The following is a 57,671-nucleotide window of genomic DNA, read 5'->3' as shown; positions in this document are numbered from 1 at the left end:
TAATCATATTTATGGTGATACGACTATTGGGACAGGAACTACGCTCTTACCTAACTGTTGGCTTGAAAATGCAATTGTTGGTGAAAATTCCACAATTGATGCTTCTCGCATTATAAACAGTGAAGTTAAAGATTTTGTAACATTGGGACCGTCATCACACCTTAGAATGAATTCCGTTGTGGGTTCTCATGCTCGAGTTGGAAACTATGTTGAGTTTAAGAACACTCGATTTGGAGAATATTCAAACTGTGCACACTTGACATATTTAGGTGACGCAATAATTGGAAATAAAGTTAATATTGGCTGTGGCGTTGTAACCGTAAATTATGACGGCAAGAAGAAATATCAAACTGAAGTACGCGATGGCGCATTTATCGGAAGCAATGCGAACCTAATCGCGCCAATTACTATAGGGGAAAATGCAGTGGTGGCGGCAGGATCGACCGTTAATGGCGATGTTGCTGATGGGGAGATGGCTATTGCACGGCCTCGTCAGGAAAACAAACCTGGATATGGTGCGAAATACAAGAATAAAGAGGGTAAATAAAAGACTATGAGAGAAGAAATGAAAGACAATACAGTTATTTTTGCGTTATCGTCGAACGTAGAACTAGCAGATGAGATTTGTGAGCATTTAGATTTAGAGCGCGGTAAGATTGATGTACGTCATTTTGCAGACGGCGAAATCTTAATCGAACCACTTGTTTCTGTACGTGGAAAACATGTTTACATTATCCAATCTACAAGTTCACCAGTAAGTGAGACATATATGGAAGTTCTTATTGCGATTGACGCATGTAAGCGTGCATCTGCAGAAGAAATTACGATTGTAATGCCATATTATGGATATGCACGCCAAGATCGTAAGGCTCGTGCACGTCAACCAATTACTTCAAAATTGATGGCAAATCTATTACAAACAGCCGGAGCAGACCGCGTTGTGACAATAGACTTGCACGCACCACAAATTCAAGGATTCTTTGATATTCCTACAGATGACCTCACTGCAGTCGCAATGATTGGTCAATACTATAGAAATAAAAACTTCCAAGATGAAGTTGTTGTTGTATCCCCAGACCACGGTGGAGCAACTCGTGCGCGTCGTCTTTCAGACACAATTCCAAACTCAACAATCGCAATTATCGATAAACGTCGTACAAAACCAAACGTTGCGGAAGCAATGAACTTAATTGGTGATGTTGATGGTAAAATTGCCGTTGTTATTGATGATATGGTTGATACCGCTGGATCACTCATGGGTGGAATCAACATGTTATATGAAAAAGGTGCTAAAGAAGTTTATTGTGCATGTACACATGGTATTCTTTCAGGACCAGCAATTGAACGCATTTCAAATTCTGACATTAAAGAACTATTGATTACAAATACAATTTCTTTAAAAGAAGAAGCACGTCAAGAGCCAAAAATTAAAGAGATTTCTGTTGGATATATGCTTGCGAAAGCAATTGAAGCGATTCAATTACATACTCCTGTAAGTACACTCTTTGATTTATTCAATGACTAGTCAAACATTTCTTAAAGTTAATCTCATTATCGTTTTCGACCGAAAGGCCGAAAACGTTTTGATGTGTCATCGACAAAAGAATCCTTATAAGGGACTCTATAACTTTGTTGGTGGAAAAAAGAATCCAGGAGAATCCGATATCGAGGGTGCCTATCGAGAACTTTTCGAGGAAAGTGGAATAACCGTAAATGATATCGAAATCAAACCGTTGTTTTTTACACAATATTTTGAAGACGGTATCGAGTTGCAAGTATTTTACGGTTACCTCAACCGAGAAGTCGTTCTCGTTCCAGAAAAAAATCCACTATTATGGATGCCCATAACAGAGGATTTCTCGGATGACACACGCTTTGCGGGTCAAGGTAATATCAAGCATATGATGGATTTAATTTATGAATCCAAACAAGGTATGTAATGATTTAAATGGAAACTGTAGATATATGTTTTAATTAAAAGCTCTGGGTAGATTATACCGAGGGCTTTTTTATATGCTTTAATCTGATCTTCATAACGTTCTACAATGATATCTAAAGAAGCATGATCACTTTTAAAGTCCACAAGAATTAGTTCGGTTTCATTGTACACATAAAAATCAATAACACCCGCATCCCCTTCAATTAAGTAAGGCATTTCATGATAGATGTGTGGATATCTATAGAGCTTTTGAGTAAATGGATGCTCGTTATATGCTTGAAGTCTCCGTTTGAATTTTGGTTCGAAATCTTTAAGATCTGCATCGGTCCAAATCCGGTGCGGAAGTTTTTCAATGGCTTCGTGCAGGGTAGACCCAAATCCGGTAGCAAACTCAAAGGACTTATCGAAATTTAAATCACGGTTTTTAGGAGTTATCGGCTCCTCTTGATCAAAAGATAGGGTCAGTTTCTCAGTGAAAACTGTGGCTCCTTCATCTTCGCTAATCGGATTAAGACTGTTTTCTGTGAGTTCCATTCCGTCAATAACACGTAAAATGGTGTTGTGAGGACTTGCAGCAAGTAATAAATCAACTTTTCGCTTATGATTTCTAAGTAATTGGTAATCTAAAGAAGCGGGTTGATATTCCTTGACTACATCAACAAGAATAAGGTGTTTCTGAGGTCTTGTGAGTGCAACATAGAGCAGACGAAGGTTTTCTTCAATCTCTTCATTATCTTGTTTTATTTCCATAACAGTTCGAATTAAATTGCGAGAAACAAAGCGCATCGGTAATTCAACATGATTCAATCCAATCCCAAAGGCATCGTCATTAAGCAAAATATCACTGTGGTCACGCACAGCATGACGTCCCATACCCCACAAGAATACAATTGGAAATTGTAATCCTTTGGATTGATGGATGGTCATTGCAGTTACAATATCTTCATCTTTATTCAGTGGTGAAGCTTCGCTACTGGTATCGTCCTTAAACTCCGCAACAAAGCGTACAAATCCCTGTAAAGTCGGAACTGAAGATGCTTGGTATTGAATTGCTTTTTCAAGGAGGAAGTCCAGATTTGTTTTATCCTGTAAGGATAGCGTTTTATTATAGACATCATTGAGTTGAATAATTTCTTGAATAATTGAGATAAGATCTTTAGATCGCCACGATAAAACCATGGTCTCAAGGGACATGTAGAGTTCGGGATTTTCTATTTCCAGTGCTTTACGAATACTTGGTGCATCCATAAGTTTAAGCGATGCGATTTGATCATCGGAATAGTTATAAAACGGTGATGTGAGCACAGGAACAAGATAAAAATCATGGAATGTTGTTGCGTAATTTAATAATGCGACAACAGAAGCAATAATCTCGGACTTATAGAAACCACTTTGATCATCAATATAATGAGGAATATTGTATTCCTCAAATGCTTCTTTAAGATAACCCTTACTTGCGTGTGATCGAACTAAAATTACCATATCTTTAAAGCGATAACCTTGATTATGATAGTTAATAATCTCTTGTGCAATATGCTGTGCACGAAGTTGATCAGATGTTTTCTTAAAACGATTATCGAGTTTTTCAATGATATGAATTTCTACGGGATGTGTATCTTCACTTTGAGAGGGAATCCCCACATTTACATGGTCGTGCTCATCATAGGTAATTCCAAATGTTAAGTTCATGAGTTTATCAAACACAAAGTTGTTGTATTCAACAATATCTTTTTTTGAACGATAGTTAAAACTTAAATATAGATTTTGAGTCGAGTCGTCAAGCATTAAGTTCTGCATGATATTTGGCTTGGCCCCTCGGAATCGATAAATGGATTGTTTGATGTCACCAACTCTAAAAATATTATTCCCTGTTGATATTTTAGTAATGATCTCATCTTGATATTCATTGGTATCTTGAAATTCGTCAACCATAATTTCTTTATATTTATGTTTTACCAATTCAGATATTTCACCGTTATTTTCATTCAAAATTTGCAACGCCATCGATTCAAAATCATTGAAATCTAAGCAGTTTTCTTCTTCTTTAAGGGATGAAAAGGTATTCAAGTAATCTTGTGTCATCTGAATTAAAAGTGATACGGTTTCCAATTGATTATTTAATAATTGGAAATGCTCATTCAAAGGCATGTAGTTTTGAAAAATTCGATTAACAGTTTTCTCAATGCGTTTTCGTTGTTCGGTGTAAACATCATTTTTGGTGTCTGCGATAACTTTGAAGTTGCAAGCAGTTGGAATTTGGTCGTAAAAGCGAATGTCGTTTTGATCAATTAACGTTTTGAGATTACCAAGGCCTTCAAGAACTTGAAGCAACATGGTACTTTGCTCGAAGTATTTTTTCCCTTTTTTGTCATTTGGGTCATAGGATTCATCAGAAATCGCAATAATTGCCTGTACATCTTTTATGATTTCATGAACTTGTTGTTGGTAAAAGTTAAAAAAGATTTGTTGGAATTCCTGAGGGAAATCGTTAAATGTGGTAGCGCTATAAAGCGATTTAACAGCTTGAACTGCATAATCTGGATCTTTTTTACTTATCAACCACGTAGCATTATCGTAAATTGCAGTTTCTAAGGATGCATAGTCAAGTGGATTAGAAGAAAAGATATCTAACAGATATTTAAGGTTTTCGTAGTCATTTTGCAGCCACATATCAAAGGTTTCTCGCATTGCTTGACGTTGTAAGAGTTTCGTTTGTGCATCATCCAGAATGTTGTCAGCCCGGGAGGGGTTGACGCCGATGATATAACCGTAGTTTTTAATGATGGTGAGACAGAAAGAATGGATTGTCGAAATTTGTGCAGTCTCAACCAAAGATATTTGTTCAGCGATAAAGTCGGATGCATTGTTTCGATACTCATCATTGAGCGCGGCAAGAAGTCGTGTTTTCATTTCAGATGCGGCAGCTTCGGTAAAGGTCATCGCACACACCTCATCAATTCGAACATTATCTTTAATAATACGCTTCATCAAACGCGCAATCAAAACGGTAGTTTTTCCAGCACCAGCTGATGCAGAAACAATTACATTTTGATTCAATGCTTCGATGGCTTGTTGTTGCTGGGGATTAAAGGTTGTCATATTTCGTTTCCTCCTCTTCCTTCTTTAAATCTAAATCTTTATCGATTTCAATACTTGAATCCTCGGGATCCAACACGCCATTTAAGATATCCGAATAGATGGTTTGGTAAACTTGAGTAAGGAGTGGTTTGATTTTGTTCATGTCATAGGGTTTAGTCCAGGTTGTAACCACCCCATCTTTAGATTCTCGTAATCCACCAAAGTAGATTGCGGAATCATACGAGTCAAGTGGTTGTTCAAATAACCAACCGCGATACCGTTTCGATTTTAGCCATTCCGCCTCAAAATCAACGTCTTTTGAAACAACGCCTTTCGCAACTTTATACTCGAGTGATGGAACGGTTAGGTATGGATTTTTAAATCCAAAATAGTATACTGCAAGGCATTTTTTTTGGAACACTTTTTCCGCAATCATTGCATAAGTAAGTAATTGCAATTGTGTACCAGCCTTAACGCTTTCAGCGGTCATTGCTAATTGAGAACTTTTATAGTCGACAATTTGTACATAATGATCGTTTTCATCAATACGGTCAATAATACCGCGAAGTATGATTCCTTTAAACATTGTTTCTTCACGGAACCAACGTTCTTTGGATACAACTTGGAAGGTTGTATCTGCCATTGAGGCGTCAATAAAATCAAGATTTTGTTTCATTAAGTCTTGATTTCGATCATAAATCATACGATAACGTGGTTGAGTCATGGGAAATACCTTCCGTACATCCGTCCAAGGATCAAGATCTTTGCAATCGTGGTAATATTCCATCACGGCATGATTAACAGTACCGATAATTCGGGCATCAAATTTAAGAATTTCAGGTTCTCTTATCTTTAATCCACGTTCCATAAAGAATTGATAAGGGTTATTTACAAACATTTGAAATGCTGATATCGAACCGACTAATTTCCCTTCTTCTAAATAGAGCTTTTCTGCAAGATGAGGGCTTAGACGATGCTTAACCGTTTTTCGATGGGTATTTTGCGTCAAAATCCAAGACTCAAGCGCAACCCCATTAGCGTGAGCAAATTGTTCAACAGGGTAGGAAACTTCTTGGCCTTTTCCTTCATAGGTAGCGGAACTATACGACAACGTCATGTTTGCATTGTGGTCAAAGATATGATTTTGCATGTTAAGTGTAAATTTTGTGCGTTCATCTAATCGTGGATAACCTTTAATAGAGCTTAAGTATGCCTCATCGATAATTCCAGTCCGTGAACGAATTGAAGGAAAATTCTTAGCGGATAAATTCACGACGTATAAGTGGTCTTGCGGGATTAAAGGCAATGAACCATAATCAACAATCCGTAGTGGGGCATTAACCTGTTGATGCATTTGAAGTGCATCAAGATGTTCCAACAATAATAAATAGGTTTCTTCCTGATATTCTCCTAAGTGATTTTCAAGTAAAGAACAAAGTGGGGTTAAATCACCGCGTGTATGACTTTTGATGACGTTATAACAGGCAATCAACGTTTCCTTAAAATCTAAATTCATTATCGAAGCAAGGGTGGCTTGTAAAAGCACAACATCTTCCTGAATTCGATTTTGAAGGGCAAACAAATCCGGATAGGATTCTGTTTCCTCACATAAATCATAGACGCCAAAGACATCACTAAGATCAAATTCAAAATGGTTGAGATAAGTTACAAGATCTTCACGACGTTTTAAGCCAAAAGCTCCGGACTCAATCGCTTTAATTAATTGATGAATATTAGAGTCAAAAGCAAAATCAAGCAAAGCTCGATATTGAGATTTCATCAGTTCAAAACGACGGTCTTGTAATTTTAATGGATAACCATAACGTTCAAAAATCGATTCTATTAGAGGTTCCATTGTTGTTGGGTTGGCAACCGCGATGGTTGCAGACTGATAACCATTACGAATGATATCTTGAATGACCGCTTCGAGTTCACTACGGGGATTTAATGCAACTTTAAATGCTAATGATTCAAGAGATTGTGATTGGGGTTTAATAAACGGAATGTTATGACGCGCTAAAAACGTATACTCCACATGGGATAACCCATAGGCTACCGCCTCATAATCAACACCATCTTTGACAACGGGCTTTTCAAGAAAAGGATCAATCAAAGATAAACATTGAAATATTTCTTCTTGTAAGGGTGTATTACGAGGACATGCATCAAGTGTTAAACCGTACAAATATAATTCTTGGAGTAAGTCTATGAGAACATGCATCGTCTTGGGATATTTTAAGACTTCTTGAAGACGTGGGCAATCACAGGTTTGCAGTTGATTAAACACAGAGATTTCCACAGAACGACGATGGGTATCCGATTCAAAAAACGCAAGTTTAAAATCCCGGATCGCCACCCCGAGATAATGTTCTTGTTCAGATAATAAGATGTGCTTCAAATCTTCATGAAAGATTCGATTACTAACAATGATTTTGTGCATAAAAAGCCCCCTTTAATATCAATTATAAGGGATATTGAGTGGAAGTGTATGGGTCTTTTAAAATTTCCATAAATATGTCATGATATAGAAGTAAACAAAGGGGGAAACTATGGGGTTAGTTTATGCTATGAGTGAGATCAAAGATAAGCGCCAGGGGGGCCATGATTGTACATTTAATGGTTTTCTCGAGGATTATCTAAATTGTGATCAAGCTCAATATAAAGAATTACTTGAAAACGTTTTAGAAATGGATGATTCCGTACGTGTTTTGGAAAACGTCCGTATACATATAAATAAAGATTTAGTAGCGAATAAAATTATTCGCTATAAAGATGTCCATAAAATTCCGAAAGGTTATATTAAAGCGCCTTTAATTTTGTATAGTGAAGGGCATGAACGAGAGTTTGCTTTGATCCTTGTTGATCGTAATTACCTTGAAGCGAAAGGTATTTACTATTGCTTAACAGAACAAGGAGGAATTTTAGGCGCTTACCGTCATAATGTATTGGTATTACCAATTGAAGAAACTGAGATCATCTTGGAGTTGTTGAAGCTATTACCAAGTGATCGTCCAACGATCGCATCACTTCAACGCGAACAAGATCGCCGTCATTATCGTGACACGGAACATCTCATTGAAAGTGCGATTACCAAAGGTCAAGAAAATATTCAATATATCAACCAAAGCCTTCGTGATGATCCGCAAGGACGAGCAGATCGCATTCACCAAACCATTGCTTCATGGTATTTACTGAAAAAAATGCTCTATGTGCAATATATGATGGATAAGGACACCTTACTGAACACAAACCAAGGCGATATTAAATTACATCGTCAAAAAGCGAAAGAGTATTGCAATAAAATAGAATTTATACCGTTTAGTGAACTTTGGAGGATATGATGAAACTAATTTCGTGGAATGTTAATGGTTTACGTGCCGTTATGAAAAAAGATTTTGAAGGAATTTTTGAAGCGATGGACACAGATGTCCTTTGTCTTCAAGAAACAAAAATGCAAGCGGGTCAATTGGATTACGATCCGGAAGGCTATTACGCATACTATAATTATGCAGAAAAAAAAGGATATTCTGGCACCGCGGTTTATACGCGTATTAAACCGATTAACGTTACCTACGGAATTCAAGAAGATGAACATAATACTGAAGGACGTGTCATCACATGTGAGTATGATAACTTTTTTCTAGTTTGTGTTTATACACCCAATTCACAACCCGAGTTGAAACGCATTGATTATCGTATGCAATGGGAAAATGATTTTAGAGAATATTTAAAGATGTTGGATGAGTCAAAACCGGTGGTTTTATGTGGGGATTTAAATGTTGCCCATAAAGAGATTGACTTAAAAAATCCATCAGCGAATCGAAAGAACCCGGGATTTAGCGATCAAGAGCGGGAACAGTTCACCAATCTTCTCGATGCAGGATTTATTGATTCGTTCCGTGAATTGCATCCTAATGAAGTCGATCGTTATTCTTGGTGGAGTTATCGCTTTAATGCACGCAGTCGCAATGCGGGTTGGAGAATCGATTATTTCGTTGTTTCTGAACGATTAAGAAATGCCATTGAAGATGCAGATATTCTCGATCAAGTTCTTGGAAGTGATCATTGTCCTGTAATGCTTAAACTTAATTTTTAAACATAAACCTCTTGATGATACGTCATCAAGAGGTTTTTATTAAATTGTGTAAACGGTGAAAGTTTAACGTTAATGATAAACGTTGTGTATTTATAATCACACATATAATGTAAACGGTATCTTGTAAATGATTACGAGATATCGATGTAAATCCATGACTTTTGTTGATGATAATGGTATACTATCACGGTGTGTTGAAAGAAGTAGGAAAATTAATGACATTTAAAGAACTAGAATTAGAAGAAGAAATCGTAAGAGCCGTAATCGAAAAAGGTTACGAAGAGCCAACAGATATACAATCACAAGCAATTCCAATGTTGCTTGGTAATCATGACTTATTAGCTCAATCTCAAACAGGTACAGGTAAAACTGCGGCGTTTGGGTTACCAATGCTAAGTTTGACTCAACCTGGAGATAAGAAACGAACAAATTCGTTAATCCTATGTCCTACACGTGAGTTATGTATGCAAGTGGCTGAAGAAATGAGAAGTTTCTCGAAGTATAAACAAGGCGTTAACATCGCATGTGTATACGGAGGTAGCCCTATTGATAAACAAATTAGAGACCTTAAACGTGGAGCAGACATTGTAGTTGCGACACCAGGTCGTTTAATGGATCATATTCGACGTAAGACAATCCGTTTAGATGATTGCCGTCATATTGTCTTGGATGAAGCTGATGAAATGCTAAATATGGGATTTATTGAGGATATTGAAGAAATCTTTTCATTCCTTCCTGAAGAACGCCAATTCGCATTCTTCTCAGCAACAATGCCTAAGGAAATCGTTAAATTAAGCGAGAAATTTTTGGTTGAACCAGAAAGAATCACACTATCTCGTAACAATCTAACTGTTTCTCGTATTAAACAAATCTATTACACTGTTGAATCAAGAGATAAAGTTGATTTAACAATTCAATTATTACAATTGCATAAAACAAGTGGAACAATGATATTCTGTAATACCAAAAAAATGGTTGATGAACTTACAACGCAATTAAACAAAGCGGGATTCCCTGCTTTAGGGTTACATGGTGACATGAAACAAGAAATGCGTTCAATGGTAATGGGCCGTTTTAAAAAAGGTATGGTTTCTGTGTTAATTGCAACCGATGTTGCGGCACGTGGAATCGATGTTGACAGTATGGATGTAGTGATAAACTACGATATACCTCAAGAATTAGAATATTATGTACACCGTATTGGACGTACAGGTCGTGCTGGTAAAGAAGGTCTTGCGATCACTTTAGTATCACGTAGACAACGTTATGCAATTAAGCAAATCGAACGTTTATCAAATTCAACAATCGTTGAAACACCTCTACCAACTAAAGAACAATTAAATGACTTAATGGTAGATCAACTTGCTCGTGAAATCCGTAAATGGAATGATCATGAACAAGGAAAACTCTTTAATATCGCTTATGAAGGTCTTCGTAAAGAGAACTTCACACAAGAAGAAATTATTATTGCTTTCATTAATAAGATGATTAGTGAATCAAACTTAGAAGCAATCAAAGTTTCAAAACAAAAAGATGTTAAGAATAAAGGTGAAATATCACGTATTGGACTATCCGTTGGAGATCGTGATGGTATCTCTGCAGCTCACCTTGTAAGTGCAATCGCAACTGCAAGTGGAATTCGCGGAAAAGATATTGGACGTATTAAAATTGATGATAATGAAAGTACAGTGGAAGTTCCCCGTGAATTTGCACAAGATATTATTAATAAATTATCAGAAACAAAAATTAATAATAAAGACGTGAACGTTACAATGATTGATGAATTTGCACAACCAACACCACGTGGTGGACGTAGCGGACGCGGAGGACGTGACTCACGTCGTGGCGGTGGAAATGATCGTCGCCGTGATGGTGGACGTCGTGACGGAGGTCGCCGTGATGGTGGACGTCGTGATGGCGGAAGACGTTCAAACGATCAAAGTCGTCGTAACAACAAAGGATAAAAGAGATGGGTTTACCCATCTTTTTTTGTGCGAAATTCGAAAATGGCCATATTTATGCTATTATATCAATAGCAACACTTTTAGGAGGTCTTATGGAATATAAAGCGCTCGTTTTAAATACCAATCAGGATAAAGTCATACCGGAGGTGAAAATACTCAATACGGATGATCTAAATCATGATGTTTTAATTAAGGTCTCTTACGCCAGTGTTAATTATAAAGATGGCCTTGCGATGAGACCCAAAACACGCGTTGTAGGTGAATATCCCACGGTTGTGGGTATTGATTTTACAGGAACCGTCGTGGAATCAAATGTTGAGAAATTTCATATTGGTGATGAGGTCATTGTCACAAGCCATGATATTCTAAAATATCGAACTGGAGGGTTTGCGGAATATGCTTCGGTCCCTGCGTCAGAGGTGACCTTACTTCCTGAATCACTCAGTTTAAAAACGGCTGCAATTATCGGAACAGCAGGGTATACTGCTGCCCTTTCAGTTTATCGTATGATGCAACAGACAAATCCAATGAAGCGCGAACCTGTATTGGTTTTAGGAGCAAGTGGTGGTGTTGGTTCAGTGGCTTGCGCAATTTTAGACCGTCTCGGTTATCCGGTAACAGCGGTAAGTCGCAAGAAGGATACTGCTCAAGATTATTTTAAAAATATGAATGTAAAAGAAGTAATGCATCCCGATGAATTAACGGAAGAACCTCTAAAACCCCTTGGAAAGATGATGTGGACCGCAGTCATTGACCCAATTGGTGGAAAGTACAGTTCGTATTTGCTACCACATCTGAATTATGAAGGTGTTTATTTGTTAAGTGGTAATACTGCCGGTGCAAAATTTGAAACGACTGTATTTCCCTTTATCTTACGCGGAATTCAAGTCATTGGGATTGACTCAGTTAATAATAATCTAAAAGATGTCTTATGGGGACTGATTGCGACTGATTATAAACCGCGTAATATTCATGTCCTTTGTGATCGTGAGATAACCTTAGAAGATGTTCCTCAAGCACTTGAAGATATTCTTGAAGGAAAAATGATGGGACGTACAATCGTGAAATTATAAAAAAAGAAACCGTAGATGTCTGAACTGCCCCCAATATCTTGGACGGTTTAATTAAGAGTTAAACTAAAGGATTGATTTCTGTACTGTGCAGGAGTCAGTCCTTTTAGTTTGCTCTTAATTCTTTTGTTATTATAATAGTCGATATATTCTTCGATTGCTATTGTTAATTCTTTAATGCTTTTGTACGTCTTTTCTAAACCGTAATACATTTCTGATTTCATTATGCCAAAGAAACTTTCCATTAACCCATTATCAATGCTATTCCCTTTTCTTGACATACTTTGAATTATGTCTTTTTCTTTGAGAGTTTCTACAAAAAATGCATGTTGATATTGCCACCCTTGGTCAGAATGAAATATCAGATCTTTAACGAATGTGTTTTGTCGAAATGCTTTTTCAAGCATGTCTTTGATTTGATCTAAATTAGGACTTGTAGAAACATTGTACGAAATAATGTATCGTCCACATGCATCTAGAATTGGAGAAAGATATAACTTCTTGTCACCGACTCTAAATTCAGTCACGTCAGTGAACCACTTTTCATTAGGGATGAGCGATTCGAAGTCCCGCTTTATATGGTTTTCTGCTACAGAACCTACCGTTCCCTTATACGATGAATATTTCCGTTTCTTGCGTATCAACGAGTGTATTCCTAGTTTCCCCATTAAGCGCAGCACTTTCTTTTGATTCACTACATGACCACGATTCTTAAGCTCCAAGGCTATTCTTCTATACCCATATAGTTCTCTATTTTCGTAGTAGATTTCAATAATTAAATTCATTAATTCATCATTCTTAAAATCTGTATCAACTTTTGAAACATAAAAATAGTAAGTTGATCGCGATAAACCAGCGATTTCAAGTAAGAGCTGTAAGGGATACTTCTGTCGTAGTGAGGAGACTGCCTTTACTTTGTCTTCTTTTCTCGCTCCACCCTTTGTTTCACTACGGCATTCAATTTTTTTAGATATTCATTCTCTGCTTCAACGTATTGAAGTTTTTTCTTGAGTTCTTTGATCTCTTCTTCAGTAGTTAAATTATCTTTATCGTTTGTTTTCTGTTTTGTCATGGAAGGTCTTCCTCGTTTCTTCTCAATGACATTATAACCGTTTTTCTTATAGGCTTGTATCCAATTATAAAGTATTCCTACAGAACTCAGCCCAATTTCTACAGCAGTTGCCGACATCGATTCGTGGTGGATCAAGACACGGTTGATTACCTCGAGTTTGAATTCAGGAGAATAATAACGGTTTCTATCCTTTCTTAAAATCTCAATACCATGAGTATCAATAAGACGCACTAGGTGATTGATAACACTCGCTCTAATACCATAGGATTTTGAAAGTGATGGAATTGTTTTTCCGTTCTTTCTTAACGTATATATTTCTATTTTCTCTTCTCTTGTTAACTTTGACATATAAAAACCGAACCTCCTCATCTTTGTTCAAGATTTGGGGTTCGGTTCAGTCTACGGTTTCTTTTTTTCTTTGAGTTTTCTTAATTTATTGGTACGCTGAACTTTTTTGAGTTGTTCGTAATTAGAAGCGTATGTTTTTTCCGCAGAATTTAGGTTTTGAGGACGATAAAACTCCTCATCTTTAAGTTCGTCGGGTAAATATTGGATTTTATGCCACAAATCACTACGCTCATAATCGTACATATCCTGATCATCAACACCCACAGCATTTAGACGTAGATATTGAGGTACTTGATGTGCTGTTTCACGAACGGTTTTTAAGGCTGCATCAATACCGTGTTCCCCCGCTTTAGATTTAGGTGAAAGGGCACATTCAATAACGACAACACTTAACGGAAGCTTAGCCTCAGGAAATCCAATTCGTTTTGCGGCATCGATGGCGGTGACAACACGTGCACATAATGCGGGATTTGCAAGTCCGATATCTTCATAAGCTATGGCAATAAGCCGACGTTCGATCGAATCCATATCCCCCACATGAATTAATTTCGCAAGATAGTATAGAGCGGCTTGGACATCACTTCCACGGATTGATTTTTGGAATGCACTCAGGGCATCGTAGTGATTGTCGCTATCTTTATCCATTGAAATATTAACGGAGAGACTCAGTTTTTCAAGATGTTTTTCGGTAATAACATCATCGCGTGTCGATTGTGCCAGTAAATCAAGGGCATTGAGTGCGTATCGTGCATCACCATTACAACTTGAAGCAATTGATTCTAAAACATCTTCTTGAATAATTTGATTGTTTTCAAATACTGAAGCTGCACGCTTTAATATGGATACAATATTATTATAAGATAGGGGTTTAAATTCAAATAGATGTACGCGAGATCGAATCGCTGGATTTATTGAAAAATAAGGATTGGCTGTTGTTGCACCAATCATCGTGATCAGACCACTTTCCACATGAGGTAAAAGAATATCCTGTTTATCTTTATTTAAACGATGAACCTCGTCAATAATCACGACAAGACCGCTGCTCATTTCTGCTTCAAGAAAGAGTGCATCCAGTTTCTTTTTATTATCTGTAACAGCATTAAAAAGTCGATACGGTCGTTTTAACGAATTAGCGATGGCCATCGCAGTCGTTGTTTTTCCCGTACCGGGAGGTCCGAAGAAAATCATGGAATGAAGATTACCGCTTTCCACGACATTACGTAAAATTTGATTTTCCCCAAGTAGATGTTCTTGTCCGATGATATCATCAATCGTTTCAGGACGTACTCGGAATGCTAATGGTTTGTTCATAAAATCACCCTATATATTGTAACATGTTTACGGTAGAATAGAGATGAGGTGATTTCATGAAAATCGTGATACAAAAAGTAAAAGAAGCAAAAGTTGTTGTAGATCAAGCAATCGTGGGTGAAATTAAACAAGGATATATGTTACTTGTTGGGATGGAAACAGGTGATAGCGATGCCGATATTAAGAAAGCCGTTGATAAAATTGCGTCTATTCGACTTTTTGATGATGCAGAAGGAAAAATTAATCTCAGTATTCAAGATGTAGGGGGGGCTATTTTGTCAATTTCTCAATTTACATTAGCAGCAGATTGTCGTAAAGGGAATCGTCCAAGCTTTAGTAATGCAATGGAGCCAACTCAAGCAAATACGATGTTTGAGGCATTCAACACGGGGTTAAGAAATCATGGTCTCAAAGTTGAAACGGGTATTTTCCAAACCCATATGAATGTAATTTTGGATAATGATGGCCCCATTACGATTATGCTCAATATTAAAGATGGTAAGGTAATTTAAGGTGTGGTATTATTAAAGACGTTAATTGGAGATGATAACATGACAACAATACTTGATGGATTGGCTGTTTCAAAAGCAATTCGTGCTTCGTTAAAAGCAGAAACAGAAGTGCTTATTGAACAAGGGAAACGTGTACCTTCACTAACCGTTGTAATCGTGGGAAATGATCCCGCTTCACAAACGTATGTGAATTCTAAAGTAAAACAATGTAAGTCTGTAGGATTTTCTTCACAGGCGATTTCGTGTGAGTCGGATACATCTCAAGAAGCACTGCTTGAGATTATTAAGACCTTAAACCAAGATGATAATATTGATGGGATTTTGGTTCAGTTACCGTTACCGAAGCATATTGATGAAAATGTTATTATTGAAGCAATTGATCCGCTTAAGGATGTCGATGGATTACACCCCCTTAATGTAGGCTATTTAGAATTAAATCGTCCACGATTTGTATCCTGTACGCCGAAAGGGATTATTCGCTTATTAGATTGGTATAATGTGGAAATTGAAGGGAAGCGAGCATTGGTGATTGGCAGAAGTCGCCTTGTGGGGAAACCTGTCGCAACACTGTTAACGCAAAAGAATGCGACCGTTACCTTGGCACATTCAAAAACAAAAAACTTAGAGGAACTCATTCGTTCTAATGATATAATTGTGGTTGCAATGGGAAAACCGGAAGCGATTCCCGCATCTTGGATTTCAAATCAGCACGTACTCATTGATGTAGGAATTCATCGTATTGATAGAAATTTAAGAGGGGATGTAGAGCGTCAGGCTTATGAAATTGCATCGTATGCAACGCCAGTTCCGAAAGGTGTTGGACCGATGACCATTGCGAGCTTACTTGAAAATACAATGATTGCATATAAACTTAAGGAGTGTCAGCATGATTGATAAAACATATGGTTTAGGTGATATTGTACAAATGAAAAAAGATCACCCATGTAAGAAATCACAGTACTTTAAAATTACACGAATGGGTGCAGATATAAAAATTAAGTGCGAAGGATGTGGGTCTGTTATTATGCTCACACGTCAAGATTTTGAAAAAAAATTAAAGAAAGTAATTGAAAGAAACGAGGAATTATAGATGGCATTAACAGCAGGAATTGTTGGATTACCAAACGTGGGTAAATCCACATTATTTAACGCAATCACGAAATCACAGGTTGAAGCAGCAAACTATCCATTTGCGACGATTGCACCAAACGTAGGTGTTGTAAAGGTAAACGATCCACGACTCGAAACAATTCAAAAATTTATTGAGTCTAAGAAGATTATTCCCACAACGTTTGAGTTTACGGATATTGCAGGACTTGTAAAGGGTGCATCAAAAGGTGAAGGTTTAGGGAACCAATTCCTATCAAACATTCGTGAAGTGGATGCCATCGTGCATGTTGTACGTTGTTTTGCAAATTCAGATATTGTGCATGAACATGGTGTTGTTGGTGATCCAATCTCTGATATTGAAATTATTGAAATTGAACTCATGCTTGCGGATTTACAAAGTGTAGAGAACCGAATTTCACGTGTAGGACGTAAAGCAAAATCGAATGATAAAGAAGCAATGGCAGAAATGAAGTTATTAGATCGTGCAAAGGAAACGCTTGAAAATAACCGTCCATTAAGCGATCTCAATTTGTCAGAAGATGATGAAAAACTTGCTCGTACGTTCCATTTCCTAACCATTAAACCTGTTATTTATGTAGCGAATATCGATGAAGACAGTCTTATGGATATTGAAAGTAACGAAATGTACCAAAAGGTTAAAGCGTATGCAGAAGCGCGATCATGTCGTGTGATTCCTGTATGTGCAAAAGTTGAAGAAGATTTATCAAGTCTTGAAGATGATGAAAAAGCAGCATTCTTGGCCGATTTAGGGGTTCAAGAAAGTGGATTGGATGTATTAGTTCGTAATAGCTATGAAATCTTAAACTTACGCACTTTCTTTACTGCGGGTCCACAAGAAATTCGTGCATGGACTTTTGTGAATGGCATGAAGGCACCACAATGTGCTGGGGTGATTCATACAGACTTTGAAAAAGGATTTATCCGATCCGAAACGTATAATGTGGAAGATTTGGAAGCGTTTGGAAGTGAACAAGCAATTAAAGAAGCAGGAAAAATGCGCTCTGAAGGAAAAGATTACGTCATGAAAGATGGCGACATCGTACACTTTAGATTTAATAATTAATAAAAAGACCCCCTTACAAAGGTGGGAACTGACCTAGTTCCGTGATTTGTGGAGGGGGTTTTATGTAAATAAAAAAAGAACCATGGATTTATTTTATGGTATAATGAAACAAAGGTAAGAGGAGGGAATCTTATGAAATTAGTATTAGCTATTGTTTCAAATGATGACAGTACTGTAGTTTCAAATGCTTTGAATAAAGAAAACTATCAAGTTACACGTCTCGCTACAACAGGTGGATTCTTACGAGCAGGAAATACAACACTTATTATTGGTGTTGATGATGATCGCGTCGAAGGATGTTTGGAAATCATTGGTAATGAATGTAGTAAACGTACGGAAGTTGTACCATCTACAGCCTCATATGATATCGGACGTTACGCATCATTCCCTGTGGAAGTTCAAGTTGGTGGCGCAACCGTGTTCGTCATGGATGTAGAGCAATTCCATAAACTTTAAAAAAGAAAGAACGATCTCGTTCTTTCTTTTTTAAATTAATTCAAAATATTCTGGCCAGCGATATTCCCGAATGGGCATGGGCCGATTATTATCAAAATAGAGGACCAGCGCAGGCTTAATGCCATTCCAGTTATCCACAATTTCAAAATGAGTGAGATGCCCATCGGCGATAAGTTGTTTTGCTTTCGCATGATAATTAAAATAAGCCATGATTTCCCCTGCTTTCACCCCTATTCTATACGATTTACATGAAAATATAAAGGCGGTAATACGATGAAACTGACACCAAATCTAATGGTTACGAATGTGAAAGAAAGTATTTTGTTTTACCAAACCGTTTTAGAGATGAATGTTTATGATCAAGTGGATACGGATTCAGTCCCGATTTTCGCGATTCTTGGTCGCGGCGAAACAACATTAATGCTTGAAGAAAAAAATACATTGATTGAAGAATATCCAACACTTCATACAGATTCGATTAATCCTTCTTTAACACTTTTTATTAAAGTCGATGATGTAGAGGCGGAATACAAACGGCTCAAAACACATCCAAATTTAATAAAGACACTCCATAAAACATTTTATGATACATGGGAATTTGCGTTAACAGATCCTGATGGTGTCGTCATTACCTTTGCCGGAGGTTCCTATGAAACCGGAAAAAATTAAAGACGTATGCCTTCAAAATAAAGGAACGGTGTATGACTTTAAAGATGAGTGGAATGCGGAACGCGCTCTTGTAGGTGGGAAAATGTATATGATGATGGGAACCAATAAAGAGGGAAATTCAATTGTAACGGTGAAAGCGGAACCCAGTGAAGGGGCACGCTATCGTGAAATGTATCCAGGAGTCATCACTGAAGGTTACTATATGAATAAAGTTCATTGGATTTCAATTCGTATGGATAAGGATGTGGATGAACCACTCATTGAAACACTTATTAACGAGTCGTATGAACTTATCTTTAAGAGTCTAACTAAGAAAATACAAAGTGAGATAAAATAAAAAGTTCCGCAAGGAACTTTTTATTTTGTTTTGTAATAACGTCGGTGTTCGAAAATTGACTCGAGTGAATATTTCGAAGCATCACCTTCAAGCAATTGATGACTGCCATCTGTAACCAACCGTGCTTCAAATTGTTTTTCATAATCAGGAATTGATAACTTTGTACGCTGATCAAGGTCATCTTGATGTGTCATGCACAAGTGTTTTTTGTAATTAGGTTGTAAGATCCCCGAGAAGAACTCGCCCACGGCACCAGAACCATAACTGTATAAACCAATACGATCTCCAGCATTTAAGGATCCTTGTTCGAGGAGACTAAGTAAACTTAAGTAGAGCGAACCGGTATAAATATTACCCACTTGACGATTGTAGAGTGTACTTGTTTTAAAGTTTTCAAACAATGCAGGGTGTGTTGCTTCATCTGCGATAAGTTTGAGTGTTTTTAATCCAAGTTTCGTATAAGGAATATGGAAACAGATTGCTTTGAAATCCTCAAGATTTTGATCTGTTTTATTTAAATACTCTTCATATACGGTGGTGAATAGACGTTGGTACTGCTCATTTGAGTACTTCCCATCTACAAAAGCAACATCACTATAATTCGGTCTCCAGAAATCCCAAATATCATCTGAAAAATAAGATGCATCTGCTTCAAGGGTCATGATTTTTGGATGTGCACTGACTAACATTGCGACTGATCCAACACCTTGTGTCGCTTCACCTCCGGTGTTAAGGCCGTATCGCGAAATGTCACTTGCGATTACGAGAACTTTTTTATTGGGATTTAAAGCGATATGTCCTTTTGCAAGTTGAAGACCCGCAGTTGCTCCATAGCACGCTTGTTTAATTTCAATACAACGTGCAAAAGGGTTAATCCCCAATAATGTATGAATTGAGGTTGCGCCTGCTTTTGATTGGTCAATACCGGATTCTGTAGCGAGAATCACAAGGTCGATGGCCTCTTTATCCGCATCATCTAATATTTTTGAAGCGGCATTCGCCCCCAAAGTAACGGTATCCTGTGATAGTGGACAGACAGCTTGTAGATCTTGTCCAAGTCCGAGAATATATTTGTTTGGATCAATCCCGCGTGCTTGCGCGAGATCCGCCATATCAATATACGTTAATGGGGCATAAAACCCTATTTTATCAAGTCCAATTTCCATGGAATATCTCCTTTTTCAATATGCTTTCATTATAATAGTCTCTTAGCTAATAAGCAAAAATTATGTGTAATTCAAGAATAATTCACACGAAGTAGGGTGTTTTAGGCATAAACTTATGGTATCTTGTGTGAAAATGAGCGCTTTTTACGCTCAAATGGTAAACTAGGGTTCGAGATAGAGATAGGCGTTAAGGAAAATGTTGTGTTTATAAATTGTAAACGGTATAATTGTCTAGCCGACATTTTAGAAGGAGTGATTTTTTGCGAGACGTAGTTATAGTCAGTGCTGCGCGCACTGCGATAGGTAAATTCGGGGGAAGCTTCTTGAAGACTTCAGCGGTAGAATTAGGAACTGCAGTAATTAAAGAAGCGATTCATCGTGCAAAGATTTCGCCGGAAGATGTTGAATACGTAGTAATGGGTAATGTCATCCAAACTGGATTGGGACAAAACCCTGCACGACAAGCATCGGTGTTTTCTGGAATTCCATATTCAACACCTGCCATGACCATCAATGAGATGTGTGGATCGGGGATGAAGTCAATTCATCTTGGAATGCAATCCATTATGCTTGGTGAGAAGGATGTTGTAGTTGTGGGTGGTTTTGAGAATATGTCACAAGCGCCTCATATAATAAAAAATGGTCGCTTTGGTTCGAAATTTCAAAACTTAGAGACAGAAGATACAATTCAAAAAGATGGTTTTGTTGATGCGTTTACCAATGAGTTGATGGGTGTGACAGCAGAAACGGTTGCTGAACAGTTTCATATATCGCGTGAGGATCAAGATGCATTTGCATTAGAATCTCAAATGCGTGCAACGCGTGCACTTGAGGCGGGACTGTTTAAAGATGAAATTGTTCCTGTTAATAACGGACGTGAACTTATTGATACGGATGAGTTTATCCGAACAAATTCAACCCTGGAAGGACTCCAACGATTAAAACCTAGTTTTAAATTAGACGGAACGGTTACTGCTGGAAATGCATCCGGGGTTAATGATGGTGCTGCTGCACTGATTTTAATGAGCCGTGAAAAGGCTGAAGCGATGGATTTAGAGATAATTGCGACAATTAAAGGTTTCTCAGAAGTTGGGATTGAACCCGAAATCATGGGATACGCACCTTACTATGCTGTAAAATCTTTAGTTGAGAAAACAAATACTGATTTAAATACCGTTGATCGTTTTGAATTAAACGAAGCATTTGCTTCACAATCCTTAGCGGTTTGTCGTGACTTAAATTTAGATTTAGATAAAGTGAATGTTAATGGGGGTGCGATTTCAATTGGTCATCCAATTGGTGCATCGGGCGCGCGTATTATGGTTACTTTAATCTATGAATTAATTCATTCAAATACAAAACGAGGAATTGCATCGTTATGTATTGGTGGCGGCATGGGTGTCGCAATGATGATTGAACGTGAAGAACCTACTAAGTAGGTTCTTTTTTGCAGGGATTATCGCGGTTGTTTAATATTTAATCCTTGACATAACCATGCTATAATAGTATGGAATTTGGAAAGAGGTACTAAAAATGAAAAAAGTTAGAGTTAGATATGCACCAAGTCCAACAGGATTTCTTCATATCGGTAACGCACGTACAGCGTTATTTGATTATTTAGTGGCAAAACATCACGGTGGTGATTTTGTCCTACGTATTGAGGATACAGACATTGAACGTAATGTTGAGGGCGGTGAGGAATCACAACTTTATTTCTTAAACTGGTTAGGGGTTGTACCTGATGAATCTCCAGACAAACCAAAACCAGAATATGCTCCATATCGTCAAATGGAACGTTTAGAAATTTATAATGAATATGTGGAAAAGTTATTAGCGAGCGGTGATGCTTACAAGTGTTACTGTACTACGGAAGAACTTGATGAAGATTATAAGCGTCAAGTTGCGGCAGGACACCAATCAACACGCTACAGCCGTACGTGTCTTCACCTTGATGATGAAACCAAACAACGTTATGAAACAGAACAACGTCCTTACTCTGTAAGGTTGCGCGTTCCAACGGATGCGACATATACTTTTAATGATATGGTTCGTGGTGAAATCTCATTTGAGTCAAAAGATATCGGTGACTGGGTTATTGTGAAGTCAAATGGTATTCCTACCTATAACTTTGCGGTTGTTATTGATGATCACTTGATGGAAATCTCCCATGTATTCCGTGGTGAAGAGCACATTTCAAATACACCAAAACAAATGATGTTATATGAAATGTTTGGATGGGATATTCCGCTATTTGGACATATGACTTTAATCGTTAATGAAAACGGTAAGAAGTTATCCAAACGTGATAATTCAGTTATGCAATACATCAGTCAATATAAAGATCAAGGGTATCTTCCTGAAGCAATGTTTAACTTTATGGCACTGCTTGGTTGGTCACCAAAGGGAGAAAAAGAACTCTTTACACATGAAGAACTCATTGCAGAATTTAGTGAGGATCGTTTATCAAAAGCGCCATCCATGTTTGATGTTACAAAACTTACTTGGATGAATCATCAATACTTAAAAGAAAAAGAAGATGGTGAATGGCTAAGCTTTGTGAGACCATTTGCGGAAGCAGCACACGATCTTACAAACAAAGACGAAGCGTGGATTGAAAAGTGTTTACTTCTCTTTAAAGAACAATTGCAATATGGTGCAGAAATCGGTTCATTAATCGAACCCTACTTTGTTGAACCAGAATTAACCGATTCAGAAAAAGAAGTTTTAGAGTGGGAAACAACACCTGTGGTTGCACAAGCATTCTTGAATAACTTACCAGAATCATGGGATGTGGATTCACTGAAAGAAGCATTTAATGCTGCGAAAACTGAATCTGGACTTAAAGGAAAACCGTTATTTATGGGATTACGTGTTAGTGCAACGCATCAAACACATGGACCTGATTTAATGAGTGCGTTATATCTTTTAGGTCGCGACGTTGTTGAAAAACGTTTAAATGAATACATCAATAAAATTTAAACCAACTTCCGAGCACAAGGTCTTACGAGATCCTGTGCACGGATACATTCACGTACATCATCAAGTCATTTGGGATCTGATTAACGCACCAGAATTTCAAAGACTAAGACGCATCCATCAATTAGGTGGAACAAATCAAGTTTATCATGGCGCAGAACATTCGCGTTTCTCTCATTCAGTTGGAGTATACGAAGTGGTTCGCTTAATGATTGAAAATGTGAACGGATTGTCGGATACACTTTCAGATTTGGAACATATTGCATTATTATGTGCCGGTTTGCTTCATGATGTGGGTCATGGCCCTTTTTCTCATGCTTTCGAATCTGTGACATCGGTTAATCACGAAAAGTTTACGGATCGAATTATTCTAGAGGACACACAGGTTCATAAGATTCTTGTTGAGGCGCATCCAGAGTTGCCGCAACTGGTTGCAGATATTATCGCGCACCGTCATTCGCGCAAACTCTTGACACAAATTATTTCAAGTCAATTGGATGCAGATCGCATGGATTATCTCCTGCGTGATTCATACTTTACGGGTGTTAGTTATGGTGAATTTGATTTATCTCGTATTTTAAGAACACTTATTGTAATTGATGATAAGCTTGTGGTAAAAGAGAGTGGAATTCATGCGGTTGAAGACTATATTATGGCTCGCTATCAGATGTACTGGCAGGTCTACCTTCATCCAACATCACGAAGTTTTGAGATGATTCTATTCGCAATTTTTGAACGAATGAAAGATTTGGTTCATGAGGGTAAAGCATTAGGGAATGAGTTATCGTTTTTCAAACCCTTTGTTTCGGGTGGGGAAATTAGTACTCAAGAACATTTTGAATTGGATGAATCGACCTGCTATGCCGGATTTATGTCCTTAACGAAATCTAAAGATCCCATCCTAAAAGACTTAGCGTTACGTCTTTTAAATCGTAAACTCTTTAAATATGAAGATCTCGAGTCTTCACAACAAGTTGATGCGATTAAAGAACGGGTACAAAATGCAGGTTTTGATAATCGCTACTATGTTATTAGTGATCAACAATCGCAAATCCTTTATTCACCTTATGTTGAAAATGGTGAAGAGGGGTTATGGGTTGTCCTAAAAAACGGTACACTTGTAGAATTAACCAGCGCATCCTCAATCGTTCGGGGATTCGCGACGGGTGAAAAGAAACAGGACGAAAAGATTTTCTACCCTGAGGAGGTATAATCATGAAAAAACAAACATATATCAATATTCGTGAAAAGGTGATGAATGAATTGCCTGAAAAGACAGTTACGTTTTTATTCAGCGGATGCGGCGTTCGTCGTTCAGCAGATGCGGAATACCCTTTCTCAGCGAATCGAAACTTTTATTATGTAACCGGTATTGAAGAACCGGAAGCGGTTGTTGTTTTTGAAAAAGAAACAAATCATGAAATCCTATTTTTACGTGAAATTAATCCAGACATGGAAAAATGGGTAGGATATTTTATGACAAAAGAAGAAGCGCAAACAATTTCGGGGATTGAAGATGTCCGTTACTTTAATGAATTTGATGCGTATGTAACATCAGTTTTAGATTCAGGACTCTCAATTGGAGTTGATATGGATCACGATACCATTGGCGATGTTGAACATTCATCCGGTCTTGTCTTTGCGGATGCGGTAGGCGAAGAAAATGTTGTGGATATTTTTGAATGTCTTGTACGTTGTCGCCAAATTAAACATCCTGAAGAAGTGGAAGCCATTCGTCACGCGATTGATGTAACGGATCATGCAATCAAAGCAATGGTAGAAGAAATGAAACCAGGTGCCAATGAAAATGACATGGCTGCGCGCTTTTTATATGAAGGCAATAAGGCCCACGGCGATTTAATGTTTGATACAATTTGCGCAAGTGGTAAGAATGCGACCGTGCTTCATTACATTTCAAACAATCAACCGTTAAATGATGGCGAACTTGTTTTACTTGACTTAGGCATTCGTGTTAATGGTTATGGTGCAGATATTTCTCGTACGTTCCCAATCAATGGAACGTTTACACCACGCCAAAAAGAAGTTTATCAAGAAGTCTTGAATACGTTCCACATCATTAATGAATCGGTTAAACCTGGTATTTCAATTATGGAATTAAATGAAATCTCAAAAGAAACATTAGGACAATCATGTATTAAACTCGGACTAATCGATAATGTTGAAGAAGTAGGGCGTTACTACTATCACAGTATTGGTCATTCACTTGGTTTGGACACACATGATGTTTGGATTGATCGTGGCCAACCCTTAGTACCGGGTAATGTTATTACAAATGAACCGGGCCTCTATATCGCTGAAGAAGGTATTGGAATTCGCATTGAAACAGACCTACTTGTAACGGAAAATGGATGTGAAGATTTAGCCCCACAAATCATGCGAGAAATAAGTGAAATCGAAGCGTATTTTGTGAAGTAATGTGAATGTAAAATGAAAGTGTGTGTATTGAAGCACACTTTTTTACTTTATGTAATAAACATGTTGACATTGTTGTTCAAAGCCATATAATACATAGGTGAAATACGTAAGGGGGATCTCCATTAAAACTAAAGTCACTATTAAGCAAAAGTCTCGTGATGAATCCTTTCATCACACCGATACCCAAGCCGATCTCATAAACTATGGACCGTATCAACGCATAATGTATGACGAAGAAGATGCATATGTTATTCTTGATTTCACCAATGATGAAGTATCATTTAAGCGGCAAGGGGAATGGTTAACACAAGGTGTTTTCTGTAAAGGCGAACAAACAGAGTTGCTCGTCTCAAGCGCACAGGGAATTATCGTGTTCGAGGTTGAAGTAGAAACATTAGAAATTAGAAGTGGTCTTCTTTATATGAGGTATCATTTGAAGCAAGCTGGGTCACACGTTGATACGCTTGAATTCGAATGTAGGTGGGAACCGGAGGTATAAACTATGTCATCAAAATCATTAAGTGATATTGCATATGAAAAATTAAAACGAAAACGTAAGGAAATTGTATTTAGTAAATTATGGAAAGAAGTCGCTGAAGAAGTGAATTTTTCTGAGGAAATTTCAAAACGAAAAGTGGCATCATTCTATAATGCAATGATGATGGATTCACGATTTATCTCATTAGAAGGAAATAAATGGGATTTACGCGAACGCCATACTTTAGAAAGTTTACAAATCGACCCTGATTTATTAGATACTTATGACGATTATGATGAAGATTTCGAAGAATTTGAGATTGTTCCAAGCATTGAAGAAGAATAATTGAAGTCTTTGGTTGAACTCATATATTAAGTTTGCTAAAATATAAAAGGGCAGCAGCTTCCAAATTTATTGGGAGCTTTTATTTTTGTAGTAGAAGGAGATTAGACATGGCAACAAAGTATATATTCGTAACCGGAGGTGTTGTATCCGGAATTGGTAAAGGAATTATCGCTTCATCGATAGGGCGATTGCTCAAAAATCGTGGCATGAAAGTGTTCATGCAAAAGTTTGATCCATACATTAACGTAGACCCAGGAACAATGTCACCATACCAACATGGTGAGGTTTTCGTAACGAAAGATGGTGCCGAAACAGACTTAGACTTAGGTCACTATGAGCGCTTCATTGATGAAGAGTTAACGAGAAATGCCAGCATTACTACAGGTCGTGTCTACTCAAGTGTTATTAATAAGGAACGAAAAGGTGCATATTTAGGTGCAACAGTTCAAGTTATTCCACATATCACAGATGAAATTAAAAATAAAATCTATGATGCGGGAAAAGAATCGGGAGCGGATGTTGTTATCACTGAAATTGGTGGTACAGTAGGGGACATTGAATCACTTCCATTTTTAGAAGCGGTACGTCAAGTCCATGCGGAAAATAAAACTGAGGATGTTGTGTTTGTTCATACAACACTCATTCCTAAGGTTCCTGCAAGTAACGAATTCAAAACAAAACCAACACAACATAGTTTTAAAGAACTCATGTCACACGGTATCAAAGCAAATATTATTGTTACACGTTGTGATGAGCCTTTAACACAAGATATGAAGAATAAGATTGCGCTTTTCTGTGATGTGAATGAGAATGCAATTATTGAATCACGCAATGTGGAAAACTTATACGAACTTCCACTTTCTTTCCAAGCGCAAGGACTTGATAATTATATTCTTCATAAATTTGGTTTAGGTGATTTACCTGCAGCTGACATGACAGAATGGTCTGCGATGATTGACAGTGCAAAAAACCTACAACATAAAGTTAAAATTGGTCTTGTTGGGAAGTACGTTCAGCTTCATGATGCTTATTTATCTGTGAGCGAAGCACTCTTACATGCGGGTTATGCATGCAGCAGTGAAATTGAAGTTGAATGGATTGACTCAGCTGAGATTACAGCCGAGAATGTTACAGAAACACTTAAGGGGTTAGATGGTATTCTTGTACCTGGAGGATTTGGGTTGCGTGGTGTAGAAGGTAAAATTTTAGCCGCGCAATATGCACGAGAAAATAATGTTCCGTACTTTGGAATTTGTTTAGGAATGCAAGTAGCGATGATCGAATTTGGTCGTAATGTATGCGATTTAGAAGGTGCACATTCAACCGAACTGGTACCGGAAACGAATTATCCTGTAATTGATCTTATGGAAGACCAATTACAACACACAGATCTTGGTGGTACATTACGTTTAGGTAATTATCCATGTCAACTTGATCATGAGGGTAAGGTGTATGATCTTTACAATCATGAGGATGTTATTTTTGAACGTCATCGTCATCGTTATGAATTTAATAATAAATATCGTGAGCAATTTGAGAAGGCTGGAGTACGCTTCAGTGGATTAAGTCCTGATGGTCAACTCGTGGAAATTATTGAGCTTAAAGACCATGATTATTTCGTGGCATGTCAATATCATCCAGAGTTTAAGTCAAGACCAAACCGTTCACATCCATTATTCTACGGATTTGTGAATGCGTCTTTGCAATTTGCGAAAAAAAGAGTAGAATAGATATATAAATAGGAGGAATTTATTATTATGGCATTAGTATCAGCTAAAGGCATTTTGGAAGCAGCACGTGACGGACACTACGCTGTACCAGCAATCAACATTAATAACTTAGAGTGGACAAAAGCAGTTCTTCTTCAAGCAGAAGAAATGAAATCACCAATCTTGTTAGCAGTATCAGAAGGTGCTGGTAAATATATGACAGGTTACAAAACAATCGTTGGTATGGTAAACGGTATGTTAGAAGAACTAAATATTACAGTTCCAGTAGCATTACACTTAGACCACGGTAGTTTTGAAGGTGCTAAAGAATGCATCGAAGCAGGATTCACATCAGTAATGTATGATGGATCACACTTACCATTCGAAGAAAACTTAGCACAAACAAAAGCAATCGTTGAATTAGCACATTCAAAAGGTGTTTCAGTTGAAGCTGAAGTAGGTTCAATCGGTGGAGAAGAAGACGGAATCATCGGTACAGGTGAACTTGCAGACCCTGCAGAATGTAAAACAATCGCTGACACAGGAATTGATTTCCTAGCAGCTGGTATTGGTAACATTCACGGTAAATACCCAGAAAACTGGGCAGGTTTAAGCTTTGAAACTTTAGAAGCAATTAAAGCTGCTACAGGAAGCATTCCTTTAGTATTACACGGTGGTTCAGGAATTCCTGAAGACCAAATCAAAAAAGCAATCGCATTAGGTGTTTCAAAAATTAACGTTAACACAGAATGTCAATTAGTATTTGCTGAAGCAACACGTAAATACATCGAATCAGGTAAAGATTTAGAAGGTAAAGGATTTGACCCTCGTAAACTTTTAGCTCCAGGTACCGATGCAATCCGTGCAACAGTTAAAGAAAAAATTGATATGATGGGTTCAGCTAACAAAGCTTAATTCGATACATATATAAAACCATTGGCATCGTATGATGTCGATGGTTTTTTTGTGCAATCATGTCGGTTATAAACAAAGTTGACCAAACTGAAACCGATTTAAATTAAAGATGCGTTAATATTCACAAACTTTGTGGAAGTACCCTTGAATTGCCGGCCATCTCAACGTAAGATTACATTTGGAACTTGGAGGAGACTTATGTATTCATTTGATGAAACGGTTGAACGTGTATCCGATTTAGGGGTTGTGAAGGTACATAAAACCTTAAAGCAACAATGGATTCTTGGATTTATTGCTGGGGCAATGATTTCGTTAGGGTATCTTGCCTATATTAAAATCGTAGCGACTGTAGATGGCGGATTTGGAAATGTTTTGGGTGCTAGTGTATTTCCGATTGGTTTAATTGTGATTTTGCTTGCAGGGGGAGAATTAATTACAGGTAATATGACCGTAGTGGGAACGTCTTATGCAAATCAAAAAGTTACATTAAAAGAACTCGTGATGAATTGGGTTGTTATTACACTTGCGAACTTGGTAGGGGCTGTGTTTGTGGCGTTGGTTTTAGGACGTGGAGAGCTGAGCCATTACAGTGAAACGGTAAATCGTTTGGCAATGGGTAAAGCATCGTATTCCCCATTCGCAACTTTAATCTCAGGAATTGGTTGTAATTGGTTTGTAGGTTTAGCGGTATGGCTTAATGTCGCAATGAAAGACGGTGCTGGAAAGATTATGGGGATTTGGTTTCCAGTTATGGTTTTTGTTTTGCTTGGTTTCCAACACAGTGTTGCGAATATGTTTTTATTAACCGCAGGGATGCAAAATGGTGTGATTCAATTTTCTGAATTCGCATCAAATATTTTATTTTCCTATGCAGGTAATATCATTGGTGGTGCAGTCTTGGTAGGCTATCTCTATACTCAGGCATCTCATGCAAAGAATCACAATCTGTGATTCTTTTTTTGCGTATGTGCTTGTTTTACGCTGTTTCGTATGGATATCAATGATCTTGGATAAAAGATGCCATGTATGTGTTTTGGAGGGATAGGGACGCTGTATTGAGCTTTCAGTCCATTTTATTTAAAAATCGGAAGTCATTTATGTACAAACTATTCTTGAAAAATTGAAGCTTATTTTGAAGTTTTCTTGAATTGATTACGGAATGAAAACAGGCGTAATTTGTTTCAAAGTGTATTTTGCGTTATACTATTTATATCATTATGATTAAAAACATCATAATTGACTCTTAATTAAGTTGTGCTTGAATCAACATTCTGAATGAATTTTAAGGGAAATGTCGCGTACATTTTTTTTTATGCGACAGCATTAAAATAGGAGGAAAATATATGATCGAATACAGAAATGTTAAGAAGGTTTATAACGACAAAGTCGTTATTGAAAACTTAAATCTAACAATAAATCAAGGCGAATTTGTATGCCTTATCGGACCATCAGGTTGTGGAAAGACAACAACATTGAAGATGTTGAATCGGATTATCAAACATGATGGTGGTGAAATATATATTAAAGGTCAAAAGATTGATGACATGAATGTCATTGATTTACGTCGAAATATTGGCTATGTCATACAACAGATTGGCCTTTTTCCAAATATGACTCTCGCAGATAATATTGCGATTGTACCAAGGCTTTTGAAGTGGGATGAACAACGTATTGATGAACGGGTACGGGAGTTAATGCCTCTTGTTGGAATGCCTTATGAGACGTATGCCAGTCGTTATCCATCCGAACTTAGTGGTGGACAACAGCAACGTATTGGTGTGTTACGTGCACTTGCCGCAAACCCTCCCGTGATTCTTATGGATGAACCATTTGGTGCATTGGATCCCGTAACGCGTGATGCTTTGCAAGATGAAGTGAAGTCAATTCAAGAAAAATTAGGTATTACCATTGTCTTCGTTACTCATGACATGGACGAAGCCATAAAAATGGCAGATACAATTGTCTTTATGGAAGGTGGAAAAATTGTTCAAAAAGCAACACCCGAAGAGATGTTACGTCATCCTGCTACCAAGCAAGTTAAACAGTTTATGGGAAAACAGATGCACGAGAATGGGTCTTCATTTGATTTGACGTGTGGAGACTTAATGAAACCGAATGTCTTTAAAGTGTTTGAGCGAAGACCGATTCTTGAATGTCTGGGGTTAATGCGTACCCGTGATTTAAACAGTGTTGTGGTGGTGGATGAAGCGAAGAGATATTTGGGGGTTGCTTGGATTGATGAGATGATTTCAAAACGCGATACCTATCAACGGGTGTCGGAAGTTGTTGAACGAAGTGTGCCAGCCTTTAATCAAAATGAGGATGCCCAACAAGCAATTGGTGAAATTACTGAAAATAAACGCGATTACGTTATTGTGATTAACGATGAACGTGAAGTGATGGGGATTATTACACGGGGTTCGATTGCACGAAGTTTAACGAATGTTGTTTGGGGTGGTGATAGTAATGAGTAGTGCATTGCTTCCCGAACTTTTAAAAGCAATCATGACACATATTAAATTTGTCGTGGTCGCAGTTACGTTTGGATCCCTTATCGCAATCGTTTTAGCCTCAATCCTATCCCGTTTTAAAACGATTTCTAAGTATGTGATGCCCATAATTGGATTATTTCAAACCATTCCAGGAATTGTTTTTATCGGGGTGCTTTTTGTATATACCGGGATGCGTCCGAAGACCATCTATATTGCCCTTACGGCATATGCGATTTTTCCAGTCTTAAAAAACACTTATGCAGGAATTTTAGATGTGGATGCAAGTTATGTCGAAGCGGCACGAGGTATTGGTATGACCCAATGGCAGTCACTTTTAAAGGTTGAATTGCCTATGGCGGTGCCTTCAATCTTTGCAGGTATTCGAATGTCCACAGTTTACACCGTAAGTTGGGCAGTCCTTGCGGCGATGATCGGTCAAGGTGGACTGGGCGTATTTATTTATCGAGGCATTGATACCAATGTTCAAGAAACAATCTTAATTGGAGCGATTCCATCGGCTATCCTTGCAATTCTTATGGGATACTTTGTAGATTATCTTCAAACAAAATTTATGCCTAAAGGCCTTATAACAGGAGGTACACATCATGACCGTTAGTATGGTTTTAGAACATCTATTTCTTGTTTTAGTATCTGCTTTTTTTCTCTTAATCTTAGGTCTTATGATTGGGATGATTGCGTATGTCTATCCAAAATTTAAGAAACCGATTTTATTAATCGTAGATATTCTACAGACAATTCCAACACTTGCGATGTTGGGGATTTTGATGGCCTTTTTTGGGCCCACAAAGAAAACTGTGATCATTGGTTTGGTGCTGTATTCATTACTCCCCGTTGTATTAAATACTGTTACAGGATTGGAAAGTGTTGATCCGGGAATTCGTGAAGCAGCCCAAGGGATGGGAATGACGAAAATTCAAAGGCTTTTCAAAGTTGAATTACCCATAGCGTTTCCATTTATATTCTCAGGAATGCGTATTGCAGTCGTGACATCGGTAGGGGTTGCGGTATTTGGTGCGCTTGTGGGTGGTGGCGGATTGGGCTCCATTTTATACCGCGGTGTCCGTACACAAAATATGAAACTATTGGGTTATGGAACGCTGGCCTTGGTCGTTATATCCCTTGTGATTGATACCGCGATGGGACAGTATGAAAAACGTCTGATCGCCAAGCAAGGAGGAAAATCGATATGAGAAAAAAAATAATCATCTTAGTCGTTGCGCTTCTCGCTCTAAGTGGTTGTGGAAGCCGTCAAGAGGGTGATCTTGTAATTATTGATGGGGATATTGCGGAGATGAATGTTGCGACCTACATGGCAAAAATCATGATCGAAACGTATACAGATTACTCGGTGTATATCCAACCATCGATGGCATACAATTTAGCCTTTGATCAAATAAAAAGTGGTGCCATGGATATGACATTAAGTTGGGATGGCACTGTACTTACAACATTTTTTAAACAGGATCCTCAGGATATTCCATCAAGTCAATCGCTCTTTGATTTCACAAACAATCTCGCTCAAGAAAATGCAAACGTAAAATTACTCGAACCACTAGGATCTGAGAATTCTTATGTTGTTGCAATTACGGATGAACTTTCCCAGGCCTATAATATTAAAACAATCTCAGACCTTAAACCGCTTGCTCAAGATCTAATCTTTGCGGCAGAGCATTCATTTTTTGATGATAACGGCTCGGTTCGTTATAAGCCCTTAACGAAGTTTTACGATATGGATTTTAAAGAAGCGAATTCAATTGATATTGGCTTAAAACTTGCGGGCTTGGTTAGTGATAATATGGATGTGACTTTGGTGACAAGCGCGGATGGAATGGTGAATCGTTATCCTGTCACAATGCTTGAAGATGATCTGAATTTCTTTCCTCGTTATCAATCCGCTTTTCTTGTTCGAGCGGACTTAGAACACGATTTTCCAGGGGTTGAAGCGGTATTGGAAAAACTTTCAAATTCAATTACGACAGACGAATCACGACATCTAAACTATCTTGTGGATGTGGAAGTTAAAAACCCTGAAACCGTTGCGCGCGATTTTTTAATTCAAAAAAATTTAATTCAAAAACCTTAAATAATTTATTTAATACCTATGTACCGATCTCATTTGATATTCTTAGATTATGAATATCAAATGAGAGATGGTGGATAGGTATATTTTCTATTCATTATCGGTTATAATATCAATGGACAAAAGGAGTTGTTTGAATGGCAAAAGTTATAAAAATTGAAGGTGGACATCGTTTAAACGGCAAGGTAAGAATTAGTGGAGCAAAAAATGCTACAGTGGCATTGATTCCTGCAGCCATTCTCGCATCTGATAGTGAAGTTAATATTTATGGCGTTCCTAATATTTCGGACGTTGAATCTTTATCAGTATTATTAAGAGAACTTAATGTAAATGTATCCTCACCAACCCCTGATCATTTCCAAATTGATACAACAGGTATGAAAAACGTGGATTTAGATCATGAAGCAGTTACAAAATTACGTGCATCATATTATTTTATGGGAGCACTTTTAGGAAAATATCGATATGTAAAAATGCAAATGCCGGGCGGGTGTTATCTCGGACCGCGTCCTTTTGATTTGCACTTAAAAGGATTTGAAGCACTGGGTGCTTCCATTGAATACAAGCATGGTTTCTATGAAATCTCAGCGGAGCGTCTTGTTGGCGCGAAAATATATCTTGATTTTCAATCTGTTGGGGCAACAATCAATATTATGCTTGCAGCAGTTTTAGCTGAAGGTAAAACAATCATTGAAAATGCTGCGAAAGAACCTGAAATTATTGATGTCGCAAACTTTTTAAATAAGATGGGTGCGAATATTCGTGGTGCAGGTACAAACGTGATTACCATTGAAGGTGTAGAACGTTTGACGGGTAAGCCACATGAGATGATTCCAGATCGCATTGAAGCGGGAACTTATATTATCATGGCAGCAGCGGCTGCGGATGATATGACGATTGAAAATATCATTCCTCAACACTTAGATGCTTTGATTTCAAAACTTATTGAGATGGGTGTTGATATTGAAGTGGGTGTGGATTATGCTCGCATTCGAAAATCTGATAAACCGCTCGAAGCAATTGATATTACGACACAAACTTATCCTGGTTTCGCAACAGACCTCCAGCAACCGTTAACGGCACTGCTTACACAAACGCACGGCCATTCCACGGTTAAGGAAACAATCTATGCTGAGCGATTTAAACATTGTAATGAATTAAACCGCATGGGCGCAAACATTCAATTGATTCCTGCGCAAGCATCAATCGAAGGCCCTTCGAAATTATATGGATCTAAGGTAGAAGCAACGGATTTACGATGCGGAGCATGTCTTGTGATTGCGGGATTGATCGCGGAAGGTGTCACTGAGATTAGTGAAATCTATCATATTGATCGTGGTTACGACGATATTGATAATAAACTCACGGCTTTAGGTGGCGTTATTTGGCGAGAAGATAAAGCGTAATACGAAAACTTAATCTTTGTGAAATCAAAACGTTTGTATACTAAGTACAAACGTTTTTTTGTGAAATACGTGAATTTGTGAACATTGTTATTTCAGTAAACGCTTACAAGATGAGCCTTAAGCATGTACATTTTGAGATATATGATACACTTGTATTACTAAAAAGGAGATGTGACCATGAAAGACTCTAGAACCGGTTATGTTCGTAAATTTGAAACAATGGGAATGGTGGACGGACCGGGAATTCGTACCATCGCATTCTTATCAGGATGCCCATTACGTTGTTTATTTTGCCATAATCCTGATATGTGGAAAACTGATCCGGAAGATGCCATTACCGTTGATGAATTGATGGATAAGCTTCGCCGATTTAAGCCATATTTTGGTGAAGACGGAGGAGTAACCTTCTGTGGTGGGGAACCGCTCAACCAACCTGAATTTTTATATGAAGCAATGAAAGCATGTAAAGCCGAAGGCATTAGCACATGTTTGGATACTTCAGGTTTTGGACGTCCGGATACGTTTGATGATATTCTGAGTGTGACAGACACAATTCTTTACGATATCAAAGGATTGGAAGAAAAAAAATATCGTGAAATGACGAGTGCTCCAATTCGGGTTACACATCAATTCCTTGAGAAAGCACAAGAACATGGTGTTGCGACATGGATTCGTGTTGTTATTGTGCCAGGATTCCATGATACCTACGAATATATGGATGAACTTGCAGAATATATTGCACCGCTCAATAATATTGAACGCATTGAATTGCTCCCATATCATACAATGGGTGTTAATAAGTACGAACTCATCGATAAAGAATATCCACTTGAAGGTGTTCCGCCCATGAATCGTGATGTTTGTGCTGACTTACAAACATATTTACGTGAAAAAGTAGAAACACTTCGCAAAGAATTATAAAAAAATGACCAGTTCCTTTAGGAACTGGTTGTTTTTATTTCACAACAAGTGTATTGCTGAGTCCATTAGATTCATAGGTTATGGAAAAGCCTTCCATACCATGTCGGAAATGATGTTGTAAGGTACCGAGTGTACTTTGTTTTTGGCTATCATGAGGATTGGAGTATGAATTACTCATCCCATTCATTGTAATGGAATACGATCCAGAGGTGCCATGAGGGAATTCTGTATAAGCGGACATCGCATCCGATTCAATATCTAAATTACCAATAATTGAGTTGATGTAAGCCGATGTACTTAATCCATTAAGGCGAATTGACCCTCCACCATCATTGATTGTTATTTTGGTATTCATACTATCGATTTTATAGTCAGCGATTAAATTATGTGCGGTAATGTTTGAATTCATACCATCGATTGAAATGGGACGTACCGCATCATCGCCCAACCCTTCCAAAATAATATTGGATTTAATGGTTTCAAAATGTATCGTACCCATATAGGAAACAGGGATTTCAATTTCTAGGGAATCAAAATTTGAGATATTACATTTTCCAAAGTGACATGTGGTCGGAATGGTTCCTACCGTCAGTGTTTTATGATTGATTTCAGCACGATATTGCTCTAGGTTTCCAAATCCTTTAACTGTGATTTCTGGTTTTTCAACATATTTAACTGTTAATGTATTGATAATTCCTGTTTCAATTCGAATCGCTGAAACATCCTCCTTAAATGTATGCGTAACGTCTTCAAAGTCATTAGGATTTAAAATGGTCGTTGAGTCATTGAGTACATTCTTGAGTGGGATTCCGATTGCGAAACTTAAGCAGACACAACCGCAGATTACCATTACAATCGGAATCCAAATTTTACGAACGCTTTTCATTTATGCATTACCTCCTAAATTAAATTGAAAGAATTTCTTAACGAGATAGTTTAGACCTTTAAAACCATAAATTGTAAGCCATGTGGTTCCGACGCCAAGGAGCAAAAGACCAAGTGATGTGAGGGCTAGAAGGCCGAATGTAGGGATGGTAATCATTGGTAAAATGCCTCCAAAAAGGAGGGGAATGGACACAAATGCTAAGACAATTCCTGAAATAAAGAATCCAAATAGAATCGCATAGGCCGCTAAGACAGGACCAATCAAGAAAAATGCAATAATGATTTTAACTAGAATTGTCAATACACGCTCCGAGGAATCGCTTTTAGGTTCATAATGATGTGGTTCTTCATAGATTCTGCCACCAGTATACTGACGTGCCATCTCAATTGGATCACCCAGTGTTCGTGAAATCTCAGCTTCTGTTTTTCCTTCGGCAAGTCCAAATTCAAAGTGCTCGTGGACATCTTGAATAATATCATCAATCTCGTTTTGTGGTAGAATTTGTAGATTTTTTCTCAGTATGTATAAATATTCATTTTTAGTCATGGTTTTCTCCTCCCAATAATTCATTTACATGGCCGGTAAATACGAACCATTCGTCGATGCGTGCTATGGTATAAGTTTTCCCTCGATCGGTTAGTTCATAATATTTCCGCGATGGGCCTTGGGTTGATTCCACCAATTTTGTGGAAACATATCCATCATCCTTAAGACGTTTCAAAAGTGGATAAATCGTTCCTTCAGTAATTTCGATGGTCTCAGAAATCTTACTGATTAATTCATATCCATAATATTCTTTTTGAGATAGCAGTGATAGAACGCAGAGCTCTAAGACGCCTTTTTTAAATTGAGTGTTCATAATCTCACCTCGTTAATACAATATATCACACAGTACCTTATTATACAAGGTAGTGTTTTTGTAATTTATTTCTGACTTGCATTTTCTCGGTAAATAAACCGCTATCGCGTGGATGTTTAAGGTATAATAAAGTTAGTTTAAGAAGAATGAAAGGGAATGAAATGGAAAAGACCGAGTATGAATTATTATTAGATGCTTGTATTTTAGCCGGAAAACTTATGATGGAAAACGGTGCGGAGATGCATCGTGTAGAAGATACAATGAATCGCATTTTGGAGTCTAAGCAAGGTGAAGGTGCTGGGGTTAGTTTTGTTTTACCTACGGGTATCTTTGTAACGACTTCAGATGGTGAACAAATTAAAATGAAGCGAATTCAAAAGCGTCGAAGTAATTTAGCGAAGTTAGCAGATGTAAACCAATTATCACGTCTCTTTAGTGCCAATGAAATTGATGTTTATGAGCTCTATATGAGTTTGAAAGAAATAAATAGTGATGCAATGCAATATCCGGTATGGATGAAATATGTTGCGGCAGCATTCGTGAGTGCGTTTATGATGTTGATTTTTGAAGGGTCTCTTTTTGATTTTCCAATTACAATGCTTCTCGGAATGATTGGCTTTGGAATTCATTATTATGCTTCTAAAAAGTTAAATGTTAAGTTTATTGCGGAATTCATTGCCTCGTTTAGTATTGGTGTTTTGACGATTTGTTTACAAAGAAAGGGCCTTATTATAGATTTTGAGACGGTTATTATTGGAAGCATTATGTTGATGGTTCCTGGCATTCCTATCATGAATTCGATTCGTGATTTTCTTGTAGGCAATACAATATCGGGAACCGTATTTATGGTTGAGGCATTGTTTATTGCGATTATGATCGGTTCAGGTATCATGGCGTCACTTCAAGTAATGGCAGGTGTATTTCTATGATGACAATTGTGATACAGCTTGTGAGTGCATTTGCAGCAGCACTTGGATTTGGCATTATTATTGACGTACCAAAGCGTGCGTTGGTTTTTTGTGGCATCACGGGCATGATGGGATGGATTGTGAATTGGAGTTTGATACAACATGGATTTGATACGACATTAGCAATATTTATCGGTGCCGCAACGGTATCCATGTTATCCATGCAGTTTGCGAAGTACTTGAAAATGCCAACAACTGTTTTTAATATTCCTGCAATTTTCACATTAGTTCCAGGGATTATGGCCTATCAAACTGTAAAGGCATTTATTGGTGCTGATTATATATTGGGTATTGAATTACTCGTTCGAACCTTTACATTGTCAGTAACGATTGCGATTGCAATTGTTATGACAGAAGTCATTTATCGATTGGTGGTTCGTGTGATTCAACGTAAGTTTTGTCGTTCATAAAAAATGATAAACAAAAGGGGGAGTTATAATGAGTAAACGTATTTTAGATTGCAATGCGAGTGATTTTCTGACGATGGATGGTACAACCTTAAAGAATGCCATTAAGGCAGCAGAAGGTCGGACAATTTGTTCTGAAAATGTTGTTTTTGGCTCAGTCCAAGGGGGCATTACCAACGCAGAAGTTGCAAAGGCATTTGGTGCAGATTTAATTCTTCTCAATGGCTTTGATACACTCAAACCATTCATAGAGGGGCTTGGTGATTGTGAACCGCATGAAACCATACGAAAGCTTAAAAAGCTGGTAGGACGTCCCATTGGTGTGAATCTTGAACCGGTGGATTTTAAAGCAGCAATGTTAGAGTCGCAAGGCGTTATTGCCGAGGGCCGAATGTGTTCTGAGAAGACACTGAAAGCAGCTGAAAATCTTGGTTTTGATTTTATATGTCTTACTGGAAATCCTGGAACGGGTGTTACAAATCGTGAAATTGAGAAAGCGATTCAAAGTGCACGTACGCACTTTAGTGGAATGATTATTGCGGGGAAAATGCATGGTGCAGGCGTTGATGAATCGGTTGTTCCTAATGAAGCAACGCTAAAATCGTTTTGTGATGCGGGGGCGGATGTTATCTTGATGCCAGCAGTAGGAACGGTTCCGGGATTTACAGATGAAGAACTTATAAGTGCAATTAAAGTAGTTCATAATAACAAGGGTCTTGTCCTTACAGCTATAGGAACAAGTCAAGAAGGATCAAGTAAATCAGTTATTGAGAATATTGCAATTCGCAATAAGATTGCTGGTGCAGACATTCAACATATTGGTGATGCCGGTTATGGTGGACTTGCATTGGTGGAAAATATTTTTGCGCTCTCGGTTGCGATTCGTGGTATCCGCCACACGACAACCATTATGTCCCGTTCCATAAACCGTTAATACAATTTTTTAGAAAATGATACCCATTTTATCTGATTTCGTTTATCATTAGGTATAAATTCAATTTTCAGTTAGGATGGTAGACATGAAGAAAAAACTCGGTTTATTGAGCATCATTTTATTAGGCATTAACGCTATTATTGGTTCAGGTATTTTTCTTTTACCGAATAAAGCAATGGCACTCATGGGAACAGCAAGTTTAGGTGTTTTTATTTTCAATATGTTTGTTGTGATGAGTATCGGATTGTGTTTTGCGGAGGCGGCAACGTATTTCAATAAAAACGGTGGTCCCTACGTTTATGCGAAGGAAGCATTTGGTGACTTTATCGGCTTTGAAGTTGGTTTTATTAAGTGGGCCATTTGTATCATTGCTTGGGCCACCATGGCCGTAGCGTTCGCAACAGCGCTTGGACAAATTATTCCAGCAGCTCAAGACCCAATGATACAAAATTGTGTGGTCGTTTGTATTTTAGTGGGACTCGGGATTGTGAATGTGATAGGGGTTAATGTATCTAAGATTCTAAATAATGTCGTGACGGTTTCAAAACTGGTGCCCATGCTCATGTTTATTGCGATTGGAATCTTTTTTATTCAACCGGGTAATTTCCACCCGGTACAAATCGAATCAACCGGTAATTTTGGAAAAACAGCATTGCTGTTATTTTATGCATTTACCGGATTCGAAAACATTTCGGTTGCTGCAGAGGATATGGAAAATCCGCAGAAGGATTTACCGAAGGCAACGGTGATAGTGATGATTGTTGTTTCGTTTTTCTATTTTTTCATACAGCTGGTATCAATCGGAATTCTAGGACCAGAACTTGCGAACATTCCAACACCGATTCAGACTGCAATGGGGATGATATTAGGTCCTTTTGGATCTGCACTGGTCGCAGCGGGTACGCTTGTTTCTATAGGTGGTATAAATATTGCGAATTCATTTGTTACACCACGATGCGGTGTTGCACTTGCGGATGACGGATTACTTCCTTCATTTATCAGTAAACGAAGTAAACGTAATACACCCACATATGCCATCTTAATTTCAGTTGGTGTTGCAATTCCGATTGCACTCTCAGGGAGTTTCGCAACGCTTGCTGCAATCAGTGTTGTTTCGCGATTTGCACAATATATACCTACATGTTTATCTGTTTTGGTCTTTCGCAAACGCAATCAGCCTACGGAATTTGACTTTAAAATGCCCTTAGGTCCAGTTATTCCGCTTTTTGCGATTACCGTAAGTTTTTGGATGTTATCACAAGCAACCATGGAACAACTGCTTTGGGGGCTTGCAGGCTTGCTTATTGCAGTGCCTTTCTACTTAATAATGAAGTACAAGCGTCAAGATCCAACTGAGGCTTGATTGAACAAACAAAAGGGGTGTTAACATGAAAAAAATTAAAGAGAGTCTTTCCCTTTATGCACCAATCTATATCATCATTGCTATCGGCTTAGGGTGGCTTGTTTTTTCAAGGACCGGTAACTTCTTTTTTATAACGACATATCTTCTCGATATTGCTATCATCATGTCTGGGGTGGGTGTGTATAAATATAATCGAGAGTCCTTAAGTCATTTTGAAACGCCAGTTCTTTCAAAAGAAGTGCGATTTTTAGGTGTGTTTCTTCTGTGTTTATTTGGGATTAGTATCTTTTTATTTTTAACGCATCGTCTCGAGTTGGCCTATCTGATTACAGTGTCGCTGCTTGTTGCCGTGGGCACGCTTGATTTTACGTTGAAATACAAAGAACTAAGAAATCGAACAAAGTAAAACCAATGAAACAATGCATCCAGTTGTGTAATCGATTCATAAAGCATACAATAATCATAAAGGTGGTGATCCTTTATGATTACGTATCAACAGGATATCAAACTTGAATTGAACGATGTTTTGAAGCTGTATAAAGATGCGGGTTGGTATACCTATACAAACAATCCGGAAAAACTCATGCGAGCGATTGAAAATTCAATGATCACGCTTACGGCGTGGGATAAGAACCAACTTGTAGGACTTATCCGTGCTGTCGGTGATGGCGAGACCATTCTCTATGTTCAGGATTTGCTTATTCTGAATGAATACCAACGTCAGGGAATTGGGCAAACACTTCTGTTGACATTATTATCTTTGTATCCCGACGTTCGACAAACGGTCTTGGTAACCGATAATAATCCAAAACTCATAGAATTTTACAAACGAATTCCCATGACACTTATTGAGGATGCCCAGGGGAAATGCTTCGTAAAATATCGGAAAGGGGTCTCATGAAAGAAAACGGTTATGGTATTGGATTCGGACTCTTAATTGGAACGACGGTCGGAGTTCTGACGAACCACCTATCTACCTACTCAATGGTTGTGGGACCAAGTTTCGGACTTTTAATTGGCATTATCATTGAAAACATCATTAAAGCACACAAAAACTAAGCGCTCATTTTAAGTCGGCTAAAGGCGCAAATAAGGCTTAAAAAGGCATTCATTTCAATTTGAATTCAAAGCAAACTGGGGTGTCTTAAAATTTCATGATATGCATAAGCAATTTTTATTGCGCTTTACTATCGGATATGATATTATAACTTAGCACTTATCTAAAGTGAAAAAACTTTAGGCGGAAGGAGACATGTACATATGAAAAAAGGAATTCATCCAGAATACCACCAAACTAAAATTGTTTGTTCATCTTGTAATACTGAAATTGAAGTTGGTTCAACAGCAACAGATCTACGTGTAGATACTTGCTCAAACTGCCATCCTTTCTATACAGGTAAACAACGTTTTGCTAATGCAGCTGGACGTATTGACAAGTTCAATAAGAAATATGGTATAAAATAAGGTTCAACCTTATAAACAATGAAAAGAGTGTTGGCGACAACGCTCTTTTTTATGAGTAAATTATGAAATGTAAAAATATAGTGTTATTTTTAGGACTTTGTGTATTAATTTTGTTAAAATACGATAGAATAATAATGATGAGGTGAAAGAATATGATGTATCATCAATATCAAGAGGGTTATATCGAAGTCATTACAGGCTGCATGTTCGCTGGAAAGACTGAAGAGCTAATTCGTCGTATTAATGTTTTAAAATTTGCACATAAAAACATTATTGTTTTTAAGCCAGCTGTGGATAATCGCTACAGTGACAGTAAGGTCGTTTCGCATGCGGGAACTAGCGTGCAGAGTGTTGTAGTTGATAATGCGACAGACATCTTAAAATACGTTACGAAAGAAACGGATGTTGTTGCGATTGATGAAGTTCAATTCTTTGATGAAGAAATTGTTAAGGTGTGTGACCATCTTGCTTTAGAAGGCAAACGTGTGATGGTTGCGGGTCTTGACATGGATTTTCGTGGTGAACCTTTTGGCGTAATTCCTAAATTAATGACTACTGCAGAGTTTGTAACAAAACTAACGGCGGTTTGTACAGAATGTGGCGCACCCGCGACACGTACACAACGCTTAGTAAATGGAAAACCAGCATCCTATCATGACCCCGTTGTGATGATTGGTGCGAGTGAAGCGTATGAAGCACGTTGCCGACACGACCATATTGTTTTGGACAAACCTCAAATTAATGGATATAGCGAAGGTGATAAATAATGATGGAACAAACAATGAGAGACCGTCTTGAAAAGATCCAAGCACGTGATGAAGAAATCACTGAAATGATGATGTCTTCAGAAGTGTTGTCGGATCGTAAAATGATGGCAAAATTAGGTAAAGAGCAATCGTCCATGCAACAAGTCTTGCATGCATACCGACAATTCTTAGAAGCAGAAGACTTTTTCACGCAAGCACAAGAAATGCTTGTGGTCGATGAGCCTGAGTTGCAAGAACTTGCAGCGATGGAATCTGCGGAATATTCTGAAAAAATGGTAAAAATTATCGAAGAACTCGAAGTTCTGTTGGTTCCTAAAGACCCATCAGATTCCTTTGATGCAATTGTGGAAATTCGTGGAGCAGCGGGTGGCGATGAAGGAAATATCTTCGCAGGTGACTTATACCGTATGTACACCCGATATGCAGAAAGTCTTGGATACAAATATGAATTAATTGAAGCAATGGATGCTGAAGCGGGTGGATATTCTTTAATTTCATTCGTTGTTAAAGGTGCGGAACCATTCCGTCACTTTAAATTTGAATCGGGAGCACATCGTGTTCAACGTGTGCCAAAAACAGAAACACAAGGTCGAATTCATACTTCAACTGCAACCGTACTCGTTTTAGCGGATGTTGAGGATGAAGAAATTGATATTGATCCAAACGATCTTGAAATCGATACAATGCGATCATCCGGTGCCGGTGGACAACACGTTAATAAAACGGACTCTGCAGTCCGTATTGTTCACAAACCTACAGGGATTGCAGTGAAGTGTCAAGATGGTCGTTCACAACACGATAATAAAGATAAAGCAATGCGCTTAATTCGTGCTCGTGTTTATGAAGAACACCAACGTCGTGTACAAGCAGAACGCCATGGCGAACGTCAGTCGAAAGTTGGTACTGGAGACCGTTCTGAAAAAATACGTACATACAACTATCCACAAAATCGTGTGAGTGATCACCGAATTGGATTAACATTACAAAAATTAGATATTATTATGGAAGGTAAGTTGGATGAAATTGTTAATGCTCTTCTTGAGCAAGAACAAAAAGAAATCCTTGAACAAGGTGCTTAATGACTTATAAAGATTTAGTTAATGAGGGAACAGCGATTCTCGACAAAGCAAATATCTATACGGGCTTCGCTCGTGTTTTGATGCTTGAACTTTTACGAGATCAAGACTTGGATATGTTTGCTATTTACAATGAAACGGTTGATGCTGTTTTCTCTGACGAATATCGAAATAAGATCAATCAATTAACTACAGACGAGCCTTTAGGGTATGTCTTGGGCTATGAATGGTTCTACGGCTATAAAATGTTTGTGAATGAGGGAGTTCTTATACCGCGTTCAGAAACTGAAGAGCTTGTGGGTCATCTTTTATCGGATATTGATGCACATTTTGATACACCCGTAATTGCGGATGTTGCTTGTGGTAGTGGTGCTATCGGCATTGCTTTAGCGAAAGAATTAAACTTAAAAGTATATGCTTCGGATATTAGTGAAGAAGCATTGGAAGTAGCACGCCATAATGCGGATTACAACCAAGCAGATATGGAATTTATGCAAGGAGATATGTTAGAACCATTAATCGAGAAAAATATTAAACTTGATGTTCTAGCATGTAATCCACCTTATATTAAAAATACAGAACATATTCAAACATCGGTATTAAATAATGAACCTCATGTTGCCTTATTTGGTGGTGAGGATGGTTTGTTTTTCTATCGCAAAGTGTTTGAAAAGGCACATCTTGTTTTAAACGATAAAGCAGTGATGGCTTTTGAGATTGGTTTTGATATTGGAGAAGCCGTTGTTTCTTTAGCTCAAGAATTTTTTAGTGACGCTAAGATTGTGCTTCGTCAAGACATCAATGGCCTTGATCGTATGGTCTTTGTCTACAAGGGTATTAATCACGAAGATTAGTATCTTTTTTTTGGGGATGTGTATGATAAAATAGACGTAGAGAGTAGAGGAAACGATATGGATACAAAACGATTTAATAAAGATCAAAGTGATGATATTGCACAAATGATTCAAGAGGGTGGGCTTGTCGCGATTATGACGGATACAGTATATGGCTTGGCTGCAAGCAGTGCCGATGGTGCTTTGTATCAAAAGCTAAAGGATGCGAAGGAACGTCCTGAGAATAAACCATTCCCATTGATGGTTGGTTCCCTTGATCAAATTGAGTGCGTTGCGGAATTAACAGACCGTGATCGTCACCTCATGAAAACCTTTATGCCAGGTGCTGTGACATTTATTTTTAATATCAAAGATGGTGTGTTCCCTTTCTTAGGCGATCAACGCACAATTGGTATTCGTATGGCAGATGATGTATGGGTTCAAGACATTATTAATAAAGTAGGCTATCCAATTTGGCTTCCATCCGCAAATCGTTCTGGGTTTGATACTGCAATTTCATCGGACATGGTTATTGATCAACTTGATGGCCGTATTGAAGGTGTGGTTTTGGGAGAGTGTGTCGGAGGGGTTTCATCCAGTGTGTTTGATATTACAGGGGATGAAATTAAGTGTTTACGACAAGGTGTTATTACATTAGAAGAAATCAATAAGGAGGTAGGATTATGAAAATCGCTATAGCAGCGGACCACGGAGGGTTTGAAACAAAAGAGGGACTCCGTTTAGTTTTAGAAGAAATGGGTCATGAAGTTAAGGATTTCGGGGTTTACTCCGAGGAATCCCAGGACTATCCTGATTTTGCGTATCCTGCTGCAAAAGCAGTAGCAGAAGGTTTGTATGATCGAGGTGTTGTTGTTTGTGGAACCGGTGTTGGGGTTTCAATCGTGGCGAATAAGGTAAAAGGGATTCGATGTGCGCTTGTGACAAGTACGGAAGTTGCTCAACTTACACGTGAGCACAATGATTCAAATATGCTCGCATTGGGAGGCCGTACAACGCCTTATGAAACCAATGTCGCAATTCTTAAGACATGGATTGAGACACCATACAGTGAAGATGCACGTCATGGTCGTCGTATTTGTAAGATATCTGATTTAGAGACCAAGGAGGGCCGTGAATGAGAGATACAAAAGTATTTGAAGCCATTGAATTAGAAGAGCAACGTCAACTTGATCACATTGAGTTAATTGCTTCAGAAAATTATGTTTCAGATCAAGTACTGGAAGTTACCGGAAGCATTCTAACGAATAAATATGCGGAAGGGTATCCTGGAAAACGCTATTATGGCGGTTGTGAGTATGTGGATGTTATTGAAAATTTAGCGATTGACCGTCTTAAAGAAATTTATGGTGCAGAGCACGCGAATGTTCAACCGCATAGTGGCTCTCAAGCGAATATGGCCGTGTATATGACTGTATTAGAACATGGTGATGTAGTTTTAGGGATGGATTTAAATTCGGGTGGTCATCTTACTCATGGACACCAATTAAACTTCTCAGGAATTAATTACACATTCTTCGGATATGGTGTTGATAAACACACTGAAATGATTGATTATGACTATGTATTGAAAAGAGCCTTAGAAGTTCAACCTAAATTAATCGTGGCAGGAGCAAGTGCATATTCTCGCGAAATTGACTTCAAACGTTTTAAAGAAATTGCGGATGAGGTTGGCGCTTATCTTATGGTAGATATGGCTCATATTGCTGGTCTTGTAGCTTCAGGACTTCATCAAAGTCCCGTTCCTTATGCAGACTTTGTAACAACAACAACGCATAAAACACTGCGCGGTCCGCGTGGGGGAGCAATTCTCTGTAAAGAAAAATATGCTCGTAAACTGGATCGATCCGTATTCCCTGGAATGCAAGGGGGACCTTTAATGCATGTGATTGCAGGAAAGGCTGTGTGCTTCTATGAAGCGTTGCAACCAAATTTCAAAACATATCAAAAACAAGTTATCTTGAATGCACAAACACTTGCAGATGCGTTTGCGGATTTAGGATACCGTTTGGTAAGTGGTGGAACCGATAACCATTTAATTCTTGTGGATGTGAAAAACAGCATAGGAATGACGGGGGCACATGCGGAAAAAGTCCTTGATAAAGTAGGTATTACCATAAACAAAAATGCAATTCCTTTTGATTCGGAAAGACCAGCAGTCACCAGTGGAATCCGTCTAGGATCTCCTGCAATGACAAGTCGCGGCTTTAAAGAGGAAGAGTTTAAAAAGATTGCTTATTGGATTCATGAAGCATTGACGCACTATGAAGACGAAGAAATCTTGGCACGAATTAGTAATGAAGTAAAAACATTAACACGTCAATACCCGGTGAGAGGAGAAAGAATATGATTACAGTATTAAATCACCCATTAATTACACATAAACTTACACAAATGAGAATGGAATCAACAAAAACAAAGGATTTCCGTCAAAATCTCGATGAAATAGCAGGTCTAATGGCCTATGAAATCACACGTGATCTCAAATTAGATCCAATTACAATTCACACACCATGTGGAGAATATGATACATTTGAAATGAAACGTGATGTTGTTTTAGTTCCGATTTTACGTGCAGGCCTTGGTATGGTTGATGGAATTCAAAATTTAATTCCAACAGCAAAAGTAGGACATGTTGGTGTATATCGTGATGAAGAAACACTGATGCCACATGAATATTTCGCAAAATTCCCTGAAAATCTAGCAGAATCTGAAGTCTTGGTTTTAGACCCAATGTTAGCAACAGGTGGTAGTGCAGATGCAGCGATTGAAATCGTTAAAAAACATGGGGCAAAGACAATTAAACTTGTTTGTCTTGTTGGTGCACCTGAAGGGGTAGAGCTTATCAAAAAAGCACATCCAGATGTTGATATTTTCTTAGCGGCATTGGATGAAAAACTCAATGACGATGGCTATATTGTTCCAGGTCTTGGTGATGCTGGAGACCGTATTTTCGGTACGAAATAATTTCCAAACCACAGTTTTTCTGTGGTTTTTTTGTTTTGATTCATGCATTACTAAAAGGAGGGGTTCACCATGATTGTGGAAGTGTGTGCAGGAAGTGTAGAAGATTGTATTGTTGCGAATGCATGCGGTGCAAATCGTATTGAACTAAACAGTGGTCTTTATCTCGGTGGTTTAACACCGAGTGTGGGCATGCTTATATCAGCGAAAAAATATACGACGTTACCAATTATTACGATGGTTCGTCCCCGCGGCGGCGGATTTTTTTACTCTATGATAGAGTTTGAGACAATGGTTCTTGATGCAAAGCGCTTAATTCAAAGTGGATCCGACGGTTTGGTTTTTGGGTTTCTAAATGAAGATGCCTCAGTAAATAAAGAACGAACCCAACAATTCGTAGCGATGTGTAAAAGTGCAGGAATTGAATCTGTATTTCATCGTGCTTTTGATTGTGTGAACGATCCCGTTCAAGCAATCGAAGATTTAATTGCTTGTGGGGTTGATCGTGTATTAACAAGTGGTCTACAAGCTCAGGCAGGCGCGGGCACCGATTTATTGGCAGACCTTAATGCGAAGTATTCTGGGAAAATTGAATTTTGTGTGGGTGCAGGCGTGAATGAGCACAACGCTTTAGAAATTGTGGATAAAACAGGGATTACACAACTTCACAGCTCATTTAAAACGTGGTATTTGGACCCGACAACTCAAAATGATACGGTATCGTATGCTTATAGTGATTTAGGTGCCTTCGAGGGTGTGAGTGAGGAAAAACTCAAAGTGTTTATCAAGACGATTCAAAGTCGATAAAATCTGTTATAATATTAAAAACGGTGATGGAGTTCACCATAATTGCGACAGCTGATAACTCCTACATAGACCATAGGGTCTTTTTGTAGGAGTTTTTTTATGGAGGCGTTATGATTTATACAATCGTGTTAATTATTGCTTTAGGTTTTCTTTTGAAAAAGGTAGGACTAAGACTACACCTACCACCGTTGATTTTGTTGGTTCTTATGGGAATGGTTATAGGGCCTTTTGGGTTGGATTGGATTCATCCAACGATTCAAGGGTTATCCCCCGACATTAGAGGTGTCGCTCTGATCATTATTCTGTTAAGGGCGGGGTTTGGGATTGATCGCGAAAATCTTATGCACGTGGGTCGACCAGCGTTACTTCTAAGCTTTGTACCGGGAGTTTTTGAGGCGGTGACGGTAATGGCTCTAAGTGTCTACTTATTGGGATTCACTGTAATACAAGGCGGGATGATGGGGTTTATTTTGGCCGCGGTGTCACCGGCTGTTGTTGTTCCCATGATGGTTTATCTTGAAAAGAGCCAAATAGGCACAGAAAAAAAGATTCCGACACTCATATTGGCTGGAGCTTCCGTGGATGATGTAGTCGCTATCTCAATTTTCTCTGTTTTTCTAAGTCTTGCGACTGCAAGGACGGCCTCAATGCTTCAAATTATGCTTAGATTACCCGTAATGATAGTTTCTGGAATTATTTCCGGGGTAATGCTGGGGCGCCTTATCAGTGCATTGGGGAAGCATACAAAATACACGGTAGTCCTTCTACTCTTTCTCGCTTTTGTTTTACAAAAAACAGAAAGCGTCTTTCCGGTTGCATCACTTCTAGGAATTATGGTGAGTGCCATAACAATTAAAGAGTATAATCCACAGATATCGGATTATCTTTCGCAGGCGATGGATTCACTCTGGATGGTTGCGGAGGTGTTTCTTTTTGTGCTGGTTGGTGCGCAAGTGGATTTTAAAGCCGCGCAGTCATCGGGTATAATCGGAGTTGTGATCATTATTGGTGCTCTTTTGATGCGTATGGTCGGTGTGTTTATTTCATTGATTAGAACAGATTTAAAGCTTAAGGAACGCGTTTTTGTAGCAATTTCATACATACCAAAGGCAACAGTTCAAGCCGCGATTGGTGGTACACCCTTGGCGCTTGGATTGGCACATGGCGATGTAATTCTTGCGTTATCTGTGCTTGCGATTTTAATGACAACACCTTTGGGAGCAATTGGAATGAATTTAAGTGCAAAGGGACTTCTGGAATGAACGAAAAACAAGAATATCGTAAATTTTGTTATTTTATATTATCAATGGAATTTCGATGTGTTATTTGGTATAGTAATATAGGTGAATAATTATGCATGATATCCAAAGAATTGTTTTATATTTCGTATGTTTTCTCGCAAGTGCGTATGCGCTCAGTGGGATTGATTTTCATAAAGTGATGCGAAAAGGTAGTGAAACGCGTATTCAATTACTCTACATATTCTTATCTCTTGGATTAGGTTATGTTGTAGCGCAGTTTTTAATGGGATTATCATTCGCTTATTTCATGTAGAAAAGACGAGAGAATTGGAGGACAAAGAATGTTTTCAAAAGCAGTCGGAATTGACTTAGGTACCGCAAATATTTTAATTTATGTAAAAGGCGAAGGCGTCGTTTTAGACGAACCTTCTGTAGTATCCATTGATGCTGAAACTAAAAAATGCCTTGCTGTAGGACAATCAGCAAAAGATATGTTAGGACGTACACCAGGACGTGTTCTAGCAATTCGTCCATTGAAGGATGGGGTTATTGCAGATTTTGAAGTGACAGAAATGATGCTTCAATATTTTGTTAGAAAATTAAACCTGAAGGGGATGTTTTCTCGACCAACAATTTTAATTTGCTGTCCATCAAACATTACATCTGTAGAACGTAAAGCGATCAGTGATGCTGCTTACCGTGCAGGTGCAAAACGTGTTTACATCGAAGAGGAACCAAAGGTTGCTGCAGTAGGAGCAAATCTTGATATTTCTAAACCAGCGGGATCAATGGTTTTAGATATAGGTGGAGGAACAACGGATGTTGCAATCCTTTCACTTGGAGAAATCGTAACAAGTACCTCACTAAAAGTTGCGGGAGACCGTTTAGATCATGACATTATCAAATATGTTAAAGATACTTATAAACTTTTAATTGGTGATCGTACCGCTGAAGAAATTAAAACACATATTGGAACTGCTCGTATTGACAGTGTCAAAGACATGGAACAAACTACAATTGCGGTCAGTGGTCGCGATTTAGTTACAGGTCTTCCAAATACAATTACATTAAAAGCGGAAGAAACAGCGAATGCAATGCACGAAAGTCTTCAAGATATTGTTCGCGCATGCCGTACTGTTCTTGAACAAACACCTCCTGAATTATCAGCAGATATTGTAGGACGAGGAATTGTCCTTACAGGTGGTGGTGCTCTATTACATGGCCTTGATGAATTAATTTCACATGAATTAAGTATTCCAGTTTATGTTGCTGAAAACGCATTAACTTGTGTAGCTGAAGGAACAGGAATCATGTTAGAAAACTTAGACTTAGTACGATAATTACAACTAAGTGTTTTAAAAAGAGCCAATGGCTCTTTTTATTTAGGGAGTATTCTATTAAAAGATTATCTAGTTTCGGAGGGATTTTTATGATGAAACTAGAACCTGGTTGGCTAAAAAAATGTGAAAACCGGTCCATTCATCGGACGGTTGAAGATTATTTAAATACATATCGAAGTTATATTTATCTGTTGCCACCCTACTATATTCGAAAAGAATGTATCAGTGGTCTGAATCGAATGTGTCGGCAAAAAAATTGGTCGTGTGAATCGTTGAATTTGAGTGTATCGATTGGGGATATCTGTTTTATGGAGTTTGGGCAGGCTTTTATCAATGAAGCCGGTTATCAACATTTTGGATTGGTTATGGGAATTTTCAACTATAAACTATTTGTCGTGCCGATGACTTCAAATTATGAAATTATTCAGCAGGCGCGCAATATTAATCAGTTGGGAAAGCGCCATTTATATTACATTGGGCAGATTCCGGGTCTAAATAAGTCTTCGGTACTCTTCCTTAACGATTGTAAATATGTTAATTCAGCAAGAGTGATTTCAATTAATGGACGAATTGATCCGAATGGACCGATGTTTAAAGAAATTCGTGATCTAATTATAAAAGAAACGTTTGGTATGGAGGTAAGTGAAGATGCATAAACAATGGATTGTAGGTGTATCGGGAGGCCCTGATTCAATGGCCCTTCTCGATAAACTTTCGCAACAAGGCATAGATTGTGTTGCGGCCCATGTTAACTATGGTAAAAGAGAAACAAGTCAACGTGACGAAGACATCGTCAAAGCATATTGTGAAAAGCATCAGATCACATTCGAATGCTTGAACTATATCGATGATGGTCAAAACCATAATTTTCAACACCAAGCGCGGGAGTTTCGTTATGCCTTCTTTAGAAATCTTGTAAATAAGTATCAAGCCGAAGGCGTCGCGGTTGCCCACCACTTTAACGATGATTTGGAGACGTATCTTTTCCAAAAAAAACGAAATATGGAAAGTGAGCACATTGGCTTGGCCGAGTATACACAAATCATGGGGATTACAGTTTGGCGTCCGCTTTTGGATATGACAAAAGCAATGATTCTTAAGTATTGTGAAGAACAGCAAATTCATTTTGGTATTGATGAATCGAATTTAAGTCTTGACTATACACGCAACCAAATACGTCATGAGATTTCGAAGTTGGATAAGGCATCATATGAAAGTTTAGTTAAAGAAATGGTTGCTGCAAAGCAATGTGGTGAAAAAAGGAGTAAAATAGTGAGGAGTATCGCCTTACAATTGGGTTCTAAAGTTAAGGTCGATATGTATGCTCTAATCCAGGATGGAATACGGACACGCGTGCTTCGTTTGTGGATGTCACAACATGGAGTCGATACGCATACAATGAGTGGACGTTTTCTGAAAGAACTTGATGAACTCATTCTGCAAGAAAAGGCATTTCTCCAGTTTGGGGACATGCGGCTGAGTTCAAGTTATGGTGAACTATCCCTTGCAAAAAACGCTGCATTTGAATATCACTATAATGAGATAAGGTATGAATCTACGAATCATTTTATCTTAAGTAAGACGGGTCAAACGATTCAAGGTGTAACCCTTTCTGAATCTGATTTTCCAATTGTGATTCGAAATGCCCGTGAGGGAGATGCAATTAAAATGCGGTTTGGAACGAAGTCATTAAATCGATTCTTTATTGATCGAAAAATACCACGTCATGAACGTGAATTGTGCCCTGTTATTGTGAATTCTTCGCAACAAATTGTGTTTGTTGTGGGAATGGGTTGTGATGCGCATCATTACTCTAACAATCCCAATCTTTTTATGTTAGAATTATAGTTATCGCAGGAGGATTATTTATAGTATGCACCAAGATGTAGAGAGTATTTTGATTAGTGAACAAGAAATTGAAAAAAGATGTGAAGAACTCGGACAAGTTATCACAGAACATTATAAAAATGTAGAAGGTCCGCTCGTACTTGTGGCACTTTTAAAAGGATCCGTACCATTCCTTGCACGCCTCATTAAGTATATCGACCTTGATATCGAATTTGATTTCATGGATGTTTCAAGTTACGAAGGTACGGAATCATCACGCGATATTCGAATTTTAAAAGATTTGGATCGTTCAATTAAAGGCACGAATATCTTACTTGTAGAAGATATTGTGGATACAGGAAATACCCTAAAGGCAGTTATTAAACTCTTAATGAATAAGGGCGCTAATGATGTAAAAGTTATCACATTGTTGGACAAACCATCACGTCGTGAAGTTGATGTATATGCTGACTTTATTGGGTTTGAAATCGAGAACCTATTTGTAATCGGTTTTGGTATGGACTATTATGAAAAATATAGACAATTACCATACATTGGAATATTAAAAGATACAGTCTATAAGTAAGGAGTGAATCCCGTTGAAAAACAATAAAAAGAATAATATTATCTTGATGGTAATGACTGTAATGATGGCACTTGTTATCATGCAGTTAGCTGCACATCAAACACAAAAAGTTTTACCTGTTAAAGAATTCTACAGTGTTGTAGAAACAAAAAAAGTTGAAAATACAATTATTAAACCAAATAATAATGTTATTGATATTACAGGTGTGTATGTTGAAAATGATCGTAAGATTGGATTTTCAACACGTTTACCCAATACACCAGAACAACTTAACGCAGTAACGAAGTTACTTGCTGAGAAAGATGCCGCAATGTTGACAGCAGACCCAAATGAAAGTAATTTCTTTGTGGATTTCTTGCTTGTAATCATTCCTTACATCTTATTGGGTGGATTTATGTTCTTCCTTTTCTCAAAAATGGGAAATGGTGGTAATAATAAAGCCTTTGAATTCAGTAAATCTCGTGCTAAGGTCCAAGGTGATATTAAAGTTCGCTTTAAGGATGTAGCCGGTGCTGAAGAAGAAAAACAAGAAATGGAAGAGCTAATTGAGTACTTACGTCATCCAAAACGCTTTGAAGCGATGGGAGCTCGAATTCCAAAAGGGATGCTTCTTGTAGGCCCTCCAGGAACGGGTAAAACATTGCTCGCGAAAGCAGCTGCTGGAGAAGCAGATGTACCATTCTATGCAATCTCCGGATCTGACTTTGTGGAAATGTTTGTGGGTGTTGGTGCGAGTCGTGTTCGTGATATGTTTAAAAAAGCAAAAGCAACAGCGCCTTGCATTATTTTCATCGATGAAATTGATGCTGTCGGACGCCAACGTGGTGCTGGTATGGGTGGTGGACACGATGAACGTGAACAAACACTTAACCAACTTCTCGTTGAGATGGACGGTATTGAAGAAAATTCAGGGGTTCTTGTATTAGCGGCCACAAACCGTGATGATGTCTTAGACCCTGCGTTGCTTAGACCAGGACGATTTGACCGCACAATTACGGTTGGGTTACCTGATGTAAAAGGTCGTACTGAAATCTTACAAGTTCATGCACGCAATAAAAAAATTGCAGATGATGTTGTCCTCAAACACATTGCGCGTCGTACTCCAGGGTTCTCAGGAGCTGATCTTGAAAACGTATTGAACGAAGCAGCAATTCTTTCGGTTCGAGAAAATAAAACGGAAATCACGACCGATATTATCGATGAGGCGATTGACCGTGTTATTATGGGACCTGCTAAAAAATCGAAAAAATATACTGAAAAAGAACGTTATATGGTTGCGGTTCACGAAACCGGTCATGCAATTATTGGTATTAAACTAAAAAGTGCTGATAAAGTACAAAAAGTCACAATTATTCCACGTGGACAAGCAGGTGGTTATAACTTGATGACACCTCGTGAAGAAACCTTTACACAAAGTCGTTCAGACTTAATGGGTAAAATCACAGGGTATCTTGGTGGTCGTGTTGCTGAGGAAATTGTCTTTAATGAAATTTCTACAGGTGCATACTCTGATATTCAATCCGCTACCAAAATTGCACGTGCAATGGTTACTCAATATGGTATGAGTGACTTAGGACCAATTCAATATGATAGTAACGATGGAAATGTTTTCTTAGGAAGAGATATTTCTCAACCGCAAAACTACTCCGGTCAAATTGCATTTGAAATTGATAAAGAAGTTCGTCATATTATTGATCAATGTAAAGAAGATGCACGAAAACTTATTGAAGAAAACCGTGATCTACTTGATCGTATTGTTGAAGCACTTCTTGAATATGAAACAATTACTGCAGAACAAATTCAAAATATTGTTGAAGGCCGTGAAGCCAACGACGATGGTGTGATTGCAGCTGAAGTTGTCAGCGAAACAGTTCAAGAACCTGACACAACAATTGATACAGAAATTTAAGCTTAGAGGGAGCCCCAATTCGTTGGGGCTTTTTTAAGAAAAAGGAGATAATGATGAGTGATAAAATCGTTCGCGCAATGGCGCTAAATGGCAATGTTCGAATTTTTGTGGCCAAAACAACAAATCTCGTGCAAAAAGCACATGAACTTCATGGGACCTATCCGGCTGCATCCGCTGCACTAGGTCGCACCCTCAGTATTGGTGCAATCATGGGAACAACATTAAAAAATGATGATGAGAAATTAGTTATTGAAATTCGTGGTGATGGCGAATTAGGCCATATTCTTGTTAATGCAGATAACAAGGGGTTTGTGCGAGGTCTTGTATCAAATCCTCATGTACATAAAGTAAACAGCATTGGTAAACTTGATGTTGGTGGATCCATCGGTAATGGAACCCTTCGTGTAACACATGATGTGTTAGATGGAATGGCGTTCAGTTCTCAAGTAGAACTTCAATCAGGTGAAATTGGTGATGACTTTGCTTATTATTATGCACAGAGTGAGCAAATTCCATCAGCGGTTTCAGTGGGTGTCTTAGTTAATGAAGATCTATCCATTAAATCTGCAGGTGCAATTTTAATTCAGGTTCTTCCTTCCGCAACAGAAGAAGATATTTTGGAAATTGAAAAAACACTTGCTAAGCTTCCGCCTGTATCAAATCTTATGATTGAAAAAGATGCGATTGAAGTGTGTGCAGACCTATTTAGTGATGTTTTGATTCTTGAAACAACGGATACGCAATATTATTGCGGATGTAATAAAGAACAGATGGCGGATGTCTTACGTACCTTAAGTACGGACGAGCTTAAAGAACTTATTGCGGAAGATAAAGGGGCCGTTTTAGAATGCCATTATTGTCATTCAAAATATGAATTTAGTGAAGACGATTTAAATGAAATCATTTGCGAACGCAAGAAGAACTAGATTGTATCTTCTTGAATTTGGGGAATACGAATACACAGAAACCATAAATTATGGTATGATACAACACGAAAAGCGATGAATTTGTTTCATATTAGTTAGATGCTTGCGATAGTATTAAGAATAAATTGTTGTTATGTGTGATTTTAACGGCCGTTTCACTAAATTAGATGAATTCATTGGTAGAATTTGATAAGATAGAATCAGATTATTTACATAAGAAAGAGTGATAATATGGGACATGAATTAACAGAACAAGAAATTGTTCGTCGTGAGAAAATGGAGGCTTTGCGTGAACAAGGTATTAATCCTTTTGCGAGTGGATTTAAACCTGAAGAACGCTCATCCGACATTGTTGGTGCTTACGATAGCAAATCAAAAGAAGAACTCGCAGAATTGGAAGCGACAACTAAAATAGCAGGTCGTGTTATGACGAAACGTGTTATGGGTAAAGCGGGTTTTATGCATCTTCAAGATCGTGATGGACAAATCCAAGTTTACGTTCGAA

At 38.0% G+C, this 57,671-nt stretch carries 63 protein-coding genes and 1 riboswitch (2 of these 64 cut by a window edge); of the genes, 54 read left to right on the top strand and 9 right to left on the bottom strand.

Translation table 11 applies throughout. The features are described 5' to 3' along the window. The 3 genes in view from glmU to AAG186_RS08550 are tightly spaced (at most 18 nt apart) and all read left to right on the top strand, a layout consistent with a single transcriptional unit that may run on beyond the window. Window positions 1-547, top strand: partial view of a bifunctional UDP-N-acetylglucosamine diphosphorylase/glucosamine-1-phosphate N-acetyltransferase GlmU gene (glmU, locus tag AAG186_RS08560; RefSeq protein ID WP_342621655.1) — the 3' portion only. 818 nt of this gene lie to the left of the window's left edge; the window shows 547 of its 1,365 coding nt (coding positions 819-1,365); its start codon lies beyond the left edge, outside the window; its stop codon occupies window positions 545-547. Window positions 548-565: 18 nt separating this feature from the next. Then, window positions 566-1,525: a ribose-phosphate pyrophosphokinase gene (locus tag AAG186_RS08555; RefSeq protein WP_228410448.1), complete on the top strand. Its 960-nt coding sequence runs from the start codon at window positions 566-568 to the stop codon at window positions 1,523-1,525. Further along, a complete protein-coding gene (locus tag AAG186_RS08550; RefSeq protein ID WP_125163923.1) occupies window positions 1,518-1,940 on the top strand; it encodes an NUDIX domain-containing protein in 423 nt (140 codons plus the stop codon). The genes AAG186_RS08555 and AAG186_RS08550 overlap by 8 nt, the downstream gene beginning before the upstream one ends. Here the strand turns inward: AAG186_RS08550 and AAG186_RS08545 are convergent. Both AAG186_RS08545 and AAG186_RS08540 read right to left on the bottom strand, forming a co-directional pair. After that, window positions 1,916-5,038 (bottom strand): UvrD-helicase domain-containing protein, encoded by a 3,123-nt coding sequence (locus AAG186_RS08545; protein ID WP_342621654.1) that lies wholly within the window; start codon window positions 5,036-5,038, stop codon window positions 1,916-1,918. The two genes, AAG186_RS08550 and AAG186_RS08545, sit on opposite strands and share 25 nt — an antisense overlap. Next, window positions 5,025-7,457, bottom strand: coding sequence for a PD-(D/E)XK nuclease family protein (locus tag AAG186_RS08540; RefSeq protein WP_342621653.1), 2,433 nt, complete (start codon window positions 7,455-7,457; stop codon window positions 5,025-5,027). Before AAG186_RS08540 ends, AAG186_RS08545 begins: the two co-directional genes overlap by 14 nt. A 109-nt stretch (window positions 7,458-7,566) precedes the next feature. Here AAG186_RS08540 and AAG186_RS08535 point away from each other — a divergent pair, with 109 nt between their 5' ends. The 4 genes from AAG186_RS08535 to AAG186_RS08520 all read left to right on the top strand — a co-directional run bounded on the left by AAG186_RS08535 (window position 7,567) and on the right by AAG186_RS08520 (window position 12,150). Next, window positions 7,567-8,358, top strand: coding sequence for a hypothetical protein (locus AAG186_RS08535; RefSeq protein ID WP_342621652.1), 792 nt, complete (start codon window positions 7,567-7,569; stop codon window positions 8,356-8,358). Further along, the gene (locus AAG186_RS08530; RefSeq protein WP_125163927.1) at window positions 8,358-9,113 is read left to right on the top strand and encodes an exodeoxyribonuclease III; all 756 of its coding nucleotides are present in this window, start codon (window positions 8,358-8,360) and stop codon (window positions 9,111-9,113) included. The genes AAG186_RS08535 and AAG186_RS08530 overlap by 1 nt, the downstream gene beginning before the upstream one ends. A 215-nt stretch (window positions 9,114-9,328) precedes the next feature. Further along, on the top strand, window positions 9,329-11,077 hold the full coding sequence (locus tag AAG186_RS08525) for a DEAD/DEAH box helicase (RefSeq protein WP_342621651.1): 1,749 nt from the start codon (window positions 9,329-9,331) through the stop codon (window positions 11,075-11,077). Window positions 11,078-11,169: 92 nt separating this feature from the next. Beyond that, entirely contained in the window at window positions 11,170-12,150 is a 981-nt protein-coding gene (locus tag AAG186_RS08520; RefSeq protein WP_342621650.1) for an acryloyl-CoA reductase, read from the top strand. Window positions 12,151-12,197: 47 nt separating this feature from the next. On the opposite strand, the gene AAG186_RS08515 is transcribed toward AAG186_RS08520, so the two are convergent. Both AAG186_RS08515 and AAG186_RS08510 read right to left on the bottom strand, forming a co-directional pair. After that, window positions 12,198-13,567 (bottom strand): IS3 family transposase gene (locus AAG186_RS08515; protein ID WP_342621508.1). Its coding sequence is split into 2 segments (ribosomal slippage): window positions 12,198-13,100 and window positions 13,103-13,567, totalling 1,368 coding nucleotides; the frame shifts between segments, so codons are not numbered across the junction. 51 nt (window positions 13,568-13,618) lie between these two features. Beyond that, on the bottom strand, window positions 13,619-14,878 hold the full coding sequence (locus AAG186_RS08510) for a replication-associated recombination protein A (RefSeq protein ID WP_161636848.1): 1,260 nt from the start codon (window positions 14,876-14,878) through the stop codon (window positions 13,619-13,621). Window positions 14,879-14,934: 56 nt separating this feature from the next. Here AAG186_RS08510 and dtd point away from each other — a divergent pair, with 56 nt between their 5' ends. The 5 genes from dtd (at window position 14,935) to AAG186_RS08485 (ending at window position 18,040) form a co-directional block, all read left to right on the top strand. Next, window positions 14,935-15,390 (top strand): D-aminoacyl-tRNA deacylase, encoded by a 456-nt coding sequence (dtd, locus tag AAG186_RS08505; RefSeq protein ID WP_125163931.1) that lies wholly within the window; start codon window positions 14,935-14,937, stop codon window positions 15,388-15,390. 39 nt (window positions 15,391-15,429) lie between these two features. Beyond that, the gene (locus tag AAG186_RS08500; RefSeq protein WP_342621649.1) at window positions 15,430-16,284 is read left to right on the top strand and encodes a bifunctional 5,10-methylenetetrahydrofolate dehydrogenase/5,10-methenyltetrahydrofolate cyclohydrolase; all 855 of its coding nucleotides are present in this window, start codon (window positions 15,430-15,432) and stop codon (window positions 16,282-16,284) included. Continuing rightward, window positions 16,277-16,480 carry a DUF951 domain-containing protein gene (locus tag AAG186_RS08495; RefSeq protein WP_003774276.1) on the top strand — a complete coding sequence of 68 codons (204 nt, stop codon included), beginning with the start codon at window positions 16,277-16,279 and terminating at the stop codon, window positions 16,478-16,480. The genes AAG186_RS08500 and AAG186_RS08495 overlap by 8 nt, the downstream gene beginning before the upstream one ends. Further along, on the top strand, window positions 16,481-17,584 hold the full coding sequence (gene ychF / locus AAG186_RS08490; RefSeq protein ID WP_342621648.1) for a redox-regulated ATPase YchF: 1,104 nt from the start codon (window positions 16,481-16,483) through the stop codon (window positions 17,582-17,584). Between the two features lie 132 nt (window positions 17,585-17,716). After that, entirely contained in the window at window positions 17,717-18,040 is a 324-nt protein-coding gene (locus AAG186_RS08485) for a cyclic-di-AMP receptor (RefSeq protein WP_125163934.1), read from the top strand. 30 nt (window positions 18,041-18,070) lie between these two features. Here AAG186_RS08485 and AAG186_RS08480 read toward each other — a convergent pair whose 3' ends face one another. Then, window positions 18,071-18,268, bottom strand: coding sequence for a thermostable hemolysin delta-VPH (locus tag AAG186_RS08480; RefSeq protein WP_342621647.1), 198 nt, complete (start codon window positions 18,266-18,268; stop codon window positions 18,071-18,073). A 45-nt stretch (window positions 18,269-18,313) separates the two neighbouring features. On the opposite strand from AAG186_RS08480, the gene AAG186_RS08475 reads away from it, so the two are divergent. Further along, a complete protein-coding gene (locus AAG186_RS08475) occupies window positions 18,314-18,709 on the top strand; it encodes a VOC family protein (RefSeq protein WP_125163936.1) in 396 nt (131 codons plus the stop codon). After that, window positions 18,690-19,046 (top strand): MmcQ/YjbR family DNA-binding protein, encoded by a 357-nt coding sequence (locus AAG186_RS08470; protein ID WP_125163937.1) that lies wholly within the window; start codon window positions 18,690-18,692, stop codon window positions 19,044-19,046. Before AAG186_RS08475 ends, AAG186_RS08470 begins: the two co-directional genes overlap by 20 nt. A gap of 20 nt (window positions 19,047-19,066) precedes the next feature. Here the strand turns inward: AAG186_RS08470 and AAG186_RS08465 are convergent, their stop codons facing one another. Further along, window positions 19,067-20,212, bottom strand: coding sequence for a hydroxymethylglutaryl-CoA synthase (locus AAG186_RS08465; RefSeq protein WP_342621646.1), 1,146 nt, complete (start codon window positions 20,210-20,212; stop codon window positions 19,067-19,069). A gap of 227 nt (window positions 20,213-20,439) precedes the next feature. On the opposite strand from AAG186_RS08465, the gene AAG186_RS08460 reads away from it, so the two are divergent. The 15 genes from AAG186_RS08460 (at window position 20,440) to pflA (ending at window position 35,991) form a co-directional block, all read left to right on the top strand. Next, complete coding sequence (locus AAG186_RS08460) at window positions 20,440-21,651, top strand: acetyl-CoA C-acetyltransferase (RefSeq protein WP_342621645.1); 1,212 nt, start codon at window positions 20,440-20,442, stop codon at window positions 21,649-21,651. Window positions 21,652-21,745: 94 nt separating this feature from the next. Next, window positions 21,746-23,191, top strand: coding sequence for a glutamate--tRNA ligase (gene gltX / locus AAG186_RS08455; RefSeq protein ID WP_342621644.1), 1,446 nt, complete (start codon window positions 21,746-21,748; stop codon window positions 23,189-23,191). Next, entirely contained in the window at window positions 23,169-24,401 is a 1,233-nt protein-coding gene (locus AAG186_RS08450; protein ID WP_161636842.1) for an HD domain-containing protein, read from the top strand. The genes gltX and AAG186_RS08450 overlap by 23 nt, the downstream gene beginning before the upstream one ends. A gap of 2 nt (window positions 24,402-24,403) precedes the next feature. Next, on the top strand, window positions 24,404-25,624 hold the full coding sequence (locus AAG186_RS08445) for an aminopeptidase P N-terminal domain-containing protein (RefSeq protein WP_161636841.1): 1,221 nt from the start codon (window positions 24,404-24,406) through the stop codon (window positions 25,622-25,624). A gap of 97 nt (window positions 25,625-25,721) precedes the next feature. Continuing rightward, window positions 25,722-26,123, top strand: a complete 402-nt coding sequence (locus AAG186_RS08440) for a DUF1934 family protein (RefSeq protein WP_200542859.1) — start codon at window positions 25,722-25,724, stop codon at window positions 26,121-26,123. Window positions 26,124-26,126: 3 nt separating this feature from the next. After that, window positions 26,127-26,447, top strand: a complete 321-nt coding sequence (gene rpoE / locus AAG186_RS08435) for a DNA-directed RNA polymerase subunit delta (RefSeq protein ID WP_003774292.1) — start codon at window positions 26,127-26,129, stop codon at window positions 26,445-26,447. Window positions 26,448-26,554: 107 nt separating this feature from the next. Beyond that, complete coding sequence (locus AAG186_RS08430; RefSeq protein ID WP_161636839.1) at window positions 26,555-28,177, top strand: CTP synthase; 1,623 nt, start codon at window positions 26,555-26,557, stop codon at window positions 28,175-28,177. A 27-nt stretch (window positions 28,178-28,204) separates the two neighbouring features. Beyond that, a complete protein-coding gene (fba, locus tag AAG186_RS08425; protein WP_125163946.1) occupies window positions 28,205-29,071 on the top strand; it encodes a class II fructose-1,6-bisphosphate aldolase in 867 nt (288 codons plus the stop codon). 198 nt (window positions 29,072-29,269) lie between these two features. Then, window positions 29,270-30,022, top strand: a complete 753-nt coding sequence (locus AAG186_RS08420) for a formate/nitrite transporter family protein (protein WP_342621643.1) — start codon at window positions 29,270-29,272, stop codon at window positions 30,020-30,022. A gap of 392 nt (window positions 30,023-30,414) precedes the next feature. Further along, a complete protein-coding gene (locus AAG186_RS08415) occupies window positions 30,415-31,545 on the top strand; it encodes an ABC transporter ATP-binding protein (RefSeq protein WP_342621642.1) in 1,131 nt (376 codons plus the stop codon). Next, window positions 31,538-32,179 (top strand): ABC transporter permease, encoded by a 642-nt coding sequence (locus AAG186_RS08410; protein WP_125163949.1) that lies wholly within the window; start codon window positions 31,538-31,540, stop codon window positions 32,177-32,179. Before AAG186_RS08415 ends, AAG186_RS08410 begins: the two co-directional genes overlap by 8 nt. After that, window positions 32,169-32,774: an ABC transporter permease gene (locus AAG186_RS08405; protein ID WP_125163950.1), complete on the top strand. Its 606-nt coding sequence runs from the start codon at window positions 32,169-32,171 to the stop codon at window positions 32,772-32,774. The genes AAG186_RS08410 and AAG186_RS08405 overlap by 11 nt, the downstream gene beginning before the upstream one ends. Next, window positions 32,771-33,667 (top strand): glycine betaine ABC transporter substrate-binding protein, encoded by an 897-nt coding sequence (locus AAG186_RS08400; protein ID WP_342621641.1) that lies wholly within the window; start codon window positions 32,771-32,773, stop codon window positions 33,665-33,667. Before AAG186_RS08405 ends, AAG186_RS08400 begins: the two co-directional genes overlap by 4 nt. 134 nt (window positions 33,668-33,801) lie before the next feature. Next, the gene (locus tag AAG186_RS08395; protein WP_161636835.1) at window positions 33,802-35,070 is read left to right on the top strand and encodes a UDP-N-acetylglucosamine 1-carboxyvinyltransferase; all 1,269 of its coding nucleotides are present in this window, start codon (window positions 33,802-33,804) and stop codon (window positions 35,068-35,070) included. Window positions 35,071-35,247: 177 nt separating this feature from the next. After that, window positions 35,248-35,991, top strand: coding sequence for a pyruvate formate-lyase-activating protein (gene pflA, locus AAG186_RS08390; RefSeq protein ID WP_161636834.1), 744 nt, complete (start codon window positions 35,248-35,250; stop codon window positions 35,989-35,991). Window positions 35,992-36,025: 34 nt separating this feature from the next. Here pflA and AAG186_RS08385 read toward each other — a convergent pair whose 3' ends face one another. Genes AAG186_RS08385 through AAG186_RS08375 form a run of 3 tightly spaced genes read right to left on the bottom strand, consistent with a single transcriptional unit; the run spans window position 36,026 to window position 37,736 of the window. Continuing rightward, window positions 36,026-36,877 (bottom strand): hypothetical protein, encoded by an 852-nt coding sequence (locus AAG186_RS08385; RefSeq protein WP_161636833.1) that lies wholly within the window; start codon window positions 36,875-36,877, stop codon window positions 36,026-36,028. Further along, window positions 36,878-37,423 carry a DUF1700 domain-containing protein gene (locus AAG186_RS08380; RefSeq protein WP_161636832.1) on the bottom strand — a complete coding sequence of 182 codons (546 nt, stop codon included), beginning with the start codon at window positions 37,421-37,423 and terminating at the stop codon, window positions 36,878-36,880. Continuing rightward, the gene (locus tag AAG186_RS08375) at window positions 37,416-37,736 is read right to left on the bottom strand and encodes a PadR family transcriptional regulator (RefSeq protein ID WP_125163955.1); all 321 of its coding nucleotides are present in this window, start codon (window positions 37,734-37,736) and stop codon (window positions 37,416-37,418) included. Before AAG186_RS08375 ends, AAG186_RS08380 begins: the two co-directional genes overlap by 8 nt. A 161-nt stretch (window positions 37,737-37,897) precedes the next feature. Between AAG186_RS08375 and AAG186_RS08370 the strand changes: the two genes are divergently transcribed. From AAG186_RS08370 to lysS, 25 genes are all read left to right on the top strand, one after another. Next, window positions 37,898-38,665 carry a threonine/serine exporter family protein gene (locus AAG186_RS08370; RefSeq protein WP_200549007.1) on the top strand — a complete coding sequence of 256 codons (768 nt, stop codon included), beginning with the start codon at window positions 37,898-37,900 and terminating at the stop codon, window positions 38,663-38,665. Further along, window positions 38,662-39,114, top strand: coding sequence for a threonine/serine exporter family protein (locus tag AAG186_RS08365; RefSeq protein ID WP_125163957.1), 453 nt, complete (start codon window positions 38,662-38,664; stop codon window positions 39,112-39,114). The genes AAG186_RS08370 and AAG186_RS08365 overlap by 4 nt, the downstream gene beginning before the upstream one ends. Before the next feature lie 28 nt (window positions 39,115-39,142). Continuing rightward, entirely contained in the window at window positions 39,143-40,045 is a 903-nt protein-coding gene (locus tag AAG186_RS08360) for a haloacid dehalogenase-like hydrolase (protein ID WP_331836611.1), read from the top strand. An 85-nt stretch (window positions 40,046-40,130) separates the two neighbouring features. Further along, window positions 40,131-41,408: an APC family permease gene (locus AAG186_RS08355; RefSeq protein WP_342621640.1), complete on the top strand. Its 1,278-nt coding sequence runs from the start codon at window positions 40,131-40,133 to the stop codon at window positions 41,406-41,408. Window positions 41,409-41,433: 25 nt separating this feature from the next. Next, entirely contained in the window at window positions 41,434-41,814 is a 381-nt protein-coding gene (locus AAG186_RS08350; RefSeq protein WP_161636828.1) for a hypothetical protein, read from the top strand. A gap of 75 nt (window positions 41,815-41,889) precedes the next feature. Next, window positions 41,890-42,309 carry a GNAT family N-acetyltransferase gene (locus AAG186_RS08345; protein WP_331836612.1) on the top strand — a complete coding sequence of 140 codons (420 nt, stop codon included), beginning with the start codon at window positions 41,890-41,892 and terminating at the stop codon, window positions 42,307-42,309. Then, complete coding sequence (locus tag AAG186_RS08340) at window positions 42,306-42,467, top strand: hypothetical protein (RefSeq protein WP_342621639.1); 162 nt, start codon at window positions 42,306-42,308, stop codon at window positions 42,465-42,467. Before AAG186_RS08345 ends, AAG186_RS08340 begins: the two co-directional genes overlap by 4 nt. A 201-nt stretch (window positions 42,468-42,668) precedes the next feature. After that, window positions 42,669-42,872, top strand: coding sequence for a 50S ribosomal protein L31 (rpmE, locus tag AAG186_RS08335; protein WP_018580309.1), 204 nt, complete (start codon window positions 42,669-42,671; stop codon window positions 42,870-42,872). A 155-nt stretch (window positions 42,873-43,027) separates the two neighbouring features. After that, window positions 43,028-43,639, top strand: coding sequence for a thymidine kinase (locus AAG186_RS08330; protein ID WP_164503768.1), 612 nt, complete (start codon window positions 43,028-43,030; stop codon window positions 43,637-43,639). After that, entirely contained in the window at window positions 43,639-44,718 is a 1,080-nt protein-coding gene (prfA, locus tag AAG186_RS08325) for a peptide chain release factor 1 (protein ID WP_342621638.1), read from the top strand. Before AAG186_RS08330 ends, prfA begins: the two co-directional genes overlap by 1 nt. Beyond that, complete coding sequence (prmC, locus tag AAG186_RS08320) at window positions 44,718-45,569, top strand: peptide chain release factor N(5)-glutamine methyltransferase (protein ID WP_125163965.1); 852 nt, start codon at window positions 44,718-44,720, stop codon at window positions 45,567-45,569. The genes prfA and prmC overlap by 1 nt, the downstream gene beginning before the upstream one ends. A gap of 57 nt (window positions 45,570-45,626) precedes the next feature. After that, window positions 45,627-46,235, top strand: a complete 609-nt coding sequence (locus AAG186_RS08315; RefSeq protein WP_125163966.1) for an L-threonylcarbamoyladenylate synthase — start codon at window positions 45,627-45,629, stop codon at window positions 46,233-46,235. Continuing rightward, entirely contained in the window at window positions 46,232-46,687 is a 456-nt protein-coding gene (gene rpiB, locus AAG186_RS08310; RefSeq protein ID WP_125163967.1) for a ribose 5-phosphate isomerase B, read from the top strand. Before AAG186_RS08315 ends, rpiB begins: the two co-directional genes overlap by 4 nt. Further along, complete coding sequence (gene glyA, locus AAG186_RS08305) at window positions 46,684-47,916, top strand: serine hydroxymethyltransferase (RefSeq protein ID WP_200548951.1); 1,233 nt, start codon at window positions 46,684-46,686, stop codon at window positions 47,914-47,916. The genes rpiB and glyA overlap by 4 nt, the downstream gene beginning before the upstream one ends. Further along, window positions 47,913-48,533 (top strand): uracil phosphoribosyltransferase, encoded by a 621-nt coding sequence (gene upp / locus AAG186_RS08300; protein ID WP_125163969.1) that lies wholly within the window; start codon window positions 47,913-47,915, stop codon window positions 48,531-48,533. Before glyA ends, upp begins: the two co-directional genes overlap by 4 nt. A 69-nt stretch (window positions 48,534-48,602) precedes the next feature. Next, window positions 48,603-49,337: a copper homeostasis protein CutC gene (locus AAG186_RS08295; RefSeq protein WP_342621637.1), complete on the top strand. Its 735-nt coding sequence runs from the start codon at window positions 48,603-48,605 to the stop codon at window positions 49,335-49,337. A 13-nt stretch (window positions 49,338-49,350) separates the two neighbouring features. Continuing rightward, window positions 49,351-49,408, top strand: a riboswitch (Fluoride riboswitch). A 39-nt stretch (window positions 49,409-49,447) separates the two neighbouring features. Beyond that, window positions 49,448-50,599 (top strand): cation:proton antiporter, encoded by a 1,152-nt coding sequence (locus tag AAG186_RS08290; RefSeq protein ID WP_342621636.1) that lies wholly within the window; start codon window positions 49,448-49,450, stop codon window positions 50,597-50,599. A gap of 91 nt (window positions 50,600-50,690) precedes the next feature. Further along, window positions 50,691-50,891, top strand: coding sequence for a DUF1146 domain-containing protein (locus AAG186_RS08285; RefSeq protein ID WP_018580299.1), 201 nt, complete (start codon window positions 50,691-50,693; stop codon window positions 50,889-50,891). A gap of 28 nt (window positions 50,892-50,919) precedes the next feature. Then, window positions 50,920-51,918, top strand: a complete 999-nt coding sequence (locus tag AAG186_RS08280; RefSeq protein WP_003774334.1) for a rod shape-determining protein — start codon at window positions 50,920-50,922, stop codon at window positions 51,916-51,918. Window positions 51,919-52,007: 89 nt separating this feature from the next. Continuing rightward, window positions 52,008-52,574 carry a hypothetical protein gene (locus AAG186_RS08275; RefSeq protein ID WP_342621634.1) on the top strand — a complete coding sequence of 189 codons (567 nt, stop codon included), beginning with the start codon at window positions 52,008-52,010 and terminating at the stop codon, window positions 52,572-52,574. Next, entirely contained in the window at window positions 52,567-53,766 is a 1,200-nt protein-coding gene (tilS, locus tag AAG186_RS08270) for a tRNA lysidine(34) synthetase TilS (RefSeq protein ID WP_342621633.1), read from the top strand. Before AAG186_RS08275 ends, tilS begins: the two co-directional genes overlap by 8 nt. A gap of 25 nt (window positions 53,767-53,791) precedes the next feature. Next, window positions 53,792-54,331: a hypoxanthine phosphoribosyltransferase gene (gene hpt, locus AAG186_RS08265; RefSeq protein WP_161636822.1), complete on the top strand. Its 540-nt coding sequence runs from the start codon at window positions 53,792-53,794 to the stop codon at window positions 54,329-54,331. Window positions 54,332-54,344: 13 nt separating this feature from the next. Further along, window positions 54,345-56,240: an ATP-dependent zinc metalloprotease FtsH gene (gene ftsH, locus AAG186_RS08260; protein ID WP_161636821.1), complete on the top strand. Its 1,896-nt coding sequence runs from the start codon at window positions 54,345-54,347 to the stop codon at window positions 56,238-56,240. Window positions 56,241-56,293: 53 nt separating this feature from the next. Next, window positions 56,294-57,166 (top strand): Hsp33 family molecular chaperone HslO, encoded by an 873-nt coding sequence (gene hslO / locus AAG186_RS08255; RefSeq protein ID WP_161636820.1) that lies wholly within the window; start codon window positions 56,294-56,296, stop codon window positions 57,164-57,166. Between the two features lie 231 nt (window positions 57,167-57,397). Then, window positions 57,398-57,671: the 5' portion of a lysine--tRNA ligase gene (gene lysS, locus AAG186_RS08250; RefSeq protein ID WP_342621632.1), read on the top strand. Its footprint extends 1,211 nt past the window's final position; only the first 274 of its 1,485 coding nucleotides appear in the window; its start codon is at window positions 57,398-57,400; its stop codon lies off the right edge, out of view.

The sequence above is a fragment of the Erysipelothrix sp. P66 genome (assembly GCF_038682365.1).
Classification (GTDB): Bacteria; Bacillota_I; Bacilli_A; order Erysipelotrichales; family Erysipelotrichaceae; genus Erysipelothrix; species Erysipelothrix piscisicarius.
The sequence above is the reverse complement of the archived record's forward strand: the minus strand, read 5'-3'. Positions and strand labels throughout refer to the sequence as shown.

Bases quoted from the DNA above. Each gene is read 5' to 3' on its own strand.
- AAG186_RS08550 (WP_125163923.1), top strand. From the start codon at position 1,518: ATGACTAGTCAAACATTTCTTAAAGTTAATCTCATTATCGTTTTCGAC.
- AAG186_RS08280 (WP_003774334.1), top strand. From the start codon at position 50,920: ATGTTTTCAAAAGCAGTCGGAATTGACTTAGGTACCGCAAATATTTTA.
- ychF (WP_342621648.1), top strand. From the start codon at position 16,481: ATGGCATTAACAGCAGGAATTGTTGGATTACCAAACGTGGGTAAATCC.
- rpoE (WP_003774292.1), top strand. From the start codon at position 26,127: ATGTCATCAAAATCATTAAGTGATATTGCATATGAAAAATTAAAACGA.
- AAG186_RS08520 (WP_342621650.1), top strand. From the start codon at position 11,170: ATGGAATATAAAGCGCTCGTTTTAAATACCAATCAGGATAAAGTCATA.
- glyA (WP_200548951.1), top strand. From the start codon at position 46,684: ATGAGAGATACAAAAGTATTTGAAGCCATTGAATTAGAAGAGCAACGT.
- AAG186_RS08340 (WP_342621639.1), top strand. From the start codon at position 42,306: ATGAAAGAAAACGGTTATGGTATTGGATTCGGACTCTTAATTGGAACG.
- AAG186_RS08410 (WP_125163949.1), top strand. From the start codon at position 31,538: ATGAGTAGTGCATTGCTTCCCGAACTTTTAAAAGCAATCATGACACAT.
- dtd (WP_125163931.1), top strand. From the start codon at position 14,935: ATGAAAATCGTGATACAAAAAGTAAAAGAAGCAAAAGTTGTTGTAGAT.
- AAG186_RS08535 (WP_342621652.1), top strand. From the start codon at position 7,567: ATGGGGTTAGTTTATGCTATGAGTGAGATCAAAGATAAGCGCCAGGGG.
- AAG186_RS08285 (WP_018580299.1), top strand. From the start codon at position 50,691: ATGCATGATATCCAAAGAATTGTTTTATATTTCGTATGTTTTCTCGCA.
- AAG186_RS08380 (WP_161636832.1), bottom strand. From the start codon at position 37,423: ATGACTAAAAATGAATATTTATACATACTGAGAAAAAATCTACAAATT.
- AAG186_RS08430 (WP_161636839.1), top strand. From the start codon at position 26,555: ATGGCAACAAAGTATATATTCGTAACCGGAGGTGTTGTATCCGGAATT.
- prmC (WP_125163965.1), top strand. From the start codon at position 44,718: ATGACTTATAAAGATTTAGTTAATGAGGGAACAGCGATTCTCGACAAA.
- AAG186_RS08345 (WP_331836612.1), top strand. From the start codon at position 41,890: ATGATTACGTATCAACAGGATATCAAACTTGAATTGAACGATGTTTTG.
- tilS (WP_342621633.1), top strand. From the start codon at position 52,567: ATGCATAAACAATGGATTGTAGGTGTATCGGGAGGCCCTGATTCAATG.
- AAG186_RS08360 (WP_331836611.1), top strand. From the start codon at position 39,143: ATGAGTAAACGTATTTTAGATTGCAATGCGAGTGATTTTCTGACGATG.
- prfA (WP_342621638.1), top strand. From the start codon at position 43,639: ATGATGGAACAAACAATGAGAGACCGTCTTGAAAAGATCCAAGCACGT.
- AAG186_RS08420 (WP_342621643.1), top strand. From the start codon at position 29,270: ATGTATTCATTTGATGAAACGGTTGAACGTGTATCCGATTTAGGGGTT.
- AAG186_RS08540 (WP_342621653.1), bottom strand. From the start codon at position 7,457: ATGCACAAAATCATTGTTAGTAATCGAATCTTTCATGAAGATTTGAAG.
- upp (WP_125163969.1), top strand. From the start codon at position 47,913: ATGATTACAGTATTAAATCACCCATTAATTACACATAAACTTACACAA.
- AAG186_RS08395 (WP_161636835.1), top strand. From the start codon at position 33,802: ATGGCAAAAGTTATAAAAATTGAAGGTGGACATCGTTTAAACGGCAAG.
- gltX (WP_342621644.1), top strand. From the start codon at position 21,746: ATGAAAAAAGTTAGAGTTAGATATGCACCAAGTCCAACAGGATTTCTT.
- AAG186_RS08350 (WP_161636828.1), top strand. From the start codon at position 41,434: ATGAAAAAAATTAAAGAGAGTCTTTCCCTTTATGCACCAATCTATATC.
- AAG186_RS08400 (WP_342621641.1), top strand. From the start codon at position 32,771: ATGAGAAAAAAAATAATCATCTTAGTCGTTGCGCTTCTCGCTCTAAGT.
- AAG186_RS08370 (WP_200549007.1), top strand. From the start codon at position 37,898: ATGGAAAAGACCGAGTATGAATTATTATTAGATGCTTGTATTTTAGCC.
- AAG186_RS08295 (WP_342621637.1), top strand. From the start codon at position 48,603: ATGATTGTGGAAGTGTGTGCAGGAAGTGTAGAAGATTGTATTGTTGCG.
- hslO (WP_161636820.1), top strand. From the start codon at position 56,294: ATGAGTGATAAAATCGTTCGCGCAATGGCGCTAAATGGCAATGTTCGA.
- AAG186_RS08375 (WP_125163955.1), bottom strand. From the start codon at position 37,736: ATGAACACTCAATTTAAAAAAGGCGTCTTAGAGCTCTGCGTTCTATCA.
- AAG186_RS08555 (WP_228410448.1), top strand. From the start codon at position 566: ATGAAAGACAATACAGTTATTTTTGCGTTATCGTCGAACGTAGAACTA.
- AAG186_RS08365 (WP_125163957.1), top strand. From the start codon at position 38,662: ATGATGACAATTGTGATACAGCTTGTGAGTGCATTTGCAGCAGCACTT.
- AAG186_RS08510 (WP_161636848.1), bottom strand. From the start codon at position 14,878: ATGAACAAACCATTAGCATTCCGAGTACGTCCTGAAACGATTGATGAT.
- fba (WP_125163946.1), top strand. From the start codon at position 28,205: ATGGCATTAGTATCAGCTAAAGGCATTTTGGAAGCAGCACGTGACGGA.
- AAG186_RS08530 (WP_125163927.1), top strand. From the start codon at position 8,358: ATGAAACTAATTTCGTGGAATGTTAATGGTTTACGTGCCGTTATGAAA.
- AAG186_RS08545 (WP_342621654.1), bottom strand. From the start codon at position 5,038: ATGACAACCTTTAATCCCCAGCAACAACAAGCCATCGAAGCATTGAAT.
- AAG186_RS08315 (WP_125163966.1), top strand. From the start codon at position 45,627: ATGGATACAAAACGATTTAATAAAGATCAAAGTGATGATATTGCACAA.
- AAG186_RS08415 (WP_342621642.1), top strand. From the start codon at position 30,415: ATGATCGAATACAGAAATGTTAAGAAGGTTTATAACGACAAAGTCGTT.
- rpmE (WP_018580309.1), top strand. From the start codon at position 42,669: ATGAAAAAAGGAATTCATCCAGAATACCACCAAACTAAAATTGTTTGT.
- AAG186_RS08385 (WP_161636833.1), bottom strand. From the start codon at position 36,877: ATGAAAAGCGTTCGTAAAATTTGGATTCCGATTGTAATGGTAATCTGC.
- pflA (WP_161636834.1), top strand. From the start codon at position 35,248: ATGAAAGACTCTAGAACCGGTTATGTTCGTAAATTTGAAACAATGGGA.
- AAG186_RS08275 (WP_342621634.1), top strand. From the start codon at position 52,008: ATGATGAAACTAGAACCTGGTTGGCTAAAAAAATGTGAAAACCGGTCC.
- AAG186_RS08485 (WP_125163934.1), top strand. From the start codon at position 17,717: ATGAAATTAGTATTAGCTATTGTTTCAAATGATGACAGTACTGTAGTT.
- AAG186_RS08470 (WP_125163937.1), top strand. From the start codon at position 18,690: ATGAAACCGGAAAAAATTAAAGACGTATGCCTTCAAAATAAAGGAACG.
- AAG186_RS08495 (WP_003774276.1), top strand. From the start codon at position 16,277: ATGATTGATAAAACATATGGTTTAGGTGATATTGTACAAATGAAAAAA.
- AAG186_RS08465 (WP_342621646.1), bottom strand. From the start codon at position 20,212: ATGGAAATTGGACTTGATAAAATAGGGTTTTATGCCCCATTAACGTAT.
- AAG186_RS08290 (WP_342621636.1), top strand. From the start codon at position 49,448: ATGATTTATACAATCGTGTTAATTATTGCTTTAGGTTTTCTTTTGAAA.
- AAG186_RS08450 (WP_161636842.1), top strand. From the start codon at position 23,169: ATGAATACATCAATAAAATTTAAACCAACTTCCGAGCACAAGGTCTTA.
- hpt (WP_161636822.1), top strand. From the start codon at position 53,792: ATGCACCAAGATGTAGAGAGTATTTTGATTAGTGAACAAGAAATTGAA.
- AAG186_RS08445 (WP_161636841.1), top strand. From the start codon at position 24,404: ATGAAAAAACAAACATATATCAATATTCGTGAAAAGGTGATGAATGAA.
- AAG186_RS08475 (WP_125163936.1), top strand. From the start codon at position 18,314: ATGAAACTGACACCAAATCTAATGGTTACGAATGTGAAAGAAAGTATT.
- AAG186_RS08330 (WP_164503768.1), top strand. From the start codon at position 43,028: ATGTATCATCAATATCAAGAGGGTTATATCGAAGTCATTACAGGCTGC.
- AAG186_RS08405 (WP_125163950.1), top strand. From the start codon at position 32,169: ATGACCGTTAGTATGGTTTTAGAACATCTATTTCTTGTTTTAGTATCT.
- rpiB (WP_125163967.1), top strand. From the start codon at position 46,232: ATGAAAATCGCTATAGCAGCGGACCACGGAGGGTTTGAAACAAAAGAG.
- AAG186_RS08500 (WP_342621649.1), top strand. From the start codon at position 15,430: ATGACAACAATACTTGATGGATTGGCTGTTTCAAAAGCAATTCGTGCT.
- AAG186_RS08355 (WP_342621640.1), top strand. From the start codon at position 40,131: ATGAAGAAAAAACTCGGTTTATTGAGCATCATTTTATTAGGCATTAAC.
- AAG186_RS08525 (WP_342621651.1), top strand. From the start codon at position 9,329: ATGACATTTAAAGAACTAGAATTAGAAGAAGAAATCGTAAGAGCCGTA.